The sequence below is a fragment of the Nostoc sp. genome (genome assembly GCF_036918245.1).
Lineage (GTDB): Bacteria > Cyanobacteriota > Cyanobacteriia > Cyanobacteriales > Nostocaceae > Nostoc.
Window position 1 is genome coordinate 57,672 of the sequence record NZ_JBALEF010000022.1, and the last position, 57,671, is coordinate 115,342.

General features: G+C 40.9%; 53 protein-coding genes, 1 tRNA gene and 4 pseudogenes (2 of these 58 cut by a window edge). 18 read left to right on the top strand and 40 right to left on the bottom strand.

Annotated elements, in window-relative coordinates:
- Both V7L12_RS05110 and V7L12_RS05115 read right to left on the bottom strand, forming a co-directional pair.
- On the bottom strand, positions 1-337 hold the 5' portion of the coding sequence (locus V7L12_RS05110; RefSeq protein ID WP_335082688.1) for an ArnT family glycosyltransferase. 1,631 nt of this gene lie to the left of the window's left edge; only the first 337 of its 1,968 coding nucleotides appear in the window; the start codon lies at positions 335-337; the stop codon falls past the left edge of the window.
- A 212-nt stretch (positions 338-549) separates the two neighbouring features.
- Positions 550-1,188 carry a hypothetical protein gene (locus tag V7L12_RS05115; RefSeq protein ID WP_335082690.1) on the bottom strand — a complete coding sequence of 213 codons (639 nt, stop codon included), beginning with the start codon at positions 1,186-1,188 and terminating at the stop codon, positions 550-552.
- A gap of 809 nt (positions 1,189-1,997) precedes the next feature.
- Here V7L12_RS05115 and V7L12_RS05120 point away from each other — a divergent pair.
- From V7L12_RS05120 to V7L12_RS05130, 3 genes are all read left to right on the top strand, one after another.
- Positions 1,998-2,330 carry a DUF565 domain-containing protein gene (locus tag V7L12_RS05120; RefSeq protein ID WP_335082691.1) on the top strand — a complete coding sequence of 111 codons (333 nt, stop codon included), beginning with the start codon at positions 1,998-2,000 and terminating at the stop codon, positions 2,328-2,330.
- A gap of 15 nt (positions 2,331-2,345) precedes the next feature.
- Positions 2,346-3,389: a glycerate kinase gene (locus tag V7L12_RS05125; RefSeq protein WP_335082693.1), complete on the top strand. Its 1,044-nt coding sequence runs from the start codon at positions 2,346-2,348 to the stop codon at positions 3,387-3,389.
- Between the two features lie 79 nt (positions 3,390-3,468).
- The gene (locus tag V7L12_RS05130; protein ID WP_335082695.1) at positions 3,469-4,653 is read left to right on the top strand and encodes a GUN4 domain-containing protein; all 1,185 of its coding nucleotides are present in this window, start codon (positions 3,469-3,471) and stop codon (positions 4,651-4,653) included.
- A gap of 284 nt (positions 4,654-4,937) precedes the next feature.
- Here the strand turns inward: V7L12_RS05130 and V7L12_RS05135 are convergent.
- From V7L12_RS05135 to V7L12_RS05160, 6 genes and pseudogenes are all read right to left on the bottom strand, one after another.
- A pseudogene (locus V7L12_RS05135) lies at positions 4,938-5,327 on the bottom strand (Uma2 family endonuclease); the annotation flags it as partial.
- A gap of 1 nt (position 5,328) precedes the next feature.
- Positions 5,329-5,964, bottom strand: coding sequence for a restriction endonuclease subunit R (locus V7L12_RS05140; RefSeq protein ID WP_335082697.1), 636 nt, complete (start codon positions 5,962-5,964; stop codon positions 5,329-5,331).
- Positions 5,965-6,004: 40 nt separating this feature from the next.
- Positions 6,005-6,136 carry a hypothetical protein gene (locus V7L12_RS05145; protein WP_335082699.1) on the bottom strand — a complete coding sequence of 44 codons (132 nt, stop codon included), beginning with the start codon at positions 6,134-6,136 and terminating at the stop codon, positions 6,005-6,007.
- Positions 6,133-6,399, bottom strand: coding sequence for a hypothetical protein (locus V7L12_RS05150; protein WP_335082701.1), 267 nt, complete (start codon positions 6,397-6,399; stop codon positions 6,133-6,135). Before V7L12_RS05150 ends, V7L12_RS05145 begins: the two co-directional genes overlap by 4 nt.
- Before the next feature lie 147 nt (positions 6,400-6,546).
- Positions 6,547-8,070, bottom strand: coding sequence for a SulP family inorganic anion transporter (locus V7L12_RS05155; protein WP_335082703.1), 1,524 nt, complete (start codon positions 8,068-8,070; stop codon positions 6,547-6,549).
- 464 nt (positions 8,071-8,534) lie between these two features.
- Positions 8,535-10,034 carry an ABC transporter permease subunit gene (locus V7L12_RS05160; RefSeq protein ID WP_335082705.1) on the bottom strand — a complete coding sequence of 500 codons (1,500 nt, stop codon included), beginning with the start codon at positions 10,032-10,034 and terminating at the stop codon, positions 8,535-8,537.
- 76 nt (positions 10,035-10,110) lie between these two features.
- On the opposite strand from V7L12_RS05160, the gene V7L12_RS05165 reads away from it, so the two are divergent.
- Positions 10,111-10,875, top strand: a complete 765-nt coding sequence (locus tag V7L12_RS05165; RefSeq protein ID WP_334816457.1) for an amino acid ABC transporter ATP-binding protein — start codon at positions 10,111-10,113, stop codon at positions 10,873-10,875.
- 102 nt (positions 10,876-10,977) lie between these two features.
- Here V7L12_RS05165 and V7L12_RS05170 read toward each other — a convergent pair whose 3' ends face one another.
- Both V7L12_RS05170 and lipB read right to left on the bottom strand, forming a co-directional pair.
- The gene (locus tag V7L12_RS05170) at positions 10,978-11,178 is read right to left on the bottom strand and encodes a hypothetical protein (RefSeq protein ID WP_335082707.1); all 201 of its coding nucleotides are present in this window, start codon (positions 11,176-11,178) and stop codon (positions 10,978-10,980) included.
- 265 nt (positions 11,179-11,443) lie between these two features.
- A complete protein-coding gene (lipB, locus tag V7L12_RS05175; RefSeq protein ID WP_335082709.1) occupies positions 11,444-12,139 on the bottom strand; it encodes a lipoyl(octanoyl) transferase LipB in 696 nt (231 codons plus the stop codon).
- 626 nt (positions 12,140-12,765) lie between these two features.
- Here lipB and hpf point away from each other — a divergent pair.
- Positions 12,766-13,413 (top strand): ribosome hibernation-promoting factor, HPF/YfiA family, encoded by a 648-nt coding sequence (hpf, locus tag V7L12_RS05180; RefSeq protein ID WP_335082711.1) that lies wholly within the window; start codon positions 12,766-12,768, stop codon positions 13,411-13,413.
- 483 nt (positions 13,414-13,896) lie between these two features.
- On the opposite strand, the pseudogene V7L12_RS05185 reads toward hpf, so the two are convergent.
- Positions 13,897-14,308: pseudogene (locus tag V7L12_RS05185) on the bottom strand (hydrogenase maturation protease); the annotation flags it as partial.
- Between the two features lie 288 nt (positions 14,309-14,596).
- Here V7L12_RS05185 and V7L12_RS05190 point away from each other — a divergent pair.
- Positions 14,597-14,788: a hypothetical protein gene (locus V7L12_RS05190; RefSeq protein ID WP_099099305.1), complete on the top strand. Its 192-nt coding sequence runs from the start codon at positions 14,597-14,599 to the stop codon at positions 14,786-14,788.
- A gap of 203 nt (positions 14,789-14,991) precedes the next feature.
- Here the strand turns inward: V7L12_RS05190 and V7L12_RS05195 are convergent, their stop codons facing one another.
- On the bottom strand, positions 14,992-15,849 hold the full coding sequence (locus tag V7L12_RS05195) for a sulfurtransferase (protein WP_335082713.1): 858 nt from the start codon (positions 15,847-15,849) through the stop codon (positions 14,992-14,994).
- Between the two features lie 490 nt (positions 15,850-16,339).
- Here V7L12_RS05195 and V7L12_RS05200 point away from each other — a divergent pair, with 490 nt between their 5' ends.
- The gene (locus V7L12_RS05200) at positions 16,340-17,038 is read left to right on the top strand and encodes a DUF305 domain-containing protein (RefSeq protein WP_335082715.1); all 699 of its coding nucleotides are present in this window, start codon (positions 16,340-16,342) and stop codon (positions 17,036-17,038) included.
- 178 nt (positions 17,039-17,216) lie between these two features.
- On the opposite strand, the gene V7L12_RS05205 is transcribed toward V7L12_RS05200, so the two are convergent.
- The 3 genes from V7L12_RS05205 to V7L12_RS05215 all read right to left on the bottom strand — a co-directional run bounded on the left by V7L12_RS05205 (position 17,217) and on the right by V7L12_RS05215 (position 18,778).
- Entirely contained in the window at positions 17,217-17,495 is a 279-nt protein-coding gene (locus V7L12_RS05205) for a hypothetical protein (protein ID WP_335082717.1), read from the bottom strand.
- Positions 17,496-17,574: 79 nt separating this feature from the next.
- Positions 17,575-18,483 (bottom strand): reverse transcriptase family protein, encoded by a 909-nt coding sequence (locus V7L12_RS05210; protein WP_335082719.1) that lies wholly within the window; start codon positions 18,481-18,483, stop codon positions 17,575-17,577.
- On the bottom strand, positions 18,470-18,778 hold the full coding sequence (locus V7L12_RS05215) for a helix-turn-helix transcriptional regulator (protein ID WP_335082721.1): 309 nt from the start codon (positions 18,776-18,778) through the stop codon (positions 18,470-18,472). Before V7L12_RS05215 ends, V7L12_RS05210 begins: the two co-directional genes overlap by 14 nt.
- Before the next feature lie 827 nt (positions 18,779-19,605).
- Here V7L12_RS05215 and V7L12_RS05220 point away from each other — a divergent pair.
- Positions 19,606-19,899, top strand: a pseudogene (locus V7L12_RS05220) (sensor histidine kinase); the annotation flags it as partial.
- Positions 19,900-19,906: 7 nt separating this feature from the next.
- Here the strand turns inward: V7L12_RS05220 and V7L12_RS05225 are convergent.
- The 9 genes from V7L12_RS05225 to glmM form a co-directional block, all read right to left on the bottom strand.
- Positions 19,907-20,413: a Uma2 family endonuclease gene (locus V7L12_RS05225; protein ID WP_335082723.1), complete on the bottom strand. Its 507-nt coding sequence runs from the start codon at positions 20,411-20,413 to the stop codon at positions 19,907-19,909.
- 412 nt (positions 20,414-20,825) lie between these two features.
- Positions 20,826-21,464 carry a peroxiredoxin gene (locus V7L12_RS05230; protein WP_292860289.1) on the bottom strand — a complete coding sequence of 213 codons (639 nt, stop codon included), beginning with the start codon at positions 21,462-21,464 and terminating at the stop codon, positions 20,826-20,828.
- Between the two features lie 245 nt (positions 21,465-21,709).
- On the bottom strand, positions 21,710-21,934 hold the full coding sequence (locus tag V7L12_RS05235; RefSeq protein ID WP_335082725.1) for a hypothetical protein: 225 nt from the start codon (positions 21,932-21,934) through the stop codon (positions 21,710-21,712).
- Between the two features lie 282 nt (positions 21,935-22,216).
- The gene (gene hpsP, locus V7L12_RS05240; protein ID WP_335082727.1) at positions 22,217-23,395 is read right to left on the bottom strand and encodes a hormogonium polysaccharide biosynthesis glycosyltransferase HpsP; all 1,179 of its coding nucleotides are present in this window, start codon (positions 23,393-23,395) and stop codon (positions 22,217-22,219) included.
- A gap of 63 nt (positions 23,396-23,458) precedes the next feature.
- Complete coding sequence (gene hpsO, locus V7L12_RS05245; RefSeq protein WP_335082729.1) at positions 23,459-24,634, bottom strand: hormogonium polysaccharide biosynthesis glycosyltransferase HpsO; 1,176 nt, start codon at positions 24,632-24,634, stop codon at positions 23,459-23,461.
- A gap of 60 nt (positions 24,635-24,694) precedes the next feature.
- Entirely contained in the window at positions 24,695-25,675 is a 981-nt protein-coding gene (gene hpsN / locus V7L12_RS05250; protein ID WP_335082731.1) for a hormogonium polysaccharide biosynthesis glycosyltransferase HpsN, read from the bottom strand.
- A gap of 268 nt (positions 25,676-25,943) precedes the next feature.
- Positions 25,944-27,599, bottom strand: coding sequence for a hormogonium polysaccharide biosynthesis protein HpsL (hpsL, locus tag V7L12_RS05255; RefSeq protein WP_335082733.1), 1,656 nt, complete (start codon positions 27,597-27,599; stop codon positions 25,944-25,946).
- Between the two features lie 164 nt (positions 27,600-27,763).
- Positions 27,764-28,540 carry a glycosyltransferase family A protein gene (locus tag V7L12_RS05260; RefSeq protein ID WP_335082735.1) on the bottom strand — a complete coding sequence of 259 codons (777 nt, stop codon included), beginning with the start codon at positions 28,538-28,540 and terminating at the stop codon, positions 27,764-27,766.
- A gap of 413 nt (positions 28,541-28,953) precedes the next feature.
- Positions 28,954-30,426 carry a phosphoglucosamine mutase gene (gene glmM / locus V7L12_RS05265; RefSeq protein ID WP_335082737.1) on the bottom strand — a complete coding sequence of 491 codons (1,473 nt, stop codon included), beginning with the start codon at positions 30,424-30,426 and terminating at the stop codon, positions 28,954-28,956.
- A gap of 548 nt (positions 30,427-30,974) precedes the next feature.
- Between glmM and V7L12_RS05270 the strand changes: the two genes are divergently transcribed.
- Positions 30,975-31,691, top strand: coding sequence for a biliverdin-producing heme oxygenase (locus V7L12_RS05270; protein ID WP_335082739.1), 717 nt, complete (start codon positions 30,975-30,977; stop codon positions 31,689-31,691).
- A 342-nt stretch (positions 31,692-32,033) separates the two neighbouring features.
- On the opposite strand, the gene V7L12_RS05275 is transcribed toward V7L12_RS05270, so the two are convergent.
- The 3 genes and pseudogenes from V7L12_RS05275 to V7L12_RS05285 form a co-directional block, all read right to left on the bottom strand.
- A complete protein-coding gene (locus tag V7L12_RS05275; RefSeq protein WP_335082777.1) occupies positions 32,034-33,731 on the bottom strand; it encodes an ABC transporter substrate-binding protein in 1,698 nt (565 codons plus the stop codon).
- A gap of 42 nt (positions 33,732-33,773) precedes the next feature.
- Positions 33,774-33,923: pseudogene (locus V7L12_RS05280) on the bottom strand (helix-turn-helix domain-containing protein); the annotation flags it as partial.
- Between the two features lie 18 nt (positions 33,924-33,941).
- Positions 33,942-34,991, bottom strand: a complete 1,050-nt coding sequence (locus V7L12_RS05285) for an LLM class flavin-dependent oxidoreductase (RefSeq protein WP_335082741.1) — start codon at positions 34,989-34,991, stop codon at positions 33,942-33,944.
- Between the two features lie 572 nt (positions 34,992-35,563).
- On the opposite strand from V7L12_RS05285, the gene sfnG reads away from it, so the two are divergent.
- Together sfnG and V7L12_RS05295 are read left to right on the top strand one after the other, a co-directional pair.
- Positions 35,564-36,661, top strand: coding sequence for a dimethylsulfone monooxygenase SfnG (sfnG, locus tag V7L12_RS05290; protein ID WP_335082743.1), 1,098 nt, complete (start codon positions 35,564-35,566; stop codon positions 36,659-36,661).
- A 151-nt stretch (positions 36,662-36,812) separates the two neighbouring features.
- On the top strand, positions 36,813-38,021 hold the full coding sequence (locus V7L12_RS05295) for an SfnB family sulfur acquisition oxidoreductase (protein ID WP_335082745.1): 1,209 nt from the start codon (positions 36,813-36,815) through the stop codon (positions 38,019-38,021).
- Between the two features lie 148 nt (positions 38,022-38,169).
- On the opposite strand, the gene V7L12_RS05300 is transcribed toward V7L12_RS05295, so the two are convergent.
- Positions 38,170-39,855, bottom strand: coding sequence for an iron uptake porin (locus V7L12_RS05300; protein WP_335082747.1), 1,686 nt, complete (start codon positions 39,853-39,855; stop codon positions 38,170-38,172).
- A 650-nt stretch (positions 39,856-40,505) separates the two neighbouring features.
- Here V7L12_RS05300 and V7L12_RS05305 point away from each other — a divergent pair.
- Entirely contained in the window at positions 40,506-41,690 is a 1,185-nt protein-coding gene (locus V7L12_RS05305) for an acyl-CoA dehydrogenase family protein (RefSeq protein WP_335082749.1), read from the top strand.
- 81 nt (positions 41,691-41,771) lie between these two features.
- Here the strand turns inward: V7L12_RS05305 and V7L12_RS05310 are convergent, their stop codons facing one another.
- Positions 41,772-42,044 (bottom strand): hypothetical protein, encoded by a 273-nt coding sequence (locus V7L12_RS05310; protein ID WP_335082751.1) that lies wholly within the window; start codon positions 42,042-42,044, stop codon positions 41,772-41,774.
- 270 nt (positions 42,045-42,314) lie between these two features.
- On the opposite strand from V7L12_RS05310, the gene cobW reads away from it, so the two are divergent.
- Positions 42,315-43,355: a cobalamin biosynthesis protein CobW gene (gene cobW / locus V7L12_RS05315; protein WP_335082753.1), complete on the top strand. Its 1,041-nt coding sequence runs from the start codon at positions 42,315-42,317 to the stop codon at positions 43,353-43,355.
- Between the two features lie 482 nt (positions 43,356-43,837).
- A complete protein-coding gene (locus V7L12_RS05320; protein WP_335082755.1) occupies positions 43,838-44,308 on the top strand; it encodes an ABA4-like family protein in 471 nt (156 codons plus the stop codon).
- Between the two features lie 67 nt (positions 44,309-44,375).
- Here the strand turns inward: V7L12_RS05320 and V7L12_RS05325 are convergent, their stop codons facing one another.
- The 4 genes from V7L12_RS05325 to moaC all read right to left on the bottom strand — a co-directional run bounded on the left by V7L12_RS05325 (position 44,376) and on the right by moaC (position 46,251).
- The gene (locus V7L12_RS05325) at positions 44,376-44,591 is read right to left on the bottom strand and encodes an acetyltransferase (RefSeq protein ID WP_334823528.1); all 216 of its coding nucleotides are present in this window, start codon (positions 44,589-44,591) and stop codon (positions 44,376-44,378) included.
- Between the two features lie 280 nt (positions 44,592-44,871).
- Positions 44,872-45,180 carry a DUF3181 family protein gene (locus V7L12_RS05330; protein ID WP_094352809.1) on the bottom strand — a complete coding sequence of 103 codons (309 nt, stop codon included), beginning with the start codon at positions 45,178-45,180 and terminating at the stop codon, positions 44,872-44,874.
- 119 nt (positions 45,181-45,299) lie between these two features.
- Entirely contained in the window at positions 45,300-45,557 is a 258-nt protein-coding gene (locus V7L12_RS05335; protein ID WP_335082757.1) for a hypothetical protein, read from the bottom strand.
- 184 nt (positions 45,558-45,741) lie between these two features.
- Complete coding sequence (moaC, locus tag V7L12_RS05340) at positions 45,742-46,251, bottom strand: cyclic pyranopterin monophosphate synthase MoaC (protein ID WP_334823524.1); 510 nt, start codon at positions 46,249-46,251, stop codon at positions 45,742-45,744.
- A 34-nt stretch (positions 46,252-46,285) separates the two neighbouring features.
- On the opposite strand from moaC, the gene V7L12_RS05345 reads away from it, so the two are divergent.
- Positions 46,286-46,359 (top strand) — tRNA-Arg (locus V7L12_RS05345).
- 39 nt (positions 46,360-46,398) lie between these two features.
- On the opposite strand, the gene V7L12_RS05350 is transcribed toward V7L12_RS05345, so the two are convergent.
- From V7L12_RS05350 to V7L12_RS05360, 3 genes are all read right to left on the bottom strand, one after another.
- Positions 46,399-47,652, bottom strand: a complete 1,254-nt coding sequence (locus tag V7L12_RS05350) for an MFS transporter (protein ID WP_335082759.1) — start codon at positions 47,650-47,652, stop codon at positions 46,399-46,401.
- A 120-nt stretch (positions 47,653-47,772) separates the two neighbouring features.
- Positions 47,773-48,786 (bottom strand): glycosyltransferase family 2 protein, encoded by a 1,014-nt coding sequence (locus tag V7L12_RS05355; protein WP_335082761.1) that lies wholly within the window; start codon positions 48,784-48,786, stop codon positions 47,773-47,775.
- 14 nt (positions 48,787-48,800) lie between these two features.
- Entirely contained in the window at positions 48,801-49,505 is a 705-nt protein-coding gene (locus V7L12_RS05360) for a C40 family peptidase (RefSeq protein WP_335082763.1), read from the bottom strand.
- 9 nt (positions 49,506-49,514) lie between these two features.
- Between V7L12_RS05360 and V7L12_RS05365 the strand changes: the two genes are divergently transcribed.
- Positions 49,515-50,447 carry a serine hydrolase gene (locus V7L12_RS05365; protein WP_334823516.1) on the top strand — a complete coding sequence of 311 codons (933 nt, stop codon included), beginning with the start codon at positions 49,515-49,517 and terminating at the stop codon, positions 50,445-50,447.
- Between the two features lie 569 nt (positions 50,448-51,016).
- Here the strand turns inward: V7L12_RS05365 and V7L12_RS05370 are convergent.
- Positions 51,017-52,657, bottom strand: coding sequence for a metallophosphoesterase family protein (locus tag V7L12_RS05370; protein WP_335082765.1), 1,641 nt, complete (start codon positions 52,655-52,657; stop codon positions 51,017-51,019).
- A 478-nt stretch (positions 52,658-53,135) separates the two neighbouring features.
- Entirely contained in the window at positions 53,136-54,641 is a 1,506-nt protein-coding gene (locus V7L12_RS05375; RefSeq protein ID WP_335082767.1) for a DUF3131 domain-containing protein, read from the bottom strand.
- A 149-nt stretch (positions 54,642-54,790) separates the two neighbouring features.
- On the opposite strand from V7L12_RS05375, the gene V7L12_RS05380 reads away from it, so the two are divergent.
- Complete coding sequence (locus V7L12_RS05380; RefSeq protein ID WP_335082769.1) at positions 54,791-55,366, top strand: TIGR04376 family protein; 576 nt, start codon at positions 54,791-54,793, stop codon at positions 55,364-55,366.
- A 549-nt stretch (positions 55,367-55,915) separates the two neighbouring features.
- On the opposite strand, the gene V7L12_RS05385 is transcribed toward V7L12_RS05380, so the two are convergent.
- Both V7L12_RS05385 and V7L12_RS05390 read right to left on the bottom strand, forming a co-directional pair.
- Positions 55,916-56,215, bottom strand: a complete 300-nt coding sequence (locus V7L12_RS05385) for a hypothetical protein (protein ID WP_335082771.1) — start codon at positions 56,213-56,215, stop codon at positions 55,916-55,918.
- A 396-nt stretch (positions 56,216-56,611) separates the two neighbouring features.
- Positions 56,612-57,346: an SDR family NAD(P)-dependent oxidoreductase gene (locus V7L12_RS05390; protein ID WP_298911929.1), complete on the bottom strand. Its 735-nt coding sequence runs from the start codon at positions 57,344-57,346 to the stop codon at positions 56,612-56,614.
- A gap of 95 nt (positions 57,347-57,441) precedes the next feature.
- Between V7L12_RS05390 and V7L12_RS05395 the strand changes: the two genes are divergently transcribed.
- Positions 57,442-57,671: part of a HEAT repeat domain-containing protein coding region (locus V7L12_RS05395; RefSeq protein WP_335082773.1), annotated on the top strand (this coding region is incomplete at its 3' end). The annotated region continues 72 nt past the right edge of the window; the window shows 230 of its 302 annotated nt.

Sequence of the window (57,671 nt, forward strand, 5' to 3'; positions counted from 1 at the left end):
CGATCGCAGAAGGAAGGCGTACTGCCCATTCATTCACGCCAATCAGATGATATGCGATCGCCTGACACCAGTAAATTAAAGCAGGTTTATCGAAACGAGTGTCACCATTGAAAAATGGGGTAATCCAATCACCTGTGACGAACATCTGGCGGGAAGCTTCGGCAAAGAGCGGCTCTGTCTCATCAATCAAGCCAGTGTTGCCCAAATTCCAACCAAAAGCCACCCAGCCAACCACCATCAACCATAAAATCGACACAGCTACACTAAGGGCTGGATTTTTTGCTATTTTGTTGAACCACCGATCAACAGTGTGCTTAACACTCAATTTCATTCTCATTTAGTCAATAGTCAACAATCACTAATCAATAGTCGTTAGTTATCTATCTTTTGTTCTTGGGAGTTTTTAATTCAACAATTTTCCTCTATCCATTACTTAACACTTTACCAACTGTCGGGTAAGCATGTAAAAATAAAGCTTTGAGCAAACGGTAAACAATGCCCACTCTACAACAATTGCTTCTGTACTCAATATTTACCACTTAGCAATATTTATTGACTCAGCACAAGTTGCCATTCTCTGTTTTGGGAATTCCACTTAGGTAATTGAGTTTCGCCAATAATATAAGGGCCCCAGTAACGACGGGAACCATCTTGTGCAAAAGCAACTAAAACATCTCCTTTCTCTAGCTTTAAATTATTCTGAGGTAGGGATAGAACCAGTCCTTTCTCACTACCTTCTTCGGGAGCAAAATCCCAATGTGCCGGTACATCGTGGTGAGTTTGTTTTTTACTAGATCCTTTTGCTACTGACTGTCGTGCCAGCAGAACCAGCCGCACAGGCTGATTTGTTTGATTGCTCATTCGCAAAGTCCCTTGATCCTTGGCAATGCTTGCTGATTTATCACGCTCTGCCAAGACAGGATAAGTATTCTCTTTACTGCTGTGTTCTACTTGATTGGTTGGGGTAGGTGCTGGTGTAGATAGATTAGCGGAAATACCTTTTTCAGGTACAACCGAGGTTGTCTGCCACTGTTGAGTTTCTGTTGGCAGTTGTGAAGATGTATCTGGGTTTGTATCTGGATTGGTAGACTCAAAAGATACACTCACTCCAAAGCATCCCACCAGAGCAACAAGCAGTCCCAAGCACAAAGCTGTAATACCGACGTTACGATACACTGAGGATTTCATATTGATAGTTATTAGAAATAAATATTTTGTCTAGGCTTGACCAAATAGTAGCCTATTATCCCAAAAGGCAATCACACAAAATAGCCTAATATAGATTTTCCTAAAATTAGGAACACGAATGTATAATAAATATCATTTTTATTAGAAAACATTTGAAGGATATAATCTCTTTGATGTTTGAAAAACAAGAGGTACAGACACCCATTACTTGGAATTTTGACCGTAAGTATGGATAAAAACAAGATAATTTGATACCTACTCAGCCAATTCATTTGTATAAAAAAAATAAAAGTTTCCTGGAACCGCTAGCGGCCTCTACAAGACATCCTTTGCTAAACGTCAGATAAATCTAAGTAGTATATTTTCTCTTATGCTATGAAAAGCTACCTTAAGAGGATGTTTAAAAAGTGCTTGGTGATATACCAATAGCTTAGAGATCCTCCTTCCTAAATCTATGCAAGTCCCTTCTCCTGTTGGGAGACGCTACAAGTAGCTTACTTCCGTAGATGAATACAAGTCAGGAAAGCCACTTAATGGACTCGCTTCCTTTAAAAAGGGGAATTTTGAATCATTTTCCCATTTTTTAAGGCTTGCTCGTGGGGATCAAACTAAATATTTATTGTTTCCAAACATCCTCTAAAAAACGATACTTCTGAAGAAGATGATAGAATGGTCAAATTTGAATAAACACTGGAATTGCAGTAGATATATACAATAGTAACAAACAAGCTGATGCTAAAACCAATATCCTCCTTACCTTAATATAGATATATTTCAAGATATTTTGACTTTTCCCAGAAGTCCCTTTGATGCAAAACACTCGTCTCAATAACTTGTTCGATGCCATTGCTACACGCTTTGGGCAATGGTTTTTAAATCCTTGGCGACGACTATCGTTGCTGATAATTAGTTTTTTGTTCGGTTTTTTTCTGGGAAACGCAGTTTCCACTACAGCCGGACAACGGGCAGAGTTAGACATTGTGGCAGCTGGTTTTTTAGTCTTGTTGACGGAAATTACCAGCAGAATATTTTATAGTCGCAGCTTTTTGGATAAGCGATCGCTCTTGGTAGACTCACTAAATCTCCTGAAAGTTGGTTTCATCTACAGCCTGTTTCTCGAAGCTTTTAAGCTGGGATCGTAGTGAGATGGAGAATTTATGAATTTGTGGCTGAGTGTTTTGGCAACCAATGAGGTGGGGGAAACTTGGAAGCAGGAAGCAAGAGAAGCAGCGCTGGCAGATCGGTTAAGGGCAAAAGCTTTTGGCATCGCGCCAGAAAATGTTGATGAAATGATCGAAAGGCGATCGCATTTACTAAAATCTGTCTTTCCAGCTTTTAGCGAATTCTGCCAAGCTACTCTCCAAGTACAACCCCAGGAAATGTTACAGGTATTGTGGGACTTGTGGCTGCCTTTGGGGATCAAACTAGCATCGCAGCGCCAACAGTTGGAACATCCTCTGATTCAAGGAATTTTGGGAGGACAAGGCACTGGTAAAACCACAATGTCCAAAGTTCTCATTTTGATTCTCGATCATTTGGGATATCGGACTGTGAGTTTATGTTTGGATGACTTATATAAAACTTACAGCGATCGCTTGGTTTTAACACAGCAAGATCCCCGCTTAATTTGGCGCGGTCCACCAGGAACTCACGATCTAGACTTAGGCTTAAATGTACTAGATCAAATTTGCCAGTCGCAAAGTCCAGTGATCCTTCCCCGCTTTGATAAATCAGCTTTTGGAGGTGCTGGCGATCGCACTACTTCCGAAATGGTGATGGATGTAGATATTGTACTATTTGAAGGTTGGTTTGTGGGTGTGCGACCAATCGACCCTAATTTATTTGATACCGCACCACCGCCAATTGTCACAGATGAAGATAGAGCATTTGCCCGTGATATGAATCTTCGCCTCCACGATTATCTACCACTCTGGGAGCGATTAGACAGCTTAATTGTGCTTTATCCCATTGATTACCGCTGTTCTTTGGAGTGGCGTAAACAGGCGGAACAGCAGATGATTGCTGCGGGGAAATCGGGAATGAGTAATGCAGAGATAGAGCAATTTGTCAATTATTTTTGGCGATCGCTGCACCCAGAATTATTCATCACGCCGTTGGTAAGAGATGCGACAGCGGTTGATTTAGTGATTGAGATTCATCCCGATCATAGCTTTGGTCAAGTGTATTGCGATCGCACTTAGGCCGTTAATTCTCAAGCAAACCAGGTAAAAACACTATAATTTGCTTAAAGCGTGATTTATCCTACTCCTTAGAACAAAAATGCCAGAGGTATCGTTAAAGCTTTTCTTTTCTTACTCTCACAAAGACGAAGCTCTACGAGATGAACTAGCTAAACACCTGAGCATATTAGAACGGCAGGGTGTGATTTCAAGCTGGCACGATCGCAAGATACTACCTGGAGAGGAGTGGGATTACCAAATTAATGATAATCTAAACACCGCCGACATCATTCTGTTACTCATCAGTTCAGATTTTCTTTTTTCTAAATATTGCTGGGATGTCGAAGTTAAGAAAGCAATAGAACGTCACCATGCTGGAGAGGCTTGTGTTATCCCGGTTATTCTGCGAAGTGTTGATTGGAATGGCGCACCGTTTGGAAAACTTCAAGCTTTGCCTAAGAATACTGAACCTGTAGTATCAAGGAATTGGCATAATCAAGATGAAGCCTTCACAGATGTAGCTAGAGGAATTCGGGCGGCTGCTGAGAAGCTAAAGAAGGAAAGAGACGAACGGCAAAAACAGGAAGCAGAAAGGCTGCGACTACGGGAACAAGAAGAGGAAACCAGAAAGTTACAACAACAGAAAGCAGAAAGGCTGTGGCTACAGGAACAACAAGAAGAAGCAGATAGGCTACAAAGACAGGAAGCAGAAAGACTACAAAGACAACGAGAACAAGAAAAAGCCGATAAGCTGCGACTACAACAGCAATCTACTAGTAACGACGATCTCCTCTCTGAGAAAGGTGTAGACTATAGGCGGTTGCGCGATTTACTTCAAGCTGGACAGTGGAAAGAAGCTGATCAAGAAACTCTGGCTGTTATGCTCAAAGCCACTGGCAGAGAACAAGAAGGCTGGCTTGATTCTGAATCTATTAATAACTTCCCTTGCACTGACTTACGCACTATTGACCAACTGTGGGTAAAATACAGCAATGGGCACTTTGGGTTTAGTGTGCAAAAGTGGATTTGGGAAAACGTTGGAAAAGACTACGAAAAGTTTGGCGATCGCGTCGGATGGCGAAAAGGAATGTTTTTGAATAAAGAGTGGCGATTATACTCATACCTGACCTTTACACTAAATTCTCCGCAGGGACAATTGCCGTGCCGATCGATGGAGCGGCTTTTTGGCGGTGTAGGGAGACTTGGTGGGAGGAAGGGTGGTTTTATGGGCGGAGTTGGGATTTTTTGTTGTCTCTTCTCTCGCGTCGAAACTTGTGAAGTGTAGCATATAAGGCTTACAAGAAATTGTGAAGATTCACAAACAAGTAATTTCGCACGAAGTATTGCGGTTTCTACGTTTCCGTTACCTGGTACTGAGCAGAAAAAAATTCTTCTTGTTGTGCTTGTAGTACAATGCAAGCTTTTTGGCTGTCATAGCAATTAGCAAATATAAATTTGCTCGCTACTTTTTCTATTTCTTGGTTACTTGCTTCCCATTTATCCCAAAGTAGTCTCATACTAATTCGTAATTCGTAATTAGACAAGTTGTAAAAAGCTCTCTCGGTAATTTTAACTAGTTGGGAAACCTCTAGCTTGAAAAATCTGTTCAGCGGTTAAATTCAATTCTGGAAAAGTAGGAGAGACTATGTGATCTGTACCTCTAAATTGAGTAACTTGGTATTCACCATCGATTAATTGATAAATAGATATAGTGGGTAGTTTAGGATTACCAATAAACTTTCTAGCACTTATAGCAGCGTAATCTATAATCCAATATTCAGGAATACCTATAGCTTCATAATCAGCTAATTTTTTGTAGTAATCATCCCGCCAATTAATACTAACAACCTTAATAACTAATGGAATTGATGCAGCTTGACTTACAGTCGATTCTTTTTTCCACAAAGGTTCATTCACTAAATTTGGTCGATTGATTATTAATATGTCTGGTGAATAGCTTTTAAAGCTGACAAATTGCTTTTAAAACTTGTAGCAACTGATTTGAACGCTCTCTTTCCATTAAATTTAATTCTGGTAACAGATAATAAATAGGGGGATTTTCTTGTTCGATATAGACAAACTGATAACTTCTACCATTAGTCGTTAATCCCCAAACTGATTTTTGATTATCTAAATTTTTATAAGCGTATGTGAGTAGCTGAGGCAAACCTGTTGATATATCAATCTGACTATTTTTAGATTCAATTAACAATACCCAAAAATATGTTTGAGGCTTTGTATGTTTAGATTTACTAATAGCTAAAATATCAAATCTTCCTTTAATTTTGATATCTTCATCTTCCACTTCAATATCAGTAATATTCTCCTCCAAAACAATCTCAATTGGATAGCGATAAAAACCAGCTAATCTTAATAAAGGGGCAACTGCAAGAAACTTTACCTGACCTTCAGAAACTTTTCCTGCTGTAAGATAGCGTCGAAAGTCATTTCTAATTTGCAGAAGTTCCTGCTGTTCTGCTTCCGTGAGAGATTCTAGAGATAAATATTTAGAAAAGGAGTCACTGTATTGTTCTTGAAAATCAAATAGACGCTGAACTTCTTCTAAGGATAAATTACGAGCGTTAAGAATTGTCATATATTTTTGCTTGATTAAGGCTTATATAAAATTGTGAAGATTAACAGATAATATAAATATTAGAGACAAAAATAGTAATTTTGTGTTCTTCTGCTAAATCAAAAATCCGACCAGGAATTCCTACCCATAGCAAACCCGAAATCCAAACACTGACATCTAATACAATCCTCATGCTTTCGACCGTTTTTCCCGGCGCATTTCCTTAACAAGTTTACTAATTTCTGACAATGAGGGTTGCTGTAAATCTGGTTCAGATTCCTCTAATCTTTGCGATAATTCACACCAAGTTAGAGGGTTGCGAATTTTTTTCAATACAATTTCGTCTTCTGTAATTGATATTACATATTCATCGCCAGCACTAAGTTTTGCTTGGACTTTTGCTGGTAGTTCCAATTTACCTTCTGCTGTCACTTTAACGAAAATATCTGTTTCCATTATGGAATTTTCCTTATTCAGGCGCAACTCAATCTAAATTCCCTATATAAAACCTATCTTAACCCTTGGCTGATTGCATGGAATACAAACAATTCGCAGGGTGGCACAGCTGTGCACCCTATCGTGAGAAAAAATCTAGCCTCAGTGTTACAGAGGAAATGGGTTGCGATTACGATCTATCAGACGATCCCATTGCATAGTTAAGGTGCTTCCCATTTTTTCCTGTTGTTTTGCCCACACCGATAGTAGGTCTAAACAAGAGTGATCTATATAAGCCAAGTCTTGCATATAAACATGCAATTCACTTCCTGGAGGCACAAGTTCTAAAATATTCGCCAATTTTGGTAGCCTCACAAATGTTGCCGCACCTTGTAAATAAATGTCTATTCTCTGATTATCTTCGTACTTAATAACTTGGATATTCAGCACAGACATTTTGTGAATTAGTAAAATTCCTGTCAACAGAATACCAATTAAAACACCTGTGATCAGATCAGTAACAACAATCCCGATTAAAGTGGCAGCAAATATTACCAGAGGAAAACGCCCATACTTTTTTAACTGGCGAATATGTTCTACTTCGATTAGTTTGTAACCAGTAACAACTAGAATTGCTGCCAGACTAGAAATGGGAATTATTTTGAGCAAGGTTGGGGCTGCAATTACTAAAATTAATAGCCATAGACCGTGAAGTATAGTCGATAATCTAGTTTTAGCACCAGCTTCTACGTTTACAGAACTGCGGGCTATCACTCCTGTCATCGGCAAAGCACCCAAGAACCCACATATAATGTTGCCAATTCCTTGCGCCGTTAATTCGCGATCGAAATCGGTTCTTGGCCCGGTATGCAATCGATCTACTGCTACGGCTGAAAGTAAACTTTCTGTACTAGCAATGAAGGCAATCACGATCGCATCTAGCAAAACTGGGGCCTGAATTAGGCGTGGTAAGCTGGCAAGTGTTGGTAATTGAATTGCTTGTGCCAGATTTCCAGGTACATCAACATACTGAATCGGTAATCGATACACTGTAGCTATGACGGTGGCAATTACAACGCCGACAAGCGCACCAGGAATCAACTTTAAACTATTGGGTTTAAATTTTTCCCACAGCAGAAGACTGATAATAGTTATTACACCTATGAGTGCTGCAACGTGATGAACGCTACCATCAATAGGGAACAAAACTTTGTAAATGCTGTTGGGAATAGAAATTAAATTCTCAATGCCGTGTATACGCGGTTGGTCGTCTAGCATGACATGAAATTGGGAAGCGAGGATTAATATCCCAATACCTGCAAGCATTCCATAGATGACAGCCGGTGACATGGCGCGAAACAACTGGCCAAGTTTAAATATACCTGCGAGTAATTGGATTAAACCCGCCAGCAGCAGAATTGGCCCAACCATTTCAATGCCATCTTCTTGAACTATTTCTGCAACAATCACCGCAAGCCCAGCAGCAGGTCCACTGACAAGCATTGGTGAACCGGAAACAGCACCAACAATAATTCCGCCTACTATTCCTGTAACTAAGCCGCGAGATGCCGGAAGTCCCGAAGCGATCGCAATACCCATACAAAGAGGAAGGGCGACAAGAAATACCACAAATGATGCCGGTACTTCACTAGTCAATGAGGATTTGTCTATGATTGCTTTCAAATTTCTCATTTGCTTCTCCTCTAATGAAAAGTTTTTAATTTTTGGCTGGCAAAGTGAACTGTTACAATCCAGCCGAAACTAGACTTGCATTGAATAGTTCAAATCTGTTCACTGAGTTCTAATTGCAATGCAACTGTACTGGCATACTCAGCCCTCCAATAGCAAGCACGAACTCATTAAGTTAAATTGACTTACGGTTATAGTTACTCTTTACATTTCTTAATGATTACAAGTCCATGATAACAGTAGGGTTATCTGATTGATATTACATAACTTTTTTATTGGATTCGCCGCAAAATATTAATTAAAATTAAACAATAAATTATAATTAGCCCAAAAAGGGTATAATATAAGCCCTATAATTTAATTTTCTCAGGCTCTTAACGCACAACTGCTAAGTATCCCAAAAATCAGCTTTACAAGTGTATTAATTATCATTCTCTAGATTTTGAGAAATTATTTTTGAAAGTCTCTTAGCGCTTGATGGGATTCATCCAAGCTTCTAATCGGCTAAATGCTTGGGAAGAAAGTAGCGTCAAACATAAATAAATCACCGCTACACCTGCGTAAATCTCAAAGGCGCGATAGTTATCAGCAACAATTAACTGTCCTTTACGTAGTAATTCTTCAAACCCAATCACAGAAACTAAGCTAGTATCTTTCAACAAACTGATAAACTCATTACCCAAAGGTGGAATCATCCGCCGGAAAGCTTGGGGAAAAATTACATAACTCATAGTTTGCACAGAACTTAAACCTAATGATTTTGCTGCTTCTGCTTGTCCTGGTTCAATTGATTGAATTCCAGCACGAACAACTTCGGCAATGTATGCAGCGCTATTCAAACTTAAGGCAATTACCCCAGCACTTAGACGATCAAAAGAAAATGTCAAACCAAGTTCTTGTAAAATTGCTGGTAAACCAAAGTAAATCATAAAAATTTGCACCAGCAAAGGCGTTCCTCGAAAAAAATCTACATACGCCCTCGCCAACCAACGCACAGATGCAATATGAGAAAGGCGAACAATACCAATCAAGGAACCGCCAATTAAACCAAATACTACAGAAAGTATCGTCAATTGCAAAGTTATCAATGCACCCTGCAATAAACTTGGAAAAGCCTGCAATACCACCCTAATTGAAGTTAATATTTTAGGTGGGCCAGCGTTAGTTTGATTCTCAAATGGTGATTTAGCTGGTAGTGATGGTGGTTCAACTTTAAACCATTTCTGGTAAATTTGGGCATAAGTGCCATTTTTCAGCACCCTATCCAAGCCATCATTTATCAATGTCAAATTCGGCGAGTTTTTAGCTGTAGCAATTCCATAAAACTCCTCCGTCAGCAATTTCTGTACTACTTTAATTCCCTGAAGATTGCCCGTATTAATAGCATATACAGTCACAGGTGCATCATTAATTACCGCATCTACATTACCGTTGACCAATTCTTGCAGGGCTATGGGTGCAGAATCAAAACTGCGAATTTGTACCCCAGGAATACTCTTAGCCTTTGCAGCCCCAGTTGTGCCAATTTGTACAGCAATCTTTTTATTTTTGAGACTGTCAAAACCAGTAATATCTTGATTGTCTGCGCGAATTGCGATCGCTAACCCAGCCTTAAAATAGGGACGGGAAAAAGAAATCGTCTTCGCCCTCTCCTCAGTAATCGTGATGGAACTAATTGCTGCATCTACCGTTTTGGCTGCTAAAGCTGAGATCATGCCATCAAAAGGCAGACTTTGAAAATCAACTTTAAAGTTAGCAGAAGAAGCAATCGCATTCATCAAATCAATGGAAAACCCCTGCAACTCGCCACCTTTTCCTTGAAACTCAAAAGGTGGAAACGCCGGTTCTGTAGCAACCCGCAAAGTTTTCCCCGCGCTAGAGTTCACAGCACAGCTAATCAGTAATAAACAGCTAAAACCTACGAAGACACATAAATACAGCCAACGTATAAAACCAAATTTAGCCATATTATCTTCTCTCCTTCTGTGCCTCTGCGGTTTCTTAAAATATTACAATCAACTGTAGAGCAGCTTGACATAAGTAATGAACAATACCATCCCTGCGATTATTTTTGACAATATCGAAAAAAACTTTGGTTCCCTGAAAGTTCTCAAAGGAATTACCGGCGAAATCAACCGGGGAGAAGTCGTAGCAGTTATCGGTTCCTCCGGCTGTGGTAAAAGTACCCTACTACGCTGCTTCAACCGCCTAGAAACCATTGACAAAGGGCGTTTAATCATCAACGGAATTAACTTATCCCGACCCACTGTCAACTATAGCCAACTGCGGCAACTACGAACACAAGTAGGCATGGTTTTCCAACAGTTCAACCTGTTTCCCCATCTCAGCGTCTTAGAAAATATGACACTCGCACCGCGTAAAGTCTTGGGTAAAACACCGAAAGAAAGCGCCCAACTAGCGAGATTATATTTAGAAAAAGTTGGCTTATCTGACAAAGCCTCTGCTTATCCCGAACAACTTTCTGGCGGACAAAAGCAACGAGTAGCGATCGCTCGTAGTTTATGTATGAATCCCCAAATCATGCTATTTGACGAACCCACCAGCGCTCTAGATCCCGAACTCGTCGGCGAAGTTCTGCAAGTGATGCAGCAATTAGCCACAGAAGGGATGACAATGGTGGTTGTTACCCATGAAATGCAGTTTGCCAAAGAAGTAGCCCATCAGGTGATCTTTTTAGACAAAGGTATTGTGACAGAACAAGGCCCAGCCTATGATGTGCTGACCAATCCCCAAAGCGATCGCCTACGTATTTTCCTAAGTCGCCTTCAAATAATTCGTAATTCGTAATTAAAGACTTCCTTTAAACTCCTCACTCACTACTCATCACGGGTTAAACGCCCCGCTACCACTAACATCACTCAGCACTCAGCACTCATCACTCAGCACTCTTTAAAGGTACTCGCGCAAAAAATCAAAGGGATCATCTTCCCAACAAGGTTCAGGTATTAGCCAAAACAAACTACCGCTGATGTCGGCTTCAATTTCATCACTGTCGTCTCTATCAAATAGTTCTATCAAAGCTGTCCAATCACGTTCTCTCAGAGACGTTATCGATGGGGCATATACCTGGAGATTATTTGAGTAATTCACGCGCAAAGTTGTGCTTGACAGCCGTAAAAAGTTAGTATAGAAATTTAGAAATAATCAGATTCTAGCTTTGACAACCGCAGTTATACCAATTCAAAATTCAAAAAGTCTGATTTAATCTGGCTTTTCAGGTTTGTATCTATCACATTCTTTTTTCAAATCGGTATTAAATAGTTATTTTGATACTATTAAATATGGACTACTCTCATAAGTGTCTCACAATTTCAATAGGACTGCTATAGTATTTATTACATATTACAAGCTGAATTTACTCAGACAGGAAAAATCCTTGAGGCTGAAATTCTACTAATTCTACGCCAAAGACTTCCGCAAAAGATTGTGCTATGTAAAAACGCACTTCTTGGCAGGTGATATCTGGAATCCATTCGGCTAAACTGCCTACAGGTTTATCAGAAATACCGCAGGGTACAATGCGCTCAAAGCCTGTCATGTCTGGACAAACATTTAACGCAAAGCCGTGCATAGTAATCCAACGGCTGACTTTAATACCAATAGCCGCAACTTTTCGCCCTTGCAACCAAACGCCAGTAAAAGCCGGAATTCTTTCTCCTTGCAATCCATAAATTGCCAATACACGAATTATTACTTCTTCGAGTTGCCGTAAGTACCAATGGAGGTCTTTACGATAACGTTGCAGATTTAAAATTGGATAGCCCACCAGTTGACCGGGACAATGGTAAGTAACCTCACCGCCTCGTTCAACTCGATGCACATCGTATTGACCTTTGTCAATCTCAAATTTTAGAAAGTCTGAGTTGCTTCCTTGTCCCAGAGTGTAGACAGGTGGATGTTCTAGCAAAATTAATACGTCATCTAGACTGGGGTCGTGGATGCGCTCAGTTAGAAGCGATCGCTGCCATCCATGAGCTTCCAAGTAAGGCATTAATCCTTGGTTATATAGCAAACAAATGTTTTTCTGTGGTTTATTACTACTATGGATCATGCCAAAATTCAACTGTATAAAGAACTAAATATATTTCAAGTTACAGGATTAAAATCAACAATTGTCAAGCTTTGCAAAGGATTTTAAAGGAAAGTCAAGGGAAGATGCATTAGAAAAAACAAAGTGCTAGCTTGAATATTAACCTCAATAGGTTTTAGGAGGAATTCTCTGCAATAAGCATTATGCCAAGACAATAAGGAAGAATGTATTGGCTGATGACTTTAATATCATTAGTTTGCATTTCAAACAGAATCAAACTTCCACAAAGCCTTGTATTCTTGAACCACAGCAAGCAAACCTCAATCGAACACAGAAGGAGCAAATATCAACAGTTCTGTAAGCATTCCTTTTAAGGAAAAGGTAGTCATAAAAGCTACAATTAGATTTCCTCACTCAAGAGTGCTAATTGGATATACAATATACAATTAAACATCAGCGCAGAGATGAGGAGGTAAATTAAGGGTATACTTGACAATTCCTCAGATGCAGTAAGCTGAGAGACAGCTTAACAGCAGTAGATACAATATAGTTCACAATTTGTTTTGGCGGGAGTAAAAACCTTACCGCAATTTCTTTTCATACAAAGCAAATTCACACATCCAAAATATTCAGCGGGAGAGTATTACATGAAGCTTGTCATCCACGGCAAAAATATTGAAATCACCGATGCGATTCGTGAGTATGTACATCAAAAAATTGAAAAAGCAGTTAGTCACTTTCAAAGCATTACAAATGAAGTGGATGTGCATCTTAGCGTCGCCCGGAATCCCCGAATTAATCCAAGACAAGCGGCTGAAGTAACTATTTATGCTAATGGTAGCGTTATTCGTGCCGAGGAAAGCAGCGAAAGTCTATATGCCAGCATTGACTTAGTTGCAGATAAAATTGCCCGTCAACTGCGGAAATATAAAGAACGGCGTCAAGACCACAAAACTCATACTCAACCAACAGAAGTAATTATTCCAGAGTCGATAGTAACAGATTTAATTGGCGATCGCACCGCTGAATTGCCCAACGAAGTCGTCCGCACCAAATATTTTTCCATGCCGCCGATGACCGTTGCAGAAGCCCTAGAACAACTGCAACTCGTGGGACACGACTTTTATATGTTCCACAATTCTGAAACTGGAGAGATTAATGTAATTTACGAACGTAATCACGGCGGTTATGGTGTTATTCATCCCCGCAATGGTAACGGAAATACTAACGGCAAAAATGGCAAGGCAAGTCACACTAATATAGTCATGCCAGAAAAGTCGCATTCGAGTAAATAGGAACTGGGGAATAGGGAGATGATGAGAGCAGGGGAGAAGTTGCAGTAAGTCTTTCCCCTCTCCACCTCTGCCCCTTTCAATGCCCATTCCTTCATTTCGCAAACTGTTGCAAAGTTTTCAGATATTAGAAAAGATTTTGACTTTACAGCTATTTTCAGGTAAATAGACCACGCGGTAGGGGCGCAAGGCCTTGCGCCCCTACAACAGATGTGGTTCAAATACATGAAAATTGCTGTAAAATAGTTCAAACATTTCTTAATAAATATTTGGCATAGATGAGCTTTTGTCTCCAGAAATTACCTAATACGTGAGCGTTGGAGTAATGTGAAAATTTGCAGTTCGGCTGCTGGGTCGCCGTGGTATTCAAATATGATATTGTTGCTCAGTCATCGCAGCAAATTCATCCATGACTTTCTGGGTGATGTCTGCACAAGCTAGATAGTAAGGATTGACAGTTTCTCTAGCTTGGAAGTTGACATCAGATGCTATCTCTATTCCTTGTTCAGCAAGAGGTGATAGATTCTCACCCAATTCAAAGTCCACTCCTGGTACTGTCACCCACCAAGCTGACGGACAATGACCGTACAGGGCTTGAGTCAGAGCTAAGAGCGGTATGTCCAGCAATGACACTACAAGAGTTAGATAAGAGCGATTCTACTTGCACCTGGGAATTTTCGGACGCTAAACAAGCATCAATAAATACTGCCAAATCAGTATTTGCCAACGCTTCAGCAAGTTCGAGGGTGAGTTGGTGGACAGCAATGGATTTCACGTTTGATAGCTGCAATGCCTTAGCTACTCGTTGACCAATGCCATCATCACTACGCAACTCATTACCGTAACCAATTGCGATGCCTACGGCGGGCGTTCGCGTAGCGTCTCGTAGAGAAGCCATCGCCTCCGGTAGAATATAGCCTATCGCATTACAATTCATACTTTTTAGTTATCCAACCCTATTTTTAAGTTAGATAAAAAACTTGAGGAACTTGTGAGGAAATATTTGAATTAAACAGTTTTTTCATCTATTAAAAATAAATTCTCAAAATTGAGTATTCAAAATAGGTTAAACTGCGTGTAAAAGCTGGCAGAATATTAATACCACTCTGCAATAAATATTAATATATAATTTAAGAATAAGTAGGTTTTGTCAGCATATATCAGATGACTTAAGGAGGTAACTATCATGCAAAAAGAATATATGGAAATTTTAGAATCATTAATTAATAAATTGACATTATCCGCAATATTAGAAATGTTAGAGCGAATATGTCACAAAAAAGCGGAAAATCTGAGAACTCATTGGCAAGATGAGACTTCAGCAAAGCTTTGGGATAAAGCTGCTAGACAGATAGAACAGATAAATGTTGATGTTTGATTGAAGAAGAATTCAGAATTCAGGAGTCAAAATCAATGGGTAGGTGATTCAGACCCGCCACTTAATTATTGCACCACGAAATCGGAGATTTAGTGTAGTGTTCTAAGGTTTATTCAGCGTTTGATTAAGTGCTCATGTATTTGCACTGTAGCAACGCAATAATGCTACTCACATTCTCAATCCAAAGGTATTCCTTTATACACTCATTGCAGGACTCTGCTATCAATTGGTAGTGCAAAATCACGAGACCATTCATTCCAAGAGCCAAAATAATTTTTAGTAGAAATTCCCGCCTCTTCAAGGGCTATTAATGTATTCGCAGCTCTTGAACCCTTAAAGCAGTAAATATACACAATGGACTCGGAAGTAATACCTACTGACTGACAAATTTCTCGGATTTCATCTGGTGATCGGAACGTGGGAATTTCCGATTCAGAATTCATTAGATGATGCCATTCTAACCATACTGCGTTAGGGATTCTACCTTTGCGAGGACAAAAATCAGGATTGTAGGGAGAAGAACTCAACCCAAGCCATTCGTTGCGATCGCGTACATCTAATTTAATAATTGCTGGATTGTCAATTGCTTGCAACATCTCGGTGGTAGTCACCATCATGTCAGCGTTGGGATGCAATCTAAATATGCTGCTTTCACGCTGCGGTACTTCATCGGTAGTAGGTAATTCTGCCTTTAGCCATGCTGTATATCCTCCGTGTAAAATAGATACCTGAGCGCAACCCAAATATTTTAGTAAGAAAGCTGCTCGACAAGATTGACCATAACCTTTATTTAAAGCATCTTCATAAACAATTAACTGTTCTGTACCAGATATTCCTACCCTGCTCATGATTTCTGCAAAATACTCTTGCAATTCCTTTAATCCTGCTGGGGAGGATTTCTCTAAAAGATAGGTGAAAAAATCTCTAATATTTATGGATTGAGAAATATGAGAACTAGCATAATCTTCTTGACTTCGCGTATCAATAATGACAGTATGTGATGATTTTTCTGCTAACAGTGACGTGAGTTCTTGGGGAGAAATGAGGAGTTTTGTCTTCACGCTTTCATGCTTATTTTATTGTACCGTTAAGCATTATCACCCTTGGTAGATTCGCATTTTGGAATGCAAATTACAGAAAAATGAATGTTAAATGTTATGAGATAACTTTTGTAGATGTATTGTTTTTAAGTAAAAATTGCGAATTCAGAATCCAGAATTATACATAAATTACTCTCGCCAAAGTTCATTGACAATACTTCCATCCGTGCCAACTAATTGAATATGCAAAGGCACCAACTTGTCTGTTTTTAGTGATAGCCGCCGTGCTATTGAGCAGGTTGCAAGAACCTTATTTCGTCGAGATTCTGCCAAAGTGGAAAAATTTAGAGCTATTGCTAGCTTTTGACAATGTAGGTATTGGCGACAACATAGAAATAAGAAACAAGATCCCCGACTTCGTAAAAGTTGTTGGAGATCTTTAGATTTCATCTTAATTTCATTAGATTATTAGTAATATCGTTAAAATTAGAAAACTGTTTAGGTAAGATTTATGCAACTGCTATTTTTAAGGAATGGCTTCTTGGCGTTAACTTTTACTGCGATCGCTTCAGGCAGTGGGTTAATTACAGGCTGTACTAGTACTGCTTCCCAGAACCAAAGCCAAGCGCCAAAGGAAACCGCCACCAGTGCAAATGACAAGCAGATGATGAATCACGGTGGTGGCATGATGAATCACAGCATGGGAATGGATTTAGGCCCAGCCGATGCTAATTTTGATTTACGATTTATCGACGCTATGATACCGCACCATCAAGGGGCTGTGGAAATGGCGAATGTTGCTCAGGTGAAATCAAAACGTCCTGAAATCAAAAAACTAGCAGACAATATTATCAAATCGCAAAACCAAGAAATCACTCAGATGAAGCAGTGGCGACAAGCTTGGTATGCCAAGGCGGGAGATAAACCAATGGCTTACAATAGCCAAATGGGTCATACGATGGAAATGTCGTCTGACCAAATGAAAGCTATGATAATGAGTCAAGACTTAGGTGCAGCCGATGCTGAATTTGATCTGCGCTTTATCAATGCGATGATTCCTCACCACGAAGGGGCTGTAACAATGGCAAAAGATACTTTAACTAAGTCTAAGCGCCCTGAGATCAAGAAATTAGCGCAAGAAATTGTTAAAGCCCAAGAGATAGAGATTAAACAAATGCAACAGTGGCGAAAAGCCTGGTACAACAAGTGATATTAATTTGTAATTCGTAATTAAGAGACACGATAAGGCTTAATATCTGCTGTATTCAATACTTTACCTTGGATAAAAGTCGCCGTTCTTATAGAGTGTAAGAGAATGGGATGAAGATAAGGGAACTGGGGTAGTTAGGGGAGGGGAGTTAATTCAATTGATACCTATTTAAGAAGAGTTAGTCAGAATCAAGTCTTAAGCTAATTGGCTTAAAATTTTTTTTGACCGCCTCATAGTTGTCATAGATACTCATCTCTGGCGTATCCCATTCATCTGCAAAGTTTCCTAGATGCGATCGCAAAATCTCAGCCTGCGCTTTGTTAATTCCCTGAGAAGCTAGGTCAATTTCACTCGACCTCATAAAAGTCACAATTACTTGCGTTCCTTCATCTATATCGGTGGGTTGTTCAGTGAGTTCCACTCGACCATTACGATATGTTCCTTCAACACTAGTCAATATTTTTAACCTCGCTGCTTGTGAATAGTTAAATAGTGTGGCTTATGGCAACAATTTCCTTCTGATTAAAAATATTTAATCATGTTTCTATGCTACTGTTGTTTGCTTTTCTGATTTGTTGCATTTGTGCTTTTAAACCTCTTAATCTTTTCAAGATATCTTTTCCTTTTTCATATCTAATACCTAATTTAAGCAATTGACGACATCGATACATCTTTAAATGCTGTCGGTTAGGAATTTTTAACTCACCTTCATTTGTAGCAATAATTCCAGTAACTTCGTATGACTTTTTGCCAATATAATGCTTTTCCTTTTTCTTGTTACTACGTAATCCGTAACGATGAAACTGCTTTTTGATCTGCCAAATCAACTCACCTGGAACACGATCGCCTGAGATTGTGACATCATCTATATAAACAGTCAAAGTGCAATTTGCCAAATCAACAATTTTGTTGATTGCTTCCCACATATCTATATGTGCAAAGTAGGAAAGTATAGGACTCGATGGGCTTCCAGTTGGCAGATGATCTTTGAAAGTTGAGAGCTTGGTTAAGATGTTAGCGACATCTGAAGAGCATTTCATCTGTTTACGGAAGAACCAATCAATACGCTTGGCTGGTGTAGAAGGAAAGTATTTTTCAATGTCAAGGCTCCTTACTTCTGTGGAATTGACATGAGTTTTAGCATTACTGATGTAGGAACGCCCTTTTGCAGGAGCATGTATGTAGTTTGGAACCTTAATTCGCTTCAGAAGCTCTTCAATCCGTGTTTGGACACATTTAAGGTCTTGTCTTGGCTTTTCAAAACGACGGCTTTTTCCTCTCTCTGGATCGAATATGTCCAACTCTACATACAAATGCTCTGTGTTAGTCAGCAATTTAAGCTTAATTTGACTAACACGCAAGAGCTTTGCAAGTTTTGCTTTAGATTTCAAGCAGTAAAAAGGCGACTGGTCTAATTCGTATCTTGCATATTTACTCTTTTGCATAAGAATGACCAGACCTTTCAGCAATGAACTTAAGGATGGCAAGAATCTTAGAGGATACGAATGTCCTTAACTTCTCTGTTTTCATATCCTTATTTAAGCTTTCTGAAAAAAACATGATTGAGGATGCTGGTATATCAAAAAACTCTGAGTATCGGTTCAGCAACTCAAGTGTTGGAGTTTTCTTTCCTGACTCAATTTCCGAGATATATGACTTGGATATACCTAGTTTCTCTGCAAGCTCTTTCTGTGTTAGGTCATGGAATACTCTTATTAGTCTTAGAGCTTCACTTAGCATGTCTAACCTCCTTTGGCTAGAGGTTTTTTAAGGGGTTCTATAGAAGATTTAGCAGTCTAGTTCTGCAAAAGCTCAATCAGCCATTTCAATAACTTGAAGATGACTGGACCGAGTTGAAATAGCAGACGGAGCGTTTGAGGTTTGCGGAGCCATTTCAGCCACTGCTTATGTTTACGCTTTTTAGACTGCTTCTGCCGTTTGTCAGATTCTGGGTTCTCCATCGGAGACATCTCCTTGTAATAGGGTGTTTGCACTTACTCACAGTGACGTGAATAAGTGTTGCCACAAACAAACCCGGAGAACGGCAGTTTTAATCCTCCCCTATACTTGCCGCAGCTAATTTGCTTAGGCTTAGGCTACGGTGGTGTGCTGGGTTGTATCAGTGGAACTTCTTCTTTAGTTGTTACCCGATGTTAGGATCACATAGATACTTACAATTACTTGTGTTTTCGTATGCTTTCTAAAGTGTTTTTCCACTGTTTTTATCAGCAAACACGGTAGAAGATGGTTTATCATCTCCCTCGGATCGAAATAACGATCCAATGAATGGCAACTGTCTCCTTTAACCTGACTCAACCCAGTGTAGCACAGTTTTTTGAAAACTTTGTTCGCCAATAGCGATTTTTTTAAGGATTAGTATCTTAGTCTGATCGCACTAAGCTGTTGCGTATCTAAATTGTACTTTTTGGAACCTTAGATAAGCTGCTGTGAGATTTTTAGCTTAAAAATTAAGTGCGCCTCAGCTTAGGATACTGACAGAATAATCCTATCTAAACGTTTTCTTCTACAGGTTCAAGCGGCTGCCAATGATGTTTTGTTATGAATCTCAGGTTCAAAATACAGGTATTGGCATTCCCCACCAGGAACTGACTCGGATTTTTGATCGCTTTTACCGGGTGAATAGCGATGCCTACGGCGGGCTGCGCCTACGCTCTCGTAAAACTGGTGGTTCTGGATTAGGATTAGCGATCGCCAAGGCAATTATTCATGCACACCAAGGTAATTTAAACGTGCAGAGTCAATTAGGCAAAGGTAGCACTTTTACCATTCAATTACCCTTTGATGTCACGCAAATTTACCAATTTAAATTGCTGTATCGTCGCCAGCCTAAATTTAAATAAAATTTTCTTACCAAACTTTACTCATATTCAAAATAAACCCAGGTAATACCAACTCGCCGCTAACACTAGCAGGATTATCTAAACACTCTTCTGGCAATCCAGGACGATAAATATAAACTTGATGCTGCTTACGGTCAATCAACCAGCCTAACTGTATTCCTGGCTCATTCATATATTCCTGCATTTTTTCCTTCAAAGTTTGGAGGTTGTCGCTAGGAGATTTGAGTTCGACTACAAAATCTGGACAAATGGGTGCAAACTTTTCTTGTTGTTCTGTTGAAAGAGCATTCCACCGTTCTAGTTTAATCCAGGAAGCATCTGGAGAGGGTTCTGCACCTGTTGATAGCTTAAATCCGGTACTAGAGCTAAAAGTTATACCTACACCATCTTCTTCTGACCACACCCATAGCTGTCCTGAGATATTACCTGCTCGGTTTCCTGTCTCTGAATCAGTAGGAGGCATAATTAGCAATTCTCCAAATTTATTTCGCTCAATGCGTAAATCACAATTCACCTAACAGAATTCAAAAAATTGTTCGTCTGTCATTCGCATTGATGACGGAATTTGCAAAACCAAAGGAGATGAGAACATCGAGATTTTCTCCAGGTTATGATGCCTAGCCCACTGACAATTCAGGCCATGTGCAAAAGCCCACGAAAAACCTAACCCCCTAACCCCCTTCCCGACGCGGGAAGGGGGAAATTCAAAGTCTCTCTCCTTTTAGGAGAGAGATTTAGAGAGAGGTTTTCCAGATACCGTGAAAAATTCAAAGTCTCTCTCCTTTTAGGAGAGAGATTTAGAGAGAGGTTTTCCAGATACCGTGAAAAGTCAGCTAGCCCACTGATTATATTCTCACGCAAAAAAAACAAAGACACAAAGATATAACTTTGCGTCTTTGCTTTTTTATCCGAAATCATTTTCAGATTTACTTATTAGGCTGAGGAGTTAGCCGCAGATAGGGTTTAACTTCCTCGTAGCCTTTGGGGAATTTCTGTTTTAGTACTTCTGGATCTTTCAGTGAGGGGACAATAACAACATCCTCCCCATCTTTCCAGTCAGCTGGTGTCGCCACGCTGTAGTTATCAGTCAATTGCAGAGAATCAATCACCCGCAAAAGTTCATCAAAGTTGCGTCCTGTGCTGGGAGGATAGGTGAAAGAGAGACGGAGTTTCTTATTGGGGTCAATTACGAAGACCGATCGCACTGTCACAGCCGCATTAGCATTGGGGTGGATCATGTCGTAAAGGTCAGCAACCTTGCGATCTGCATCCGCCAAAATTGGGTAGTTAAGGGTGGTGCTTTGAGTTTCTTCAATGTCTCCCACCCAGCCTTTGTGAGATTCTACATCATCAACGCTGAGTGCGATCGCTTTGACATTGCGCTTGTCAAATTCTGGTTTTAGCTTGGCAACTGTGCCGAGTTCTGTTGTACAAACAGGTGTAAAATCAGCAGGGTGAGAAAACAGCACAACCCAGCTGTCACCTGCCCATTGGTAAAAATCGATGTCGCCGTGTGTTGAGGCTTGCGTAAAGTTGGGTACTGTGTCACCTAGACGGAGAGCCATGAGAGATTCCCTGTAGTTAGAAAGACATATATATTCTAGTATGCCATCATGACATAAAACCCCTATTTCCCAATCGGAGTTTAGCGGTTTGAAACAAAATTTTAGGTTGTCAGCACTCTTGGATAAGGGAGGAGAGGATGGTAAAATTTATTGACTAAAGTACACAAATATGCTTTAAAGTAGTATGTTTTCTATACAGGTTTTTCTTTAGATTTTAAAAATCAAATAGGAATTCTATAGTTATCTTAGCTTTGAATGTGTAAGTCTATATCAACTCTACCTTGCTTGACTTGAGCAACGCATCGTAACCACTCATGCCAAACAGCAGGGTCAGCAGTTTCACCATCTCCTATAGTACTCATGTCTCCAAGTAATCCTCCCAAGTCATTTGATTGGGTTCTTTCATACACTTCAACTAAGAAGGCGTACATTGCAGTATAAGCTTCTTTTTCAGTCAGATTGATACTCATTAATTACTTCCTCCTGGCGTGGAACTGGATAAGCCTATATTCGGATTGTATGTTTTTGGAACATCATTAATTCTCCCATTCTTGATGATTCCTCTTTATCGCAACTGGGGTGGCTTTAGTTACTTTAAGATTAAATTTAGTAACTCGCATCAGAGGTAAAGTTCCTAAATCTCCCTTTCCAAAAATTTATATATTAATTGGGATTGGTTTTGTGATTGCGGATATTGTTGTCAAAGCGGTTCTAGCGCCTATTTGGCAAAAACTGCTATTGTCTGCGTTGGGTTAAATTAATTTGTTTGTGAGAATTTTCTGGTAGGCTTGGATTGTTTGCTTTGCGATCGCATCCCAGCTAAAATTTTCTAATGCATATTTTTGGGCGTTTAATCCCCGGCGTTGGCGTTCTGCGGGATTTTCCAAAGCTTCTTGCAGTAACTCTACCAGTGCTTGAACATCTGTTGCGCCTACCCAACCCGACTCACTATCACGTATCTGTTGACAAATATGCACTTGGTCAGAAATGACTACGGGTACACCTGCTACCATCGCTTCAGCTACAGCAATCCCAAAGTTTTCGTAGTAGGAAGGTAAGACAAATAAATCAGTAGCTTGTAGTAAACTAACTTTGAGTTCACCAGTGACAAAACCTGTAATTGTAGTGTGCGATCGCAATGGTGAATTTTGAATTTGGCATATTATCTTTTGTTCATAATCTGGTTCTTGGGGATTAGTTCCAGCTAAGACAAAATGAAACTTATAACCAACTGCTAACAGCTTCTCTAGCGCCGGAATCAACAAGTTTAACCCTTTTTTCGGGTCAATTCGTGACATAAATAGTACTAAAGGTACATCCTTTGGTAGTTCTAACTGACTACATACATTTTTAATAGAAGATTGACGGGGAATCACACCCAAGGGAATCACTAAATCTGGCGTAGATACTCCAAATCGTTCTGATATTTTAGCTTCTTGGTCGCTGGTAAAATGAATTGCTGCCGCACTAGCTAAATTTTGACGTTCTATAATTGCGACATAAAGCTGTTTTAATTGCTTTTTCTTCTGTAAATCAGCCGGATCGAGAGTACCCAAAGGACGGAAAATATAAGGTAGCTTTTGCTGACGACACACAAGAGCAGCAGCACTAATTATTGGCGAGAATAGGGCATGAATATGTGCTATGTCAAACTCATGAGCGTGACGTTTTAGCCAGCCTAATAAATCTATTGAAAATTTGTAGCGACGGAACGGCGCGCAACGAAAGTAAATTATTTCATAGCCATCTTGTTTAATTGGACGATTTAAAGGAACATCCAGAGGTGTTTGACCATTATCACCATTACTATCAGTTGTGAGAATTGTAACTTCTACTCCCTCTTTTGCTAACGCTGGAGCTAATCCCAGTACCATTTGACTAGGCCCACCGTAAATTAGAGAAATTGAGGGAACAATTTGTAATATTTTCATTTTTTTGTCATTTATCCTTTGTCTTTCGTCATTTATCCTTTGTTATTCACTAATGACCAATGACTAATGACTAATGACTAACTCTTGATAAAACTCTAATTGTTGTTTAGCCAAAGCTTTATTTGTATATTGAATCATTGCTTTTTGATAACCCATTTCACCAAGAGTATGAGCAAAATCTGGTTTATCCATTAATTGTACTAAGCAATTAGCAAGAGCTTGAACATCACCTTCAGGAAATACTAAGCCAGTATCACCAATTACATAGGGAATTTCACCGGAATCAGAACCAACCACAGGAACTTGGCAAGCCATCGCTTCAATTAGCACATGACCAAATTGCTCTTTCCAGCCAGCAGAAGTTAAGGTTTTAAACTTGTAAGTTGTTTCTGAAGGTAATACTAAAGTACTCATTAAATTAATATAGCTTGAAACCTCATCATGGGGAACACTTTCTATCAAAATCAATCGTTTTTTAATATTGTTTTCTGCCGCTATTTTGATTAATTCACTTTGCAACTCTCCCCGTCCCAATAACAGTAATTTCCAACGTTTATTTTTCAAAGTTGCTAATGCTTGCAAAAGCGTTAACAAACCCTTCTCTTGCACAAATCGCCCAACAAAACCTACTACAAAATCTTCTTTTTCAATGCTCAACTTAGCTGCTAAATCTGGTTGAGCTTTGGGAGTAAATAAACTTTCATCTACACCCAGTTGTGGCATGACTTTAATTGCTCCTGTATATCCTCGTTGTCGCAAAACTTCTGCTCCATCTTGATTACCAGAAATAATGCCGTGGCTATGGTTGAGGTTATATTTTTCTAATAAAGAAATCGGTAGTTTCAGTTCATAAGGAAGATTCCACCAGGTAAAAAATACATTTTTTGCCTTGAGTCCTAATAGCTGATTTAAGGCAATCATTTGAGTATAAGCCAAGGCTCTAGACCCTTGTTCAACTTGGATGATTTGGGGGCGAAATTGTTTTAATAAAGATATCAAATCAGCGCCAAAGGTAAGGAGTCCCTGATGATTTTGACTAAAATTAGAAACTGGAACTATTCTAAATCTGCCTTCATCACGGTATTCAGTTTCAATAATTCTGTTTTGTACACCGCCTGGTTTCCAGCGCTTTGGGACTACAACTGTCACTTCAATGTTAGGTTCTAGTTGAGATAAAGCACGTAATTTTTCACAGTTGAGGTCTACGATATAAGTGTGACTAGCAACTAAGATTTTCATTGATATTTATTATTTGTCATTTGTCATTTTTTTAAATAACTAATACCCAATGCCCAATAACTAAACTTGTTCATCCAATCGACTGTAAATTTGACCATCGTTCCATAGTGATTGGATGACAGTACCCAAGGCTTTGAAAAAACCCAAAGTGTAGAAAATAGCGCGAGTGGCAATTTTGATGGGGGAACCGCTTTTGTGACAAGGTGGGCGTCCGAGAACGTGACAGTCAAATAAACGACCATATAAACGTAAAGCTTGAGTCACAGTCAGGTTTTTCAGCCCCAGTAAAAAATGGTTGTGGTAGAAGGTGAGTTGATATTTTAGCGATCGCATACTAATATCATGACAACCTCCTGTTTCTTCGCCTAAATGTACCAAATGGGCCTCTGGGTCGTACCAAATTTTATACCCCGTTTGTCGCAACCGCAAACAAAAATCTGACTCTTCGCGCACTGCACTCCCACCAAATCTCTCATCAAACCTCAATCCATACTTGGTAAAAATTTCGCGGCGAAATGACATATTGCAACCCCTTGCTGTCAGCACTTGTTGGGGTTTAATGGTATGTACTAAATCAATATGATACCAAGCAATTCCTGGGTCCATAGCTTCGGGAGGCAAATATTCAATCTCTAAATCTCCTCTAGAATCACCTAATTTCATTCTGTCAAAAACCCGACCGGCTACAGCCCCCACCTCTGGGTTTTGCACATAATTTTTCGCATGGGCTGCTAACAATCCAGGGGTTAACTGAACATCATCATCAATAAACAATATTATTTCACCAGATGACCGCCGGACGGCATAATTTCGCGCCCCTGGCAAACTTGCCCAATCTAAGCGCAACCATTTAATTTTACCTGCCTTTGCCATCTCTTCTAGGTAGGCTTGAATTTCTGGTTGGTGTTTTGGAGTTTGGTCTACAATTAAAACTTCAAAATTTGGATAGTCCTGTTTTAAGACATCCACAATGCTATCGCGTAGCGCTTCTTCTCGTCCGTAGGTTGCGATAATTACAGTAACTAATGGCCAATTATTCATAATTTTTATTAAGTAATTTTACAACTTCTATAATAGCCTTGTAAAAATTAATTTTCATGAAATTCAGTAAATGATTATTGCTTTAATTTACACACTGTATTTTCACGGTTTCTGAAAAACCTCGCTTTCATTCCTCCCTGACTACGAAATTGCTTACTCATCAATAAGTATCATCAAAAACAAGTGTATGGCAATAATTTCGAGATAGGTTTGAAATACTGAGGTATTTTTGACCTCCAATGATATTTTTTGGTCATTTTTCTTTCATTTAAATTGTTTTTAGACGTTTTTTCTTATTTTTTTGTTGAGGGTTGGCATCTTCTTTATCTTGTTTCTCCAATTCTGGCAATTTAAAAAGAACTCCCGCAAAAAACCAATAATAGGCAGCAACAGGATCGACATCCAGAGGATAGTAGTAAGTGTTGTAACTAATAAACAATATAAACACCCACAAAGCTGCTCCAGAACTGCGGAAATTACGGTTCTTTATGGAGCGATAGGTTTTAAAGCCAAGAATTGTTAAACTTGTTACCAAACCCAGAAACGCTAATAATCCAAAAATTCCCACTTCATAAAGTACTTTGGGGTAATAGGTTTCTACAAGCTTAGTTTCACCCATCACACGGGCAGAGTTTGTCGCTCGTCCTAAGCCACTTCCCAATGGGCCGTCTACGTTTTTCCAATTTTCTTCAAATTGCTGGATGATAAAATCTTGAGGTGGTGAAGCGTTCCAACGACTGGCAAAACTCTCGGTTCTCTCTTGTACGACAGCAGGGTTAGCCACCATCGCAATTCCCAGAATGAAGGCAAGTCCCACGCCTATGGGGATAAATCGTTTCAGGTTGCCAAGTTGTCCGGTGAGTAATAGCAAAATCCCGAAGCAGATTGGTACTAAAGCTAAGGCGATTCTCTGTCCAGAGATTACAGCATCGATAAAGACTCCCACTAAAGAAGCTAAACCGATTATCCGCCATATTGGAGAGGGATCGTTGAAGCCGGTGGCAAAGGTAAAAAAGGTGCTAGAAATTAAGAACCATGCCCATTGCCAAGGAGCTACAAATGTCCCTGGTAGGCGAATAATCCCTTCTTCGGGACTATATACTAGCGCTCCACCAAAATAACACCGAGCTTCGAGTGTTGCTCTAAATAAGGCATCTCCTTCCAGACCTCTAGTACCTTGACATACACCAGTTAGTAGTAAGAAATATTGAATAAATCCCAGCGCGCAGCAAATCAGTGTGAGGACAATTTGGAGGCGCAATAAAAATAGAAAATCCCGCTTATCGCGAATTAGATAGTAGGCACAACCAATCAGAGGGACATAGCCTAAAAATACTTTTAGTCCCAGAATTCCCATACCTAATGGTATTTCTTGGCGTGCTTTTTCTAATAGTCCCGCACTAGGCGGGTTAAATTGCTGTGCACCATTGACAAACAACAGTGTTAGCACACTGCAAGCCAAAACAATATAAAGTGGGATTTTAATACCTTTGGGAATAATTAAGGGTAGTCCCTGTCTACGGCAAGTCTGCCAAAGTCCAATTAACGCTGGAACGTAAAAGGCATCTTTAGCTAATTGGAGTATGGGGCTATTGCCCAAGTAGTAGGTGACAGTACCTCCCACAGGTATGTAAATGATGAAAGCATATAGGGCTTGGCGTGGATATTTGTAGGAAAGGGACATGACTATTATCCCTAACACGCCAGGGACTGCTGCTTTAATTCCAGCTACGAAAAAAAGTAGAATGCCAACGAAGACACCGCCAAAAACGGCGGTGGTGAGTAAGCTAGTGAGTTCTTTACGTACTTGGGCAGATTTGCGCTTTTGGGCTAACTGTTCTTTGAGGCTAAGGGTAGAAGTTTCCTTTTTAGCCTGCTTTTTCGATTTTTTAGATTGCTGAGATTTTGATTTAAATTTTGGCATAGTGGCACTGTAGCCTATCAGCCTCGCAAAGTACTCCATTATATAGGACTAACGTTTGCTTTAGGGTGTGTTAGCACCGAAACTATGGTAGAATTCCAAGCTTTTGGTGTGTTCCGCTTTACTAATACATCCTACAAGACTATTTAGACTTTTTCAAAAACAATTTACAATTCTGATAGTTGATAAATTTCTTTGGATTGCTGTAATTTGTATAATCCGAATTCATCTCTCAATGATTGATTTAACAATTTACGATTAAAAATGTTAAATTTTAATCTTTTTGAATTGTTAAAAAGATTTTCTCCTGTTGCCAAAATATAAACCGCACCTGGAAATGGTAATGATTTAATGGGTTTTGCCTTGTTCTTTAAAATATCTCTGACTTTAGCGTGGTCTATATAATATTTATAGTATCCGTAGCCACGATTATATTCTGCGGTTTCTGGCAAATCATTCAAATCATATCGAAGAATATTACAAGTACCGCACATTTTATAAAAATTGCTTCTCTTGATATATATGTAATCACTACCTTCTTGGTATTTATAACCTTTATTTATAAACCATCCATTAGAATCAGGGTGTTGTTGAACAAATTTGGCTAAATTTCCACTCACACAATCGTCAGCATCAACAGTCATGGTGTGAGTGGGAGAAAATTGACGAGCATAAACCAATCCTTTTAAGATTTTACGCCCTTTATCTGCGTCTCCTTTGGCTTCAGCAGTAGGCTCGTTTGGAAGAGAAAAATCAACTGTAATGTATGTGATTTGAGGATGAGTGAATTCTATTTTGGGCTTTTCGTGACAAACAACAATAACGTGAAAGTTAGGTGAAGTTTGATTGCAAACTGATTTAATGCATCTTTCAAATAATTGTGTTACACGCTCCCAGGAATTGGAAACTTGTGCACTTTTGAGTGGGATAACAAAAATAAGCACTGTATTTTATCAGAATAAATAGCTAAGAATCTCGAAGCAAATAATAACACGTTAAGACTTACGCTAAGACTAAATGTCATATCATGTCCGCATTCCTTAGTTGTAATTTCCACACAGAACTTACGCAAAAATCACCAAAAAGCTTAATTTCCAACCGCCATCTCTATGAAATTAAGGCAAGAGACGCGATGAATCGCCGTCTCTACAATAATTAGTCGTTTCGTCTTGACGGCGATTAATCGCATCTTTAGCGATCTAGAATTTTCATCAAAAAATCTTAACCAAACCTGATTGAATTATTCGGGTTTAATAAGTAATCAAAATGTCACAGCTTCTACACATAACCAAGAGTGGTTATGTGTAGAAGCTGTGATTAAACTTGGCGTTTTTTTTCAGATGAGATATTAGCTAATTTAGTCCATCAGATGCTGCTGAACTTGTGAAACTAGTTCATTTGTCCAGTAGTTGGCAAGTTCGGCATTGGCGGCTTCTACCATTACTCTGATGACTGGTTCTGTGCCAGAGGCGCGAACCAAAATTCTGCCGGAATCGCCCATTGCAGCTTCAGCAAGAGCGATCGCTTCTTGCACAGGTTGACAATCTTGCCATCCCAAACGGCGATCGCGATCGACAACTCGCACGTTCTGCAACAATTGTGGATAGGTTTGGAAGCTTTGATCTACTAATTCGCTCAAGGAAACACCTGCCTCTTTCACCAAAGATGCTATGTGTAATGCGGTTAACAAGCCATCCCCAGTCACGGCATAGTGACGGCAAAGAATATGACCTGATTGTTCGCCACCTAACATTGCTCCAGTGCGCTGCATTTCGGCTTGCACGTATTGATCGCCAACTGCGGTACGAATTAAGTTACCACCAATTTGCTGCCAAGCTTTCTCAAAGCCTAAGTTGGCCATGACTGTAGATACAATCAAGTTGTCTGGCAATTGTTGGTTTTGTTGTAAGTGGCGTCCCCACAGGTAGAGAATGTAATCGCCGTTAACTTGCCTGCCTGTATTGTCTACTGCTAAGACGCGATCGGCATCGCCATCGAAGCCAAAGCCGATATCGGCGTTGTGTTCTTGTACCGTTGCTGCCAGAATGTCTAGGTGCGTGGAACCGCAGTTAACATTAATGCGATCGCCATCTGCTTCGTTATGTAAGCAGATTACCTCCGCCCCCATTTGTGTAAATACTGATGGTGCTAACCCAACTGCGGCTCCCCACGCCAAGTCTAAAACAATCTTCATTCCCTGAAGATTTCGGGCAATGTTCAAGGTTTTTTTCAACGCCGAGCTATAATCTTCCACTAACTCCAAACGTGAGTAATGCCGTCCGCAATTACTGACTCTAGTTATTGGTGATATTTTGCCACGCAGTCCCGCTTCTATTTCTGCCTGCAATATTTGCGGTAACTTCCCACCATTGCCACCAAAAATCTTAATCCCATTGTCTTCTGGGGGATTGTGGCTAGCAGAAATCATCACTCCGCCGATGGCATCAGTGACGCTGGTGAGATAGGCAACGCCAGGAGTGGGGCATAATCCCAAATACCAGACTTCTAACCCTGCTGCTGTTAACCCTGCACTCAAAGCCATTGCCAGCATATCGCTGGAGTTTCTAGAGTCCTGTCCGAGAATGACTGGCCCTACTTTAGTCGCATGGTTACGTAAAACAATCCCTGTCCAAAAACCAACTTGCAATGCTAGAGGCGCACTCAGTAATTCTCCGACTCGCCCGCGAATCCCATCTGTGCCAAATAAGGGATTTGCTGGTAATGAGATTAAATTCAGTCCAAAACTGCTCTCAATTCCTTTGCCCAATCCCTCAACTTCAGAAGTAGAACCCCCAGAAATGCCCGATGTCCGAGTTATAGATGAAACCATATTTTTAAACACTCCACACAATCACACTGAAAAATAGCACTTAAGACTTTATTCAGCAATTTTGACATGCTTTTTCTCTTTAGAAATTCATTCTAGATCAAGCTATCCTTACGTAATAATACTGAATTATTCTTTCTTTGATTGTAAATCTTTGATAAAGTCAGTATTGGTTTTTACCTTATCAGTAAAATCTCCACATTTTAGCTAATTATTCCTTTTATGCCCGCAACTTTATTTTTGATTTTTATCTGTTTTAGTTCCCACATTGCAATGCTACCAACCACGAAGTATGTAATAAACATTACTCTGGTTTTATCACAAAAATTTTCACCAAAGCTGAGAACACAAAAAAATCATCAAAATATTGAAATCTAAAGTTCTGTCTTCTTAGCCTCGTTGCTGTGTAAAAAACGACAAAATCATTACAGCTTAAAAAATTTTAATATAAATTCTCATCAAATAGTTTTAAGGTAACGTCTTAATGGCCTTTTTAGCCGTTAGTGAATCAAAACTCCGGCAGTTAACTTTTTAAAGTTGAGAAATTTAGTATGAGCAGCAATTTAGCAACCAAATTACGTGTAGGCACTAAGAAAGCCCACACAATGGCAGAAAATGTAGGTTTTGTCAAGTGCTTTTTAAAAGGAGTAGTGGAAAAAAACTCTTACCGAAAACTTGTTGCTAACTTCTACTTCGTCTACTCAGCGATGGAAGAGGAGATGGAAAAGCACCGCCAGCACCCAATAGTTTCTAAAATTAACTTTCCTCAGTTAAATCGCAAGCATAGCCTAGAGCAAGACCTGAGTTATTACTTTGGTGCAAACTGGAAAGAGCAAATCAAACTATCTCCGGCGGGTGAAGCTTATGTACAGCGCATCCGAGAAATATCTGCTACAGAACCGGAATTGTTAATCGCCCATTCATACACTCGTTACTTAGGTGACTTATCTGGGGGACAAATTCTCAAAAATATTGCTGTAACAGCGATGAATTTGTCTGATGGACAAGGAACAGCCTTTTATGAGTTTCCAGAAATTACTGATGAGAAGGCATTTAAAGCCAAATATCGGCAAATTTTGGATGAATTACCCCTTGACGAGGCGGCAACCGATCGCATCGTTGATGAAGCTAACGCCGCCTTTGGCACGAATATGAAGCTGTTCCAAGAATTGGAAGGTAATTTGATCAAGGCGATCGGTGTAATGCTGTATAATAGCCTCACACGGCGTCGTACACGCGGTAGTACTGAACTCGTTGCTGCTGAGTAATCATCTTGAGATTGCGGAGTATGGTGTGTGGAGTGATAAGTTCAGATAGCCTGATGAAGGATAATTCATAGGTGTTTCTGGCGAAAGAGCGAAAAACGCTCAAAATATTTAGGGGCAATAGCCTTGTGACTGCTTTTGATTCGTGAAAGCAAGCATGGGGAGATTGCCCCTCAATTATGATTGAAAGAGTCAGCTACCTCAGACCTGAATCATTACAGAACTTTTATGTGTCGGCTAAACTGTTCCTCAACAAAATAGCTGCTAGAAAATTCACTTGCAAAAGAAACTTGATGAAAGTGATAATCTAGATTCAGCAAATTATAGACAAGTCTTAAAAAATAATCATCTATCCAGAAATACTACATCAAATAGTGAAATACCATATTTTCCTTCTAACCTGCGATTTAAAGTTTTTAGTAACCAAGACCATTGAGGTTTCAGGGTTGGATCGATGCGGTTCCCAAATACCGGATTAAAAAACTGATTTACTTGAGTTGTTCTCACATCAATCACTTTAGTTAATAAATCTGCTGCTTTGATTGGAGATGAATTAAACCAATAGTTAGCAACCACTAAATTATGTAAATAAGCAACTACAATTTTAGGATTTTCTTTAATGAACTGTGAGCAACAAACAATTCCTCTGATTGATGGAATTCTTAAACTAATTGTTTGAGATAGAGGCAGCTTTCTCACAAAAGCATAAGCTTCTAAAATTGAGGCAAAAGTGTGACAACATACGTAAGCATCTATAGTTTTATTTGCCAAACTCTTACTTGCTCTACGAGGATCTTCATTCACTAATCTGCAATCTTTACTAACATCCATATCATAGAGGTCAAAAACAGTAATGATGAACCTATGGGCATTTGAACCAAATAAGATAGAAATCCGTTTACCTTTTAGATCCTGGATAGTGTTTATAGAAGAATCTTTATGCAAAACAATATTTACATCTTGACCCAAAAGATTATACGAAGCAATCCCAATTAATTTAGAACCAAAACTTAAATCATCAAAGAATTGGCTACCATTATTCAATAGAGAAATATCATCTAAAATACAAATATCTAGTTCTCCCCGCTTCATCTGTCGGTTCATTTGTTCCCCAGAAGCAAAGGGCAGAATTTGTAACTCGAAATCTCGATTAATTTCAATATTTTTGAAAATAGCCTGTTCAAGTGATGATGCTCTCTGTAAATCAGAAATATACTTAGTTCCATATCCAGCAATAAACTGTCCTATGGAATCTCTCTGAATACCTATCCTAAGAACATTTTCTTCTTTGGGAGAACAGCTACCTAAAAATAGATTTACGTTGGGCAAACTTTCTAAGTTATCCGGATCTAGCCTAAAACTTCTTACCAAACCCTCTGCGGATATTAACAATTCACTAAAGCGAGGAACATGAAGATAAATTCCATATTCATTGACATCTTGAATCGGAAAAGTTAGGACTTGGTATTGAGATATTATATCAGCTTGACAAAAGTCGGGTAAAATCGTTAGCTTTTGATTTTTTGAAGCGTAGTTTAGTACATCTGGATAGCTGTGTAGCACCTGTACACCAGTTAATTTGTTCATCAAAAGTTCATTTTTAGATAGTTCCTGATGAACCTCATCTAAAAGTACAACATCAGCCAGATCGATATCATTTATTTTAACTAAGCTATGCTCATTGAGATATTTACTTGCCCCAAAGGATACCAACAGCATTTTATGAGTCTTTAATCTAGTGCAGTGGTGTTCTTCTTTGTATCCAGCGCAACTGTTGAGCAAAAGATCCATTTCTATGAGTTGAGAATTGGAAAAAAATCTGCTATTTTTAACCGCAATCTCTTTAAGATTTCTACCTGGAAAACAAAGCTGAAATCGCTGCAAATATTGTTTGAGCCAGACTTCTAAAATTAAACTAGTAGCCCCCAATATCAAATCTTCGCCCTCAGCGCTAAATGTTGCCTGAAATTCTTCTTGCAGATTTTCTACAGTTTCTACTAGATTAAGTGTCTGGGAAATCAATTTCCTGCCTTTATTAGTCAAGCAGATAGAGCCAGGTGAGCGATTTAGGAGAATTACTCCAAAATAATCCTCTATTTGTTTGACTTTTTTACTAATTAGTGCTTGACTATAACCTAGTTTTTGTGCTGCTTTAGAGAAGCTACCACAGTCATCTACTGCTTTTAAGATTTTGAGGTGATTTAGGGTAATATCTTCGAGTTTAATCTTATTCATGCTAGGTAAGATTTTTAATTACAAGGTAATTAAGCTACTGTGCTGTCTATATTCGGAAATAACTAGTTTGTGGAAGCGAATAGTGTCTTCCAACATAGATTCAAATTTCAGTACTATTAAGTCAACGCCAACAGCTTCATATTCTTTCAGGCGGTTGATAACAGTATAGCGATCGCCAATCAGTTGAGCAGATAAACCGAGATTGGCTTTAATGGTTTGACTGATATCTAGTTTGTTGTGGGCAACTACGTTAGGATCGATTTGCTCTTGGAAGTACTCGATTTGCTGCCAATCGGCAGAACGATAAATCGCTTCTAATCTAGCTTCGGCTTGGGCTGTATGTTCGCCAACGATCGCAAAGGCACTCATTGCTACTTTAATCTGACGACCGTAGCGATCGCTAGCCAATCTTTTCACTTTCTGCACCAATGCTGCCGTTTTTTCTGGTTCATCAGCGTTGATAAATAAATAATCTCCCAAACGAGCCGCTAGGTTAATTGCTCTGTCTGATTCCCCAGCAATGAAAATGGGTGGTGTTGGTGTCGGCTGATCTGCGAGAATACCACCTTTAATGGTGTAGTATTTGCCAACATAATTAAATCCTGCAACTGTCCACAGACCTTTGATTACATCAATGTACTCTGCTAATCGTGCGTAGCGATCGCTGTGAGGTAGCCAGATATCTCCATAGCTTTCTACTTCTAATTTCCACCAACCTGCAATACCACTGAGAGCAAATCTGCCGTTACTAAGCTGATTTTGAATGTTTGCACTCAAATTGGCAACTACCGCAGGCAGTTTAAAACCAGGTTGTACAGCCGCAACAATCTTGATATTCTTGGTGTTCAAACTTGCTAAAGCTGCTGTAATCCAAGCGTCAGCGACATTATAGTTAGGCCCATGAACTGCATTTAAGTAATGTTCAGGAATGTAATAAAAGTCATAACCTAACTCGTCTGCCTGAACTGCCAGCTTTACCAAGTCTTGTGTAGATAAATTAGCTTCATGGTTGACAACCCGCAACCATCCACCACAGACCGGCGACCAAATTCCAAACTGAAGTGGCATAAATATTTTTCCTGTGCTTTTTTTTACGAGGCATTCATTAAATTACGGTAACTACATAGTTTTACCGTAATTTAGTAGTTCACACTACCACATTTATTTCTGCTATGTATAGTTGCAGATGACAGATGAGAAGCATTTATTTATCACGATATGGAATAGTATCGATACTCTGTCGAGTCCTGATTCCTAATTGCTCTGACTGAATTAGGATAATAGCCAGCAGGTATAAAAAATAATTAAATACTCAGAAAAATTGGGCAGTATTCCAAAATGGAATATGGAAATGGAATTTAAGTATATCGAGTCACGACATCAGAAAAATTGTTGTGATAAAGTCTGATTCATTAAAAACTACGGTAGCACAGTCGAGTTATGGTATATTATTGCCATCAAAGAATTGTCTACTTGTAAACTCAAAGTAGTTTGCAACCACTCTCAAGCTTTCGATTTTGACTAAAATTTTGCCCTATCAAGTTTTAGCTGATTTGTTAGCGATCGCAAATTTAGATTTTGTTACTTCACTTGCAAACTTAGACAAATAACCAAGCAAGTTCAATTACAAACGCACAATTATGGTAGATATTAAGTTCGCGTATTGGATTCCCAACGTCAGCGGTGGGTTAGTTGTTAGTAAAATTCCCCAACGCACAGATTGGACTTACGAATATAATGCTCAACTAGCTCAGACGGCTGAAGAAGTTGGATTTGAATATGCTCTAGCACAAGCCAGATTTATCGCTAGCTATGGCGCTGAGTACCAACTAGAGGCACTTACAACTGTGTCGGCCTTGGCTCCAGTCACCAAGAAATTGAAATTGATTGCAGCAGTTCACCCTGGATTGTGGCATCCGGGAGTAGTTGCCAAAATGGGTGCAAGTATTGATTTTCTCTCTAACGGTCGGTTTGCTCTGAATGTAGTTAGCGGCTGGTTCAAAGATGAATTCACTATATATGGTGAACATTGGTTAGACCATGACGAACGCTATCGTCGTTCAGAAGAATTTATCCGCGTTCTCAAAGGTTTGTGGACTGAGGAGGAGTTTCACTTCAAAGGCGACTTTTATCGCATCAACGGTGGTTGGGTGAAGCCTAAACCAATTAATCAGAATCCCCACCCAGAGATATTCCAAGGTGGTAACTCCAAAGCAGCACGGCGGATGGCTGGCCGCGTCTCTGATTGGTATTTCATGAATGGTAACACCATAGAAGGCGTGAAAGAGCAGATTGAAGAAGTGTCTGAATTAGCTCGTCAAGAAGGACGCACAATTAAGTTTGGTTTGAATTCCTTTATCATCGTGCGAGATACGGAAGCAGAAGCGCATGAAGTATTGCGCGATATTATTGCCCAAGCTGATGTAGAGGCGGTGAAAGGATTTGGCGAAGCCGTGAAACAGGCGGGATCTTCTACTCGTGAACGTCAGGGAATGTGGGCGAATTCCAATTTTGAAGACTTGGTGCAGTATAACGATGGCTTCCGATCGGGCTTGATTGGCACGGCTGAACAAGTAGCTGAAAAGATTCGCCAGTTCCATGAAGCGGGAGTCGATCTAATTCTCGGTGGCTTCTTACACTACACAGATGATTTGCCTGCATTTGGTAAGACAGTAATACCGATTGTGCGCGAACTTGAAGCTAATCGTCGGACAGCTGATGAGTTGGTTGGAGTGTAGATTAACAGCAACATACTCTGTAGGAGCGGGTTTTGTGGATTGAAACTGTTGTAGATAACAGCTATATCCGAACGGCACTAAGAAAAACCTAAAGGCTGTCTCATAGTAGTGACGATTATCAGTCACTCAATCACAATCAAGGAGTTTTACTATGACATCAGTAATTAATACTGACCAGAAGGCGCATATTATTGGGGATGACAAAGAAGCGATCGCGATCGCTCACGAATTAGCAGCTGAGTTTGCCAAGGGAGACTCAGAGCGCGACCAAAATCGGCGTTTACCTGCCCAAGAGGTAGAAAAGTTTTCCCAGAGTGGATTGTGGGGAATTACAGTCCCGAAAGAGTATGGCGGTGCTTTTGTATCAAGTGCCACCCTGGCAGAAGTCATTAAAATCATCTCCGAAGCTGATTCTAGCCTCGGTCAAATTCCCCAAAACCACCTCTACATGGTGGAAGCAGTCCGGTTGGATGGTACAGATGAGCAGAAGAAGTTCTTCTTTGATTTAGCTCTACAAGGTAAGCGCTTTGGTAACGCCTTCTCGGAAATTGGCACTAAGTCTGTGACTGATGTCCAAACAAAATTAACACCAGATGGCTCTGACTTCGCACTTAACGGACGCAAATACTACTCTGCTGGGGCACTATTGGCACATTGGGTTCCAGTGATTGCCAGTAATCCAGATGGTAAGACAGTGGTGGCATTTGTCGAAAGAGATGCCGAAGGACTAACCCTACTTGATGATTGGACGAGCTTCGGACAGCGTACCACTGCTAGCGGCACTACCATTATTGAAAATGTGAAAGTTAAGGCAGAACACGTCATTCCGCACTACTTAGCCTTTGAGAGGGCAACACCAATGGGTGCGATCGCGCAAATCATCCAAGCCGCCGTAGACGTGGGAATTGCTAAAGCCGCAGTCCGTGACACCATCCACTTCGTTCGCAAGCATACCCGCCCTTGGGTTGACAGCAATTTAGAAAAAGGGTACGAAGACCCACTGACACTCTATAACTTAGGCAATGTCCAAATTCAGGTTCACGCTTCTGAAGCATTGCTGCGTCGTGCAGGCGAATTTCTTGACATCGCCAACGAGTCAGGCTTAGAAGAACCCAAGGTAGTTGAAGCATCGATCGCAGTTGCTGAAGCCAAAGCCTTAGCCACCGAAGCAGCATTACTAGCTACCAACAAATTGTTTGAGCTAGCAGGTACTAAGTCCACATTGGAGGAATTCAACTACAATCGCCACTGGCGAAATGCCCGCGCTCACACACTCCACGATCCCGTGCGTTGGAAGTACTACGCTGTTGGTAACTACTTCCTCAATGGTGTCTATCCCCCGCGCCATCCTTGGTTGTAATTGCAGCATTCTCTACTGGGGTGAAGCTTTCAGAATTAATATTTACCAGAATGCTTTACCCCTGATAAATCAAACATTATTTAAGTTGGTACTATGATTGATATTACTCAATCAGCAACGCCAAAAATTTTAACGTTGCTGAGATGATTTAAAACGTGAAGGTTGTCCTGACAGTGCCAATTACCGCATCCTGATTGTCATTGTTTTGAGCAGGAGCCGTTATCCAAATTACGCCAGGGGTGATGGCAATGTTATCTGTGAACTGATACTTGTAAAAGCCTTCAATATGTAAGGATAAATCGTTTGCAGGTTCAGGATTACCACCCTGATAAGGTTCTGCACCCACAAGGATACCAGCAAGGTTGCCTTGTTTCCCTAAATCTGGGAATGCCAATCCTAAAGCATAGTACCAAATATCTGCACTACCACTCCCTGCCAGATTTTTGGCGTTAGTGTAACCAAAGAACCCATTCACCGCAAATCGAGGGCTAAATTTATAGAAAGCTTCGACTCCGTAGGACTTGGTAATCGTCCGCTCAAATGGAGTATTGGCTTGAGCTGTTCCGACTAGTGTAAAACCACTACCCAGGTCAAATATTCCTCCCCGATTTTGGTAAGCGTTTACATAAGTCAAACCAATGCCAGAGTTATTGTTGGGGTTCCATGCTATTTGTCCAAATGCGCTATATTGACCATTAAAAAAACCGCTATCTGGCTGAGGATTGGCATGATCTCCTGCTAAGTAAGCCAAGCTCAATACCAATTGGTCACTTAATCGATAATTGAATCCCCCACCTGCACCACCACCAATACGATAGATAGGACTAGAGGAAGCAAATTCTGTCAAAGCGCGACGGCCGCCTGTGGCACTATCCAAATAGGGACTCAGAGTTGGAACAAAATCAAAATATACTCCGTTCACGGCTCCTATATAAGCATCGATTTTGCTGCCAACTGGGAAATAGTAAGAGAGCCAATCTACGGCCAGGTTGTTGTTACTAGGAGCAAGATTGAAGGTTTGCAAACCTTCAGCTGAACCACCAGGAAGCTGCAAAATATTAGTGTTTCCAGTACTTAGACGAGTATATAGAGAGTCTTTACCTGTAAAGCTAGTTTTGAATACAAGGCGAACTCTATCTTGAAAAACTGTGTTATCACCATTAACTGAGCCTTGGAAGGCATTCGTAATTACAAAGATGGCTTCCGCAGAAAGCTTTGTAGTTGTTGAAAACTGATTTGCTTCTAGTTCCGCAGTTCTAGGTTCTAAATTATCAACGCGACCCCGTAGAGTTGCTAGTTCAGCACTAAATTCTTCTTGCAGTCTTTGTAGGGTAGTTAAGTCTTGTTTGGTAACTAAGTCAGATGTAGCTGTTGCAATTAGCTCGTTGATCCGAGATAAACAAGCATTTAAGCCTGCTGCAAATTCATAGCGAGTGATGGCGCGGTTTCCCCGATAAGTACTATTTGGATAGCCCGCAATACATCCATAACGCTCAACTAAAGACTGGAGTGCAAGAAACGCCCAATCAGTTGGTTGTACATCTGAAAACTGAGATACAGAAGTTACCTGAGACATACTATTTGTCTGTTGGACAATTGCATCAGTATTGATTGCAGGAATTTTAGGCGTTTGTGTTATGGTTGTTACCGAAGAATTGTTTCCAAAATTGGTGATGCTTGCGGCGGGCTGCGCGATCGCAATTGGTATATTTGTTTGAGTCTCAGTCCTAGCCACTAAATTCTTGTCTTCAGCATGGGCTGATGTACTGGCTAGCAAAGTAGCCCCCAAAACCATCGATTCTATGAATAAATTATGAAATGAACGATTGAACATTTCTACCACTCCTCATATTTTTGGTTTGAAAAATTTAGTGAAAGCATCAGACATTTCAGTAACTTGTCAAGCTAAAAAATCATGACTAGTCCTGATAATGTTGAATTAATTTAACACTCGAAATTTTTAACTAAGATTGCTACACTTCGAGATATAACCAGATGTATCAGTTAATTTATGGTATTTTTATCTGCATATTCAGTGTAGAAAAAATTTGTTCTCACACAAATAGATTTCTTGCACAAGCTAATCTATTTGACAAGAGAATATCTATCTGTAAAATCACAATATTTTTACAGAATAATCAGATTTTATCGGCAATCAAACATAAACTACTATATAAACATCAAGTTTAAGTAGATTTTGCCTTTAGATTAATAATATTGCATATATATTCTATAAAGACAAGTAGAATAGAAAAAATATTTCAAATTATGATTCGGCTTTCTTCTCGATAAAATATTTTTATGTTGCATTAATAACTTAGATAATTTAGCAAAATTTATTTTATTTTGGCTTGCTTTGTTAGTTAGTATATGCAATACTAGTTTTATAGTGAAATAGTCTTATAAAACTATTTTGAATTCAATTTTTTTTAGCCATTTTTATAGTTACTTCTCAAAATAAGGTTACAGGAGAAGTGGTAAAGTATGCAATTAATCGAAACGAAAGAGTCTCAAAATTATCTCGATCTAGCTAAGTCTTTAGCACAGGAATTTGCCCAAACTGCTGTCGAGCGGGATGCTAAAGGGGGAACGCCAAAGCACGAACGCGATCGCTTGCGCCAAAGTAACTTACTGAAACTGATCATACCCACAGAGTACGGTGGTTTAGGGCAAAGCTGGATTACCGTTCTGCAAATTAGCCGCGAGTTTGCTAAGGTTGATAGTTCCATTGCTCACGTCTTTTCTTACCACCATTTAGGCGTAGTAATTCCGCATATCTTTGGCTCGGCAGAGCAAAAACAGCGATATTACTCAGAAACTATTCACAATAATTGGTTTTGGTGCAATGCCCTCAACCCTTTAGATAAAAGAGCGACTCTGACACCGGAAAATGATTATTTTCGTCTGAACGGAATTAAAAGCTTTTGTTCTGGCTCTCAAGACTCGGATATATTACCGATCGCTGCCATTGATCAAAAAACTGGTGAATTGAATATTTTGGTAATTCCTACCCAACAGCAAGGCGTTACTGTTCATCATGATTGGGATAATATCGGGCAACGCCAAACAGATAGTGGTAGTGTTACTTTTGAGAATGTGTTGGTGTACCCTGACGAAATTCTTGGTAGTAGAGACAAACCCAGTCAACCCTTCAACACTATTCGCGCCTGCTTAACTCAATTGAATCTTGCTAATATCTACTTGGGAATTGCCCAAGGAGCATTTGAGGCTGCTAAAACATATACCGCAACTAATACAAAACCTTGGTTGACATCAGGTGTAGAAAGTGCAACCCAAGATCCTTACATCCTTCAGCACTATGGCAAAATATGGGTTGAACTCCAAGCAGCTAAGAGCTTGACTGAGCAAGCAGGAGAATTATTACAAGCGGCTTGGGAAAAAGAATGGTCACTCACCGCCGAACAACGTGGGGAATGTGCGCTTTGCGTCGCTACTGCCAAAGTTGCAGCGACTAGAGTCGGTTTAGACATTACTAACCGCATTTTTGAAGTTATGGGCGCACGCGCTACTACCGCAAAGTACGGCTTTGATCGCTATTGGCGTAATCTCCGTACGTTCACTCTCCACGATCCGGTAGATTACAAAATTCAAGAGATCGGAAATTGGGCGTTAAATGATGAACTGCCAAAACCTAACTTTTATTCATAGTTATATCGATTATTTCACCAAGGCAAAGGCGCTCATTTTGCCCATCCCACAAGTAGTAGTAATTTATTTGTTAGAAATCCTTTATTCAACGATTAAGTTCTTAAGGGCATCTTGAGCATCAGCGTTTTCTGAATCTATTTGCAGCGCTTGCCGAAAAACTGCTGTGGCCTCTTGTTTTGAGCCATCACCAGATTCACCATAAGAAATTTCTCTGCCAAGTTTGATGTAAAGTTCAGCCATTTGGCGGCGTGGAATCACATTCGTCAACGGCTGATAAAAAGCCATGACAACTAAAGCCTTTTTGCTTGTAAAGTGGCAAATTGATATTTGGGCAGGTGTGATAACTGCCTTCACGAATTTTTACCACCTTCTGGCAGTTTGCCAGGGCTTCATCTAAGTTTCCCTGTTTAGCTAGTAGCTAGTGCTTCATTTACTGTAATAATAATCAGTGGGTTTTGTGGCAACGGCTTGGCGATAAAGAGCGATCTGTTTGTTAGCGATCGTGGCTATTATGTTGTAGCTTGTTAAGGTCTTGTGCTGCGTTTTGATGACCAAGATTCAGTACCCTGATTCCTAATCTAGTCAGGGATCAGGGAGAATATAAACAGCACAATTGATTAAATAATGGCAACAAAAATTCCTGTCACAGTAATTACAGGCTTCTTAGGTAGTGGAAAAACCAGCCTAATTCGCCACCTGCTACAAAACAACCAAGGACGCCGCATTGCCGTTTTAGTCAATGAATTTGGCGAACTCGGTATTGATGGCGAATTGTTAAAATCCTGTCAAGTTTGCCCGGAAGATGGTGAGGGCGACACTAATATCTTTGAATTAACTAACGGCTGCTTATGCTGCACCGTGCAGGAAGAGTTTTACCCGATGATGCAAGAGTTAATCAAGCGGCGGGATAGCATCGACTGCATTTTGATTGAAACCTCTGGTTTAGCCTTGCCAAAACCACTGGTGAAGGCTTTTCGCTGGCAAGAAATTCGCAACGCCGCCACTGTGGATGCAGTGATTACTGTAGTAGATTGCGCGGCGGTAGCAGCAGGAACATTTGCTAGCGATCCAGAAGCGATCGCAGCCCAGCGACAAGCAGATGATAATCTAGAACACGAAACACCCTTGCGAGAACTGTTTGAAGACCAACTTGCTTGTGCAGACTTGGTAGTGTTGAATAAAATTGACTTGGTAGATGTCGAGACAAAAGCCAGAGTTGAGGAATTGATTAAGCAAGAGTTGCCCAGAGTGGTGAAGATTGTCGAGAGCGACCGTTCTCAACTAGACGCATCTATATTATTAGGATTCCAAGCCGCAGTCGAAGACAATTTAGATTCTCGTCCTAGTCATCACGATACTGAAGAAGACCACAATCACGATGAAGAAATTACTTCAGCTAATTTAATTTTGGATCGTACCTTTGATCCAGAAAAGCTGCAACAACAGTTGCAAACATTGGTACAACAACAAGAAATTTACCGGATTAAAGGCTTTGTCGCAGTGCCAAATAAATCCATGCGCTTGGTGATGCAAGGTGTGGGAACCCGATTTGATAAATTTTACGATCGCCCTTGGAAACCAGAAGAGGCTAGGCAAACGCGCTTAGTTTTCATCGGGCGTGATTTGAAGTCTTCAGAAATCGAATCACAGCTTGTAGCTTTATAAGTTAGGAGTTAGGAGTTAAGTAGAACTAATACACTGTGGCGGAAGTTTGCCTACCTTTAACAAGTAAATTTTGCCATTGTCTATCGATTATTACGCGGCTTAGAACAACTTATATCATGTCCGCTTGATTACTTATTAAACCCGAAGAACCCCAAAGAGCCAAAGCTACGCTTCGTCTCCCCTCCCGAAGAGCGGGGAGGGGATTAAGGGGAGCCAGTGCGTTGGGCGGGCAATGCCCGACTTGTTCGCGTAGCGTCTCCCCTTGGGAGAAGCACCTGGCGTGTGGGGTGTAATGACTAGGGGAATCATAATTAATTATGCGGACATGATATTATAATGGTAAATTTATTCCGCTATTGTGTATTAGTTAATTCAAAATCAAAAAGAATACTAATAACTAAAAGCTCCGAATTTTTTACTCTCAACTTAACTTATAACTCCTAACTCCTAATTTAAACCCTCACCCTTCACTTTACAAAGATATGACAATTTCTCAACTATTTAACGTTGCCAATCTTTTGGTATTGCCATTTTGGGCGTTGATGATTTTATTGCCGAACTGGAAAGTCACACGGTGGATAATGTCATCATATCTACCCTTTGTGGTGTTAGCAGGAACATATTTATATTTGTTTATTAACAGCATTACCCCAGAAAATGCTCAAGCTTTATCGAATCCTCAATTAGCTGATATTGCACGGTTTTTTGCAGATGAAACCGCTGCGGCAACAGGTTGGATTCATTTTTTAGTGATGGATTTATTCGTCGGTCGGTGGATTTATTGGGAAGGACAGAAAACAGGTATTTGGACAATTCACTCTCTGGCTCTATCTTTGTTTGCTGGGCCTTTGGGATTACTGTCTCACATCTTGACTGACTGGATTACTAAGACATTTTTTCCAAAGTTTCAACAGAATGAAGGGGTGACGGTAGGAGAAAAAGCGGCGTCATAATTTGCCACATAATAGGGTAACACAGCTGTGCTACCCTACTATTACCAATTACCTGATTTTAAAATCATTAAGCGTTGTCGTGTCTATAGTCGGCATCTAACCAACAGCGCGGTAGAACTTCACCTGAAGGAAAAACGAGATTTTCTTTTTTAAAAGTCTCAGGTTCCTGTTCTTCTTGACCTTCTTGGTCTTTTGCCTTAACAACATCAGTATTCGGGTCAAGTAATTCCTGAATTTCAACAATTTTTACCAATTCGCCACTATCTTTGACTTGTAAAAGCATAGAAATTGCCTCAATGAGTTTGCATGGAAGTTCAAAGCGAGTCTCAAGATAAACTCGCTCAAATCTTAACCGATTTTGAACGCGGAGATTCCTTAATTATTAAAGGAAATTTTTATCGTATATCCACAGATAAATTATACGAGATTGATCTATGTGTATCTGTGGAGTTCATTTTTATAAAATAGACACAGAAAACCTATCCCTCATTCCAAAGCTAAAATCGAATCAGGGCATGCTGATTAATAAAATTGTCAAACTCAGATAATCTTGGTTGTAGAGATTAGATTTCGCGTTGATATTTTTCTAAAATATCAACTAATGTTACTTGGCATTGCAGTGGCAGTAAATCGATTAAAGGAAGTTCGCTTCTACCGCCGCCAATTTTTACTGTAATTGATTTCAAGACTTTTAAAACTTGATCTTCACTTACATTGTTGGAAGTAATTAAGGGATACAACTGTTCAGCAACAAGGGTGTGCAGTTTGGCATTAGATAAATAAAGATGCCATTTGGCAATGTCTATGTAGACATTTTCGCCAATTTCAGCTGCTAGGGCTTCCAGTAGTTCTGTGGTGTTAGTCTTTGCCATAAAAATAACCCTACGTTAAGAAAGAGTGCGAAATCTCAGGCTTTTTTACATTATTGCTCAATTAATAGGCTGATTCTACTACCACAGGTTACAATCGCCCCAGCATCAGCAGTCCGTCTTCAGGTGGATTTAGGTGGAGTTTCGCTGTAATTAGCGATCGCACTAATATAAATCAGATGCACTAATACTATTCCTGTCCAACTTAAAGTCACCCAAGGCAGCCACTCCCAGGTAGTGCTTTTCAAGATGTGAAAAAACCACAAGCCAGAATTAATCGTAGCAGCGATCGCTACATGCATGGCAAAATTCATCCGGTCATCGATCTTGCGGTAATCAGGGTCTTTGCGATCGGGTTTGCGAGGCCAACGAGGAGGCATAAATATTTGTTACAGATTTAAATACACCCTATTCATTCTAAGGTTTTTGGGGCATTCATGTGGCGCATATAGGCTCAATGCCTATTCTTCCTGTGTTTAACGGTTGTAGCTGTCGATTAACACGATATTTGTCGTCGTTAACAAATTATTTGTCCTAGTTTCTTAGTGACTGTAATCCTTACGCTTATTGCTCTGGCGGGGAATAATCTCCTGATTTCCCACCACTCTTACTTATTAAACGAATTGATTCAATTTGAATCGACTTTTCTAAAGCTTTTGCCATATCGTATAACGTCAGCGCAGCTACAGAAGCGGCAGTTAAGGCTTCCATCTCTACACCAGTTTCAGCTTTGGTTTTGACTGTGGCTTGAATTTGATAACCCGGTAGTTGGGGATCGGGTATGATTTCGACTGCGATTTTTTGCAAAGGCAACGGATGACACAGGGGAATTAAACTGGCTGTTTGCTTGGCTGCCATAATCCCAGCCAATCTTGCAGTTGCTAACACATCCCCTTTTGGGACATTTCCGGCTTGAATGGCAGCGAAGGTGGCTGGCAGCATTCGCACCTTAGCCGCTGCTACTGCTTGGCGAATGGTGGGTGCTTTATCAGACACATCAACCATCTGTGCCTGTCCTTGGGGATCTAGATGGGTTAAGTTGGCAAAATTAGATGGAAAATTATCTTGCGCCATTTGGTTAGAACGTGTTAATATAGATTGTCGATGAGGGCGTGTAGCTCAGTGGACTAGAGCACGTGGCTACGGACCACGGTGTCGGGGGTTCGAATCCCTCCTCGCCCGTTTTTAAAAAGTTAAGAGTTGAAAGTTAGGAGTGATGAGTTAAATTTCATCACTCCTAACTTTTAAGTTTTTCAAGGCGTAGGCATCTGGAGCTAGACCTAGTGCAAAGCGCAGTGAGTTGGATAGGTTTTTGCTCGAATGGGTGAGGAAGAGGATAAGTGCTAAAGAAGTGATCGCAGCACCGTAGCCAAACATATCGCGGTAGCCTACAAGTTCTGCGATAATACCCAAAATAGGAGCAGCGATCGCAATTCCCAAATCAAGTCCAGCTATACATATAGCAAAAATTTTCCCCCGTTCTTGCGGCAGTGAACGGTCTGCCATCATGGTAATCATCATCGAGATCAGTGTACCACCACCAGCACCTTCAGCGATCGCAGCCAGTAAGAAAACGATCGCATTGTAAGCTTGCCACAGCAATATTAACGCCAAAACGTAGCAGAAAATCCCAAAAGTAATAAACAAACCACGCCCGAAGCGATCGCTTGCCTTACCAGCAAATACCCTGATACTAAAACTAGAAATTGCCGCAGCTGTAAAAAATAGTCCACCATTGAAGTCCACCTCAGTGGATTTGAGGAACAACGACACAAAGGTATGTACAGCACCGAGAGACAAACCAACCAGTAACATAACTATAGTTGGAATTCTCACCCGTGGACTGGCCAAAATTTGCCAAAATTTGCGATCCTCTTCCTCTGTCTGCTCCTGCGTTTGTACTGGCGGATTCGTAACTTGTACAATCCCCAACAGGGCGACAAAACCCAATTCGGCAGATAACAGAAATAATATCCCGTAACCACTTGTAGCTTCTAAATACCCACCCAAAGCAGGGCCAATTGCTAAACCAAGGGGAGTTGCTAAGGTCATATACCCAATGATTTCACCACGAGTCTCAGCAGGCGCTAAATCTGCGACTAAGGCACTGTAGCCAGTGGTAAAAGCAGCAACACTAATGCCGTGAAAAATCCGCACCAGGATCAACAGCCCAAGAGATCGGGTTGCCAAGTAACCAAAGGGTGCGATCGCAGCTACGATCGTACCAATCAATAAGACAATTTTGCGACCACGTTCATCGGCTAATCTTCCCAGCATCGGGCGAGATAGCAATAACCCAATGGCAAAACTGCCCATGACGATCCCAATTTCTTGCTTGCTTGCGCCCACATCATCAATGTAAAGCGGTAGGGTTGGTAAAAGCGAAGATATGCTCGACCAGAATAATAAACCTGCCGTAAATAAAATCAGCAGGTTGCGCCGCAGTTCGGCGTCAAAGGTATTAAATGCTTTCAAGGTAGATGCAACTTAATGAGTTTTTTGTCCAAAGTCCAATTGTCTAGAGTCAACCAAATATTTACTCTTAATTATTTACTAATGACCAATGACCAATGACTAATGACTACCATTGTTACGTTACTTAACATTTTTTGCTACTACCTCTCGCACACGATAGATAGGCCGTCCTTGGGATTCGTGGTATGTACGCATGAGCAATTCTGCTAAAAGTCCGAAGCAAAACAACTGCACTCCTGTTAGTAGCAGGAGAACTGCTAAAATCAGCAAAGGGCGATTGCCAATCATTTCACCTAAAGCCAATTTGACGAAAGTCAAGTAAATTCCGATCGCAGTCCCCGAAAACATTGAAATCAAGCCCAAAAGCCCAAAAACGTGCATCGGACGGGTGAGGAATTTTTTCATAAACAGAATGGTTAACAAATCCATCAATACCCGGAATGTCCGCCAAATTCCATATTTACTACGGCCAAAGCGGCGGGCGTGATGACGTACAGGTATTTCAGTAATTCTAGCTCCTTCAATGTACGCCAAAGCAGGTAAAAATCGGTGTAATTCCCCGTAGAGATTCATATCTGCCAATAGTTCTGAACGATAGGCTTTCAGCGAACAACCATAGTCATGAATATTCACGCTAGTGGTGCGGCGAATTAGCCAATTGGCAATTTTGGAAGGAAGTAACCGATTTACGGCACCATCTTGGCGTTTTTGCCGCCAACCACTCACCAAATCATAACCCTGATCCAGCTTTGCTAATAACATGGGGATATCAGCTGGATCATTCTGGAGATCGGCATCTAAAGTGACAATCGCTTTACCGACTGCATAATAAAATCCAGCAGCCATCGCCGCAGTTTGTCCGTAGTTACGACGCAAAATCACCGCCTTTAAATCAGTGCGGATTTGCGCCTGTTCTTTGAGAAAATCCCCAGAACCATCTGTAGAACCATCATCCACACAAATGATTTCATAATTTACCTGACTAGAAGATAAAGTAGAGGCGATCGCTTCTAGTAAAAGTGGCAAACTCTCCACCTCGTCATGTATTGGTACTACCACTGAAACATCGGGGACAATTGCAGAAATCACCCCATTTTCCTCACTACTCCTTTCGGAAACCAACCCACTCCTCATAAGTCTCAGCGCCCTCAGCGTCTCTGTGGTTCGTAACTCTTAAAAACTCTACCAGCACCTCGCAGCTGCTGATAGTATGACTGACTAACCGCATCTCCCTGTTCCGAGAGAATATCAATTCCGATCCCATTCCGTCCCTGCTCTTTCCCAGAACTATGGATATAATAACCATCTGCCAAATAAAGCCCGACATGGGTGGCTTTTTGGCTAGTTCCAAAAAATACCAGATCCCCGGCTACTAATTCTGCAATCGTAATTGGTTGAGTGAATCCTTCCTGTTGATAGGCATCTCTAGGTAGCCAAATACCCACCGAAGCAAACGCCGCCTGCATTAACCCAGAACAGTCATAATTTGGCCCAACCGTACCACCCCAAAGGTAATAATTTGATTGTTGCATTGCTTTTTGGGTAAAGGCGATAATCTCTGCTAGGAGTTTTTTAATCTCCGATTCAGAAAATGTTGCAGCCTGATAAGGTACAGTAGCAGATCGTAATGAATCAAATTCTGAAAGGTATACCCATCCTGGATAGTCATCTTCACATAAATACACCTCAACCGTTAAATTTTGATGATTTGATGTTACCCACAAATGTCTCCCAGATGCAGCTTGAGTTGCTAAACGCGTACATTCAGGAGAATCATATAAATTCAGATCAGCTAAACACTGATACTCCCCTGATTTTGGATTTTGGATTTTGGATTTTAGATTAAAGGACATTATCAGAGAATGATTTTTTTTAATAAAGACGAACAACTCGAAAATCTTGGGTTAGGCATTTTAGATGCAACTTGGGCAGCATTTGAGACGTTAGCACGTAACCAAATTGCCTTGACTTGGGTTGTTTACGATCCACCGGTGCGAGTAAATACTGGTGGGGCGCTGACTCCCAACGCTTTTTGGGATCACCCAGTTCGTGGTTTCACTTATCGCGGTGTTGAGCGGATTTATCCTGCTAGTGTAGTCAAGCTATTTTACCTGGTGGCGGTAAACGAATGGCTAGAAAAAGGCATGAGTCAAACCTCCAAGGAGTTGGAGCGAGCTTTGCGGGATATGATTGTCGATTCTAGTAACGATGCTACCAGCTTGGTTGTGGATATTTTGAGTGGCACTACATCAGGGCCACAATTACCAACCGGGCCCTTTGAAACCTGGAAATATCAGCGTAATATTGTTAACCGCTATTACCAATCTTTGGGTTGGGAAGAAATGGAGACGATTAACGTCTGTCAAAAAACTTGGAGTGATGGCGCTTATGGACGAGAACGGGCATTTGTGGGAGAGTTACTGGAAAATCGCAATATGTTGACAACAAATGCGATCGCTAGGTTACTGCATAGTATTGTAGGTGGAGTGGCGGTTTCAAGTGGGCGATCGCAAGCCATGATGGCTTTACTCAAACGGACTCTTAACGATTTGCCCACTGACAGAGAGGAAGATCAGGTAGCAGGTTTTTTAGGCGGTGGACTCCCTGAAAATGCTCAAATTTGGTCAAAGGCGGGTTGGACAAGTCAAGTTCACCATGATGCCGCGTATATTGAATTACCAGAACAGCGCCCTTACCTCTTAGTGGTATTTACTGAAGGTAAAGCCCAGGCTAAGAGTCGGGATATTTTGCCCTTTGTTTCTAAACTAGTTGCCGAAGCGATCGCTAGTCTATGATCTACTCTCCTTATCTACGAGAGGCTACGCGTTCGCGCAGCCTCTCGTAGAGAATAGAACGAAAGGAGTTACGTTAAACAGGTAACTTTTACGGAGTTCAAATACTCATTAATGGAGTTCAAAGGCTCATTAATGGAGTTCAACTACTCATTAATGGAGTTCAACTACTCATTAATGGAGTTTAAATACTCATTAATGGAGTTCAAATACTCATTAATGGAGTTCAAATACTCATTAATGGAGTTCAAATACTCATTAATGGAGTTCAAATACTCATTAATGAGGTTTACAGCTATTTTTAAGTAAATTAACCACATCTTTTTTGGATATAAGACGCCGTAGGGACGCACAGATGTGCATTGGTGTCAACTTAAGTTTAAACGCTTATACCACACGCATTTTACCCCACCCCTCAATCCCCTCCCCTTGCGAAGGGGAGGGGAAGTTTTGGCTTTAGACAAAACTGGGGTGGGGTGACGCGGATAGTCATGGTAAGCGAGTGGATTTAATATCAGGTGATTATAGGGCTTTCACGTTAAGTTGACACGTATGACAGATGTGCTACCCTACTATTTAAACTTAAATTCGTCAAACTTCAATACTTCCGAATCAGGCTTGCGAGTATCAAAACGATAACTACTTATCGTACCCGTCCCCGTATCAAAGATACTGAAAACTGTAATATCGTTACTCGCAATATAAGGCATCGGCTTTCCATCTTCACCCAGCAAGGGGGCAATTGTTGGTACTATCGGTTCTAACCCATTGGGATCGCCAAGCTTAACATAATCCTCTTGATACCCAATTGGTACTTCTCGCTTTCTATCACCCCAAGCAGCACCGTAAGTATTACCCACATTAGATGTTTCCAGAAAGTGCATTCCACTGGGACTAACAAAGCGGTTCCACAAATGGGAATGCCCATAGAATACCAATTGCACATTAGCTGCTTCAAGTATTGGGACAACATCGCGGATAATATAATCTGCGTCTTTGGGATACTCGTAACGCACTGCTTTGATATTGCCGCTATCCCGTTCAATTATCTGTACTGGCTCTGTATAAGCAGGAACTATATTATCACCCAAAGTATGGGGTGGGTGATGGAACATCACAACTTTGTATTTTGCTTGTTGAAACTCAGGGCTGTTAAGTTCCGACTCTAGCCAATTATATTGCTTGCTGCCTTTAGCAATTGGCTCATAAATCACCTGTCCATAACCCCAATTTTCAGGATTATTTAAATCCTTTTCAGCTTCTAGATATCTACCCTTATGCTTTCCATTTAAGCTAGGAGTCCGCCACATATTCGTAGCGTACAGTACCACCAAATGCACATCACCAAAACTAACTGCATAATACCTTTTTCCACCCTCTTTACTTTTTGGTAAAGAGAAAATCTCTTCGTAGGTATTAGTATTAAAAGAATTATCGATTAAAGATTTATCTGGGTAGATTTTTTGAGCAACGACACGGGGAATTGTATCATCAAATTCATCATTTAAACTTTCCGTCCTGGCAAAGCGCCCCATCACCTCATGATTGCCAATGCAACTAAACATGGGTGCATGTTGAATTATTTGTCCACCAGTGTAGGTTGTCTTTACACCATCGTGCGTCATTTCATATTTAGCACGACCTTGTAAACCAGGAAACAAGGCACCACCAACATTATCATCAAACCATTCTGAGGCGCGATCGCTAACGTTGACCAAATCACCGGCAAACCACACACCATCAACCCGTCCCACTGTTTCTACCACCTTTTGCAGATTTGCTGCTGTCATCGGCTTTAATTGATGATCTGAGGTAAGTAAAATTTTCAGTGGTGTATCTGATTTGGGAGTAGCTGCAAGGCTAAAAACATCACTGTCAACACTCTCACCGTCTTCTTGCACACTCGTGACACGATAGTTAACCCGCACACCAGGAGTTAACCCAGTTACCTCAGCCTCATGTCGCCAAATGTGTCGCTGGACAGGTTTTTGATAAACTTGTCCGTCTGCGGTTTGGTTTGCAACTCTTGATTGTTGGTCTTCACGTGTGCGACTGAGTTTGGTAGTATTTGCCCTAGCAGTTTGTTTGAGATTTTCGCCGTAGGTTACTGTGTGATTAACACCAGCAAATTCAGTAAACCAAACTACTCGTACTGAAGTTGCAGTTGGCAATTGCAAAAAGGGGTCGGTGAGTAGTTGGGGTGCTGATGTCATAATTGTTTGCCCAAATGAACGCACACCTACCAGAGTAAAGCATATAACAAGCACAAGCATAGCTACTGAGGAAATTTTTCGGCTGCGTAAGCGTCTGAGCATGAGCAACATACCAAATTTTAGGGTATTCACCGACTGAACGCATTTTATTATAAGAAATATGCCGAAAACCCTTGAGGAATAGCAACTTATACCAATTCAAAAAATGTTTACGACAGATAAGCCCACCCGCGCTGACGCGCACCCTCCCCTTAGCAACTAGGGTGTATACATAAGTCAGAAATAGTTGACTCACCTGGTTTTTCGTGTCAGTTTTACCCCACCCTAACCCTCCCCTTGGAAAGGGGAGGGAACAAGATTTCTTATTTCCCCCCTTTATAAGGGGGGATTAAGGGGGGTAATTTGACTTGTATATACACCGTAGCTCCAAAGCATCGAGGAGGATTGGTGAGGGGTACGATCGCGGACATGATATAACTTACGGTCTTTTTATAGTCCTCTCGGTTGACTTATGACTCTTGACTCCTGCCCAAACGGTAAGTGGCTGTCCGACTTGCTTATACAGTAGGCTCTCCAGAATTACACCATTATTGTTAGCGGTAAGAGTTTTATTTGGTTGATGCAGAGACTCATAAAAGCCGTTATACCAGCCTTCTTTAGACTGAAGGTTGCCTTGAACGAAATCAAATAACTTGCGGGTATAAGCAGTGTTATAAAGTACATGCCAGCCGATCGCAGCTTTGGCACTGAGGAATCGCAAATTGTTGTGCTGTTCTCTGGTATCTGCGATGGTTGCCCAAGGTTCTCCGTTAACAAATAGGCTACTGTAAACAAAGTATGGCGGGCGATCTAAATTATCTTCGGTGACGGCGGTTAATTGTTTTGTCGCTTCATAACGCGCTGCTTGGGCAGCTAAAATCCGATCGGCATAAGCTTTAGGCAAAGCTTGAAACCCAGTTTCGATACCATCCAAGATATAGGGTTCGCTAAGAACGTAGTTATTGGCTCCAGAGTTTTTATAGTCCCGTTTGTCGTAAGGAATTCCCTGTCCGTAAAGATCGACAAAGGCAGTATGGGACTGATAATCTAAGGCTTTGTTAACATTTAAGCCCCAAAGCTTCAAACCATAAGCAGCATAATTCTCATAGCCTAAGCGACCCTCTTGATTGTACTGTTCTTTGCCTTTGATAACGGCAGTACCATACATTTGGCCATTTGTGGTCAGACGCTTGACTTGCCAGTGTTTCCAAACTGCTGCTGTTTGCGATCGCATTTCTGGATACTTTGCCTCGACAATCTTCAACCAGATTGCCATTCTTCCTAAATCAATGGCTGACCATCCAATTTCTTCCCGTTTTTCTAGTTGACCATAATTAACAGGTAAGAGAGTTTTCGCATTGTAAACTTTGTTGGGTAGTTCTCCTTTATACAAAGGCATTGATGCTAATGTATTCAACATTTTGCTCATTTTGGCTGCAAATTCAGCCGCAGGCACGATGTTGAGTTCTCTAGCACTGACTAAGGCTGCGATCGCTGCTGTCTGATCCCACATACTTATCGAGGCAAAGCCATCAACGGAATTAATCAAGCCAGTTTCATCGTTCCAGTTGCGCTGGAAGTATGACCAAGCCTGACGGGCCGTTGTCATTTCTTCTGGGGTCAGTTTTCCAACTCCAGGAGCAACGTATGGAATTATGGCTACTGTTAATTGGTTCTTAGGAATGGGTTGACCTGGCAAAACTACAGATTTAGCATCAAGGCTGGCAACTATTTCAGCTTCTTTTGCACTAGAGACAGGGGGTTGGGTTTTCTGTGGTTGGGAAGCAGTTGGGGATGTTAATATTTCAGGTTTTTTTATAGAAGTCTGGGAAAGTTGCTTAGACCAACCATTTAAAATTGCGATCGCGATCGCAGCGGTAACGACTCCTCCTACAGAAGCTAGTATGGACAAGCTCTTAGGTGGTGGTTGAAAATCAGAACTCATACTGATTAAAGCCTTATTTTGTAAGTCAGGGTTATTTGCGTAGTTTCACCAAATACATTCTTCCCAACTTTGAAATCTAACTAACACCTATAAGTCCACCTGACTACTACAATAAAATAGTCACGCACCCGATCTCTGGAGTTCTAGCAGTGGGCTTATTTGATGATTTGAGTCGGTTTCTGGAAAACCGTTTAGAAGAATTCTTGCGTAACAATCCACATTTGGAGTTAGAGGCGCTGCTAGAACAGCTGCGTGAGCAAGAAGAAGACACATTAAAGCTGATCGCAGATTTAAAATTACAAGAGAAGCGATCGCAAGAAGAAATTCTCTCCACCGCTCAAGAAATTCAGCGTTGGCATATCCGCATTCAAAAAGCCAAAAACGCCAACAGAGAGGATTTGGCAGCGGCAGCAGGTGAGCGAGAAGCAGCCCTGTTGCGCGAAGGAAATCAGCGCTGGGGACACATGCAAGGGCTGAAAGAACGCATTAACCAATCTCAAGAACTATTGCAAAAAATTCAGCAACGGCGACAGGAGGTACAAGCTAAAGCCGCCGAAGCACAGACAGACCGTGCTAAAGCGCAAACCCAGCAGCGTTTTGAAACTACTGGCTGGTCGAATCAAACTAGCAATTTTTCTAGTGGTTTTGATGACTTAGAAGAGAAGTTCCGTAGCTGGGAAACTCAGGATGAGTTAGAACAAATGAAGCGGAATATGCAGAAGTAGCGCATATTGGCTAAAATACGCCAAAATAACAAATGAGTTCGCCGAATTAACAAATGCGAACGCCGAATTAACAAATGCGAACGCCAAAGTAACAAATGCGAACGCCGAATTAACAAATGAGTTCGCCGAAATAACAAATGCGAACGCTAAAGTAACAAATGCGAACGCTAAAGTAACAAATGAGTTCGCCAAAGTAACAAATGCGAACGCTAAAGTAACAAATGCGTACGCTAAAGTAACAAATGCGAACGCCGAAGTAACAAATGCGAACGCCAGAAATAGCTTACTCACTTGGTTTTTCGCGTCAGTTTTACCCCACCCTAACCCTCCCCGATGCATTGGGGAGGGAACAAGATTTCTTATTTCCCCCCTTTACAAGGGGGGATTAAGGGGGGTAATTTGACTTGTGTGTACACCGTAGCCTTTACAAGGGGAGGGAAACAGATTTTTCTTATTTCCCCCCTTTACAAGGGGGGATTAAGGGGGGTAATAATGTGATTAAAATCACAGCCAACTACTTTTCAAACAACCTCTTAAGCTGAGTGAGCACTAAAAACGAAAAATCAAAGTTTTCAGGCAAATTTTACGACAAGAATTAGGGATTTTTAGAATAGTAGGATAGGTTGATTGCTGTTGCTCATGGAAAAAAGCAACAGTTGTTGGCAAATCAGGATTACCCCGCCCCTGAATCGGTTGTAAAATTCGCACAGCGACTGACAAAGCTAATAAGCGTGTAGTATGTATATAAATTATATATCCCAAGCAATATCTAACTTTTCCCGTTATCTCCTTAATTGAGCGATCGCTTACTCTACCCCTAGCCCAAAGCCCTGTTTTCTCGTGATTCATTGTCATTAATATTGATTTATTGATAATAAATTATTGTCTCAAACCCTTACTATTTCGTTGTTTCACGACTTAACGGGAAAAGTCAGGTCACGAATGGCCGGAAGTCGGCTCTATGCGCCCGATCCCCGCGCCTTAGATGGCCGCGAAGTCGGCATCACGGACACTTGAACCCGAATTGGCCTGATGCCGGACTCCCGTTTACTCAGGAGTAACTGACGGGAAGACGGCTTCCCGTTACCGAAGCATTTTAAGCTGACAGGCAATCTCATCGCCGTCGCTCCCGCTCAAGGGAGAGATGTACCGCTTCTCCGTAGCCCTTGTCTTTGCGTAGGACTCTTGCGTCAAGAGCGAAGGTCGTCCACACGGGCTCCTCCCGTCGCTCTCTCGCTGACCGATTCAGATGGCCGACGTGCCGCCGTCGACCGACAACTCCACCCCATTCACGAAACTCGAGTCGTCTGAAGCAAGAAACAGCGCCACCGTCGCAATCTCCTCAGGGCGACCCATCTTTCCCCGCGGGATCAAAGATTCGAACTGCCGTATCGTCTCCGCGTCGAACAACTGCTCCTGAATCGGTGTTTGGATCTGTCCCGGACTCAGCACGTTTACCCGAATCCTCCTGTCCTTCAGCTCGTTCAGCCATGTGCGGGCGAATGAGCGTAGCGCAGCCTTGCTCGCGGAATACACCCCGAAAGTAGGAAAGCCCTTAACTGAAGCGATCGAGCCGGTCATGAGTATCGACCCACCATCGTTGAACAGCGGCAACGCTTTCTGCACAGCGAAAAGCGTGCCACGCGTGTTCAAACCGAAGACCGCATCGAAGTGCTCTTCCGTAATGTCGCCGAGCTTGGCGGACTCCCCCGAACCGGCGCTCGCGAACAGCACGTCGATCCTTCCCTTCTCCCGCTTGACCTGATCGAACAAGCGATCCAAGTCGTCCAGGTTGGCCGCATCTCCCTGCACGCCGGTCACGTTCCGTCCGATTAGGTCGACAGCTTCATCGACCTTTTCTTGGCGCCTTCCCGTGATGAACACATAGGCACCTTCTTCAACAAACAACTTGGCAGTGGCCAGCGCCATTCCGCTTGTTCCACCCGTAATCACCGCAACCTTGCCATCAAGCTTTCCCATAACCGTCCCTTTCGTAATCGTGGCAACATCCGTAAGCGCTAAACTGATCTTCAGATGAACCGACTCATAGGGAGTATATCGCAAGTTCGGAAACTATGAACAACACCTCGCCACAGGTAGTTGAAGCACTGCTGAGTTTACTCAAAGATGAGAGTGAGAGTGTGCGTGACTCTGCTGCTTTTGCATTGGGCAACACCTCGCCACAGGTAGTTGAAGCACTGCTGGGTTTACTCAAAGATGAGAGTCAGATTGTGCGTTACTTTGCTGCTTTTGCATTGGGCAACTTGGGCAACGCCTCGCCCCAGGTAGTTGAAGCACTGCTGGG

What these genes read in the sequence shown, in the direction of transcription:
- V7L12_RS05115 (WP_335082690.1), bottom strand. Translation starts at nt 1,188, where the DNA reads ATGAAATCCTCAGTGTATCGTAACGTCGGTATTACAGCTTTGTGCTTG.
- V7L12_RS05120 (WP_335082691.1), top strand. Translation starts at nt 1,998, where the DNA reads ATGCAAAACACTCGTCTCAATAACTTGTTCGATGCCATTGCTACACGC.
- V7L12_RS05125 (WP_335082693.1), top strand. Translation starts at nt 2,346, where the DNA reads ATGAATTTGTGGCTGAGTGTTTTGGCAACCAATGAGGTGGGGGAAACT.
- V7L12_RS05130 (WP_335082695.1), top strand. Translation starts at nt 3,469, where the DNA reads ATGCCAGAGGTATCGTTAAAGCTTTTCTTTTCTTACTCTCACAAAGAC.
- V7L12_RS05140 (WP_335082697.1), bottom strand. Translation starts at nt 5,964, where the DNA reads ATGACAATTCTTAACGCTCGTAATTTATCCTTAGAAGAAGTTCAGCGT.
- V7L12_RS05145 (WP_335082699.1), bottom strand. Translation starts at nt 6,136, where the DNA reads ATGAGGATTGTATTAGATGTCAGTGTTTGGATTTCGGGTTTGCTATGG.
- V7L12_RS05150 (WP_335082701.1), bottom strand. Translation starts at nt 6,399, where the DNA reads ATGGAAACAGATATTTTCGTTAAAGTGACAGCAGAAGGTAAATTGGAA.
- V7L12_RS05155 (WP_335082703.1), bottom strand. Translation starts at nt 8,070, where the DNA reads ATGAGAAATTTGAAAGCAATCATAGACAAATCCTCATTGACTAGTGAA.
- V7L12_RS05160 (WP_335082705.1), bottom strand. Translation starts at nt 10,034, where the DNA reads ATGGCTAAATTTGGTTTTATACGTTGGCTGTATTTATGTGTCTTCGTA.
- V7L12_RS05165 (WP_334816457.1), top strand. Translation starts at nt 10,111, where the DNA reads ATGAACAATACCATCCCTGCGATTATTTTTGACAATATCGAAAAAAAC.
- lipB (WP_335082709.1), bottom strand. Translation starts at nt 12,139, where the DNA reads ATGATCCATAGTAGTAATAAACCACAGAAAAACATTTGTTTGCTATAT.
- hpf (WP_335082711.1), top strand. Translation starts at nt 12,766, where the DNA reads ATGAAGCTTGTCATCCACGGCAAAAATATTGAAATCACCGATGCGATT.
- V7L12_RS05190 (WP_099099305.1), top strand. Translation starts at nt 14,597, where the DNA reads ATGCAAAAAGAATATATGGAAATTTTAGAATCATTAATTAATAAATTG.
- V7L12_RS05200 (WP_335082715.1), top strand. Translation starts at nt 16,340, where the DNA reads ATGCAACTGCTATTTTTAAGGAATGGCTTCTTGGCGTTAACTTTTACT.
- V7L12_RS05210 (WP_335082719.1), bottom strand. Translation starts at nt 18,483, where the DNA reads ATGCAAAAGAGTAAATATGCAAGATACGAATTAGACCAGTCGCCTTTT.
- V7L12_RS05215 (WP_335082721.1), bottom strand. Translation starts at nt 18,778, where the DNA reads ATGCTAAGTGAAGCTCTAAGACTAATAAGAGTATTCCATGACCTAACA.
- V7L12_RS05230 (WP_292860289.1), bottom strand. Translation starts at nt 21,464, where the DNA reads ATGGCTCTCCGTCTAGGTGACACAGTACCCAACTTTACGCAAGCCTCA.
- V7L12_RS05235 (WP_335082725.1), bottom strand. Translation starts at nt 21,934, where the DNA reads ATGAGTATCAATCTGACTGAAAAAGAAGCTTATACTGCAATGTACGCC.
- hpsP (WP_335082727.1), bottom strand. Translation starts at nt 23,395, where the DNA reads ATGAAAATATTACAAATTGTTCCCTCAATTTCTCTAATTTACGGTGGG.
- hpsO (WP_335082729.1), bottom strand. Translation starts at nt 24,634, where the DNA reads ATGAAAATCTTAGTTGCTAGTCACACTTATATCGTAGACCTCAACTGT.
- hpsN (WP_335082731.1), bottom strand. Translation starts at nt 25,675, where the DNA reads ATGAATAATTGGCCATTAGTTACTGTAATTATCGCAACCTACGGACGA.
- hpsL (WP_335082733.1), bottom strand. Translation starts at nt 27,599, where the DNA reads ATGCCAAAATTTAAATCAAAATCTCAGCAATCTAAAAAATCGAAAAAG.
- glmM (WP_335082737.1), bottom strand. Translation starts at nt 30,426, where the DNA reads ATGGTTTCATCTATAACTCGGACATCGGGCATTTCTGGGGGTTCTACT.
- V7L12_RS05270 (WP_335082739.1), top strand. Translation starts at nt 30,975, where the DNA reads ATGAGCAGCAATTTAGCAACCAAATTACGTGTAGGCACTAAGAAAGCC.
- V7L12_RS05285 (WP_335082741.1), bottom strand. Translation starts at nt 34,991, where the DNA reads ATGCCACTTCAGTTTGGAATTTGGTCGCCGGTCTGTGGTGGATGGTTG.
- sfnG (WP_335082743.1), top strand. Translation starts at nt 35,564, where the DNA reads ATGGTAGATATTAAGTTCGCGTATTGGATTCCCAACGTCAGCGGTGGG.
- V7L12_RS05295 (WP_335082745.1), top strand. Translation starts at nt 36,813, where the DNA reads ATGACATCAGTAATTAATACTGACCAGAAGGCGCATATTATTGGGGAT.
- V7L12_RS05300 (WP_335082747.1), bottom strand. Translation starts at nt 39,855, where the DNA reads ATGTTCAATCGTTCATTTCATAATTTATTCATAGAATCGATGGTTTTG.
- V7L12_RS05305 (WP_335082749.1), top strand. Translation starts at nt 40,506, where the DNA reads ATGCAATTAATCGAAACGAAAGAGTCTCAAAATTATCTCGATCTAGCT.
- cobW (WP_335082753.1), top strand. Translation starts at nt 42,315, where the DNA reads ATGGCAACAAAAATTCCTGTCACAGTAATTACAGGCTTCTTAGGTAGT.
- V7L12_RS05320 (WP_335082755.1), top strand. Translation starts at nt 43,838, where the DNA reads ATGACAATTTCTCAACTATTTAACGTTGCCAATCTTTTGGTATTGCCA.
- V7L12_RS05325 (WP_334823528.1), bottom strand. Translation starts at nt 44,591, where the DNA reads ATGCTTTTACAAGTCAAAGATAGTGGCGAATTGGTAAAAATTGTTGAA.
- V7L12_RS05330 (WP_094352809.1), bottom strand. Translation starts at nt 45,180, where the DNA reads ATGGCAAAGACTAACACCACAGAACTACTGGAAGCCCTAGCAGCTGAA.
- V7L12_RS05335 (WP_335082757.1), bottom strand. Translation starts at nt 45,557, where the DNA reads ATGCCTCCTCGTTGGCCTCGCAAACCCGATCGCAAAGACCCTGATTAC.
- moaC (WP_334823524.1), bottom strand. Translation starts at nt 46,251, where the DNA reads ATGGCGCAAGATAATTTTCCATCTAATTTTGCCAACTTAACCCATCTA.
- V7L12_RS05355 (WP_335082761.1), bottom strand. Translation starts at nt 48,786, where the DNA reads ATGAGGAGTGGGTTGGTTTCCGAAAGGAGTAGTGAGGAAAATGGGGTG.
- V7L12_RS05360 (WP_335082763.1), bottom strand. Translation starts at nt 49,505, where the DNA reads ATGTCCTTTAATCTAAAATCCAAAATCCAAAATCCAAAATCAGGGGAG.
- V7L12_RS05365 (WP_334823516.1), top strand. Translation starts at nt 49,515, where the DNA reads ATGATTTTTTTTAATAAAGACGAACAACTCGAAAATCTTGGGTTAGGC.
- V7L12_RS05370 (WP_335082765.1), bottom strand. Translation starts at nt 52,657, where the DNA reads ATGACATCAGCACCCCAACTACTCACCGACCCCTTTTTGCAATTGCCA.
- V7L12_RS05375 (WP_335082767.1), bottom strand. Translation starts at nt 54,641, where the DNA reads ATGAGTTCTGATTTTCAACCACCACCTAAGAGCTTGTCCATACTAGCT.
- V7L12_RS05385 (WP_335082771.1), bottom strand. Translation starts at nt 56,215, where the DNA reads ATGAATCACGAGAAAACAGGGCTTTGGGCTAGGGGTAGAGTAAGCGAT.
- V7L12_RS05390 (WP_298911929.1), bottom strand. Translation starts at nt 57,346, where the DNA reads ATGGGAAAGCTTGATGGCAAGGTTGCGGTGATTACGGGTGGAACAAGC.